Raw genomic sequence first — 55348 nt, forward strand, 5'->3', positions numbered from 1 at the left:
ACAGCGAGTTCCTCGCCAACATGACCTGATCCGCGGGGCCGACACGCCCGAGGGGGCGTTCTGGGGGTGTCGGGCCCGTTCGGGCGTCGCCAGGATCAGCGGTAACCGGCGGTCACCACGCTGGCCTGCACGGCGTTCTCGGTCGCGTCGGACGGATAGCCGGCGACCATCGCCCCCTCGTAGAAGGTGCCGGCGCTCAGGTTCGCGCCGCCGTCGGGCTTGCAGCAGTCACCGCCACTGCCCAGGATGATCGCGCCCTGCTTCTTCATCGGGCTGTATCCCGGCGGGAGCGAGCCGTCGTACAGCGTGTAGAGGCTGCCGACCTGGGCGTCGCTGCCCTTGATGGCGAAGCGGGTCGTGCCGTTGTTCTTGAGCGTCGCGGTGACGAACTTGCTGGTGAACGCGCGTTGGTTCGGGTTCCAGGAGCTGCTGCCGCCCGGGAAGAGACCCCATTCGAGGTCGGCCTGCACCCAGGGTCCGCTGCCGGAGCAGCCGCCGAACCAGCACTGCTTGCTGAAGTTGATGGCGTCCATCGCCCCGGCGGCGTCGGCCTTCCTGGTCGTCTCGCTGTTGCCGTAGTCGAAGCAGCAGCCGCTGTTGACGTGGGTCCCGCTGGTCACCATGTACATGCCCTCGGGCGCCGCGCCGGTCGGGACGCCGGTGAGGTGCCCGTCGCGCCAGTAGCTGTTGCCGGGGTTGATGTAGAGCGAGTACGCCTTCGCGCCGCCCACGGTCAGCGACTCCGAGGTCGCGATCGCCGGCTTGCTCTGCGGCGAGCCCGGCACCACGCTCGACCCCTGGTACCAGAGGTCGTTCCCACGCCCGGACTGGTCGAAGACGACAGTGATCACGCAGGTCGTGCCGGAGCAGAACGAGTCCTGCGTCGCCGCGTTGGCGGTGCCGCCGGTCCCCGTGAGCCCGATGTTGCGGGTCGTGTTGTCCGACGAGCGTCGGACCTGGTAGAGGTTGCCGGCGTACGTCTCGTAGAGCGCCCGCGTGGTGCTGTGCGCCGCGATGCACGGGGTGCCGCCGGAGGCGTAGATGTCGCACGGGCGCGCGCCGGTCGGCGGGTTGGTCGGCGGCGGCGTGGTGGTCGGCGAGGCCCACTGCTGGTTGGCGCCGCCGTTGCAGGCCCAGAGGATGATTTTGGTGCCGTTCGCGGTGGCGGCGCCGTTGGCGTCGAGGCACAGCCCGGACTGCACGCCGGTGATGGTGCCGTTGCTGTTGACGTTCCACTGCTGGTTGTTCTGGCCGTTGCAGTCCCAGATGATCGCCTGGGTGCCGTTCGTGGTGCCCCGGTCGGAGGCGTCCAGGCACTTGTTGCCGTACACCTGGAGTTGCCTGGTCGACGTCCACGTCCAGGTCTGGCCGGCAGTGCCGTTGCAGTCCCAGAGTTGGGTCTGGGTGCCGTTTGTGGTGCTCGAGTTGGGCACTTCGAGGCAGCGGCCGGACGGCGTACCGACGATCGGGGTGCTCTGCCCCGGCACGATGGCGGCCTCGGCGATCGGCGACGGGGCACCGGGGGTGGCGCCGATGCCGACGAGAGCGCCGACCAGCGCAGCCGCCAGGGCGGTCAGACGTCGGGCGCGATGACGTCTCGGGATGAGATCACGGGCTTTGCCTGGCCCGGTGGGGGACGGGGTTCGCACGAGGTGGCTCCTCGGAGTCGTGGAAGCGCGGTGGGGGTGTCGACGCGTCACGAGGGTGGTGGCGGTGGCGAATCGATTCGGAGCGAATCGTATGACCTTTGTTTAATTCATGTCAATGAATGCGGTGGCGAGGTGGCGCGCTGGCCGTTGGGCAGACGGCCAGCGCACCCACCTCCTCAGGGACGCCTACCGCCCCAGGAGCCGCCACGTCTGGTTCAACGGGCTGCCCTGGTTGACCGCCCTGCAGGTCCACTGATGGACCAGCGCGCCGGCCGCCGTGGAGACGGCGTTGACATCGACGCACTTGCCACTGTGCCGGGCGACGAGTTGGTAGTCGTGCGAGTCGTTGCCCGAGTAGGTCACCTTGCGCAGCGTGAACTGCTGGTTGAGACCGTTCAGGCAGGTCCACTGGTGCACGGCCGCGCCGTCGGCGGTGGACACTCCGCTGACGTCGAGGCACTTGCCACTCTGCTGGTTGACCACCGTGTAGGTGTTGGCCACGCCGGCGACCGGGCGGAAGTCCCAGAGCTGCTGGTCACTGCCGTCGCAGTAGTTCTGCTGTTGGACGTTGCCGTCGGCGGTGCTCAGGCCGGGGTTGTTCAGGCACTGCTGGGAGTGTTGGGCCACCGCCACCGACTGGAAGCCGCCGTCCGAGGGGGGCAGCAGCGTGACGGTGTAGGTGTCGTTCTGGTTGGTGTACGGCAGGGTCACTGTGGCGTTGTTGTTGGACACCCCGACCACGCTGTTCGAGACCGTGACCGGCCCCGCCACGGCTCCGCCACCGTCGTGCGGGATGCGCTGGGTGAGCACCCGGACCTGGTTGTTCTGCACGATGCCGCTGGTGGTGTCCAGGCGTTGCAGGTTGACGGTCAGGTTCCCGGTGGTACGACCACCGCCGATCAGCACCTTCGCCACTCCCGCCGTCTTCGTGGCGTACGCGTCGTACGACTGACTGGGGGTCACCGCGACGATCTCCCCGACCTGGGACGCGTAGTAGCGGTAGTTCCACCACTCGCCCTTGGGCTGGTGCTGGCCGGCCGAGTTGCGGATCAGCAGGTTGCCGAGGTCGTTGTGCAGGCTGCCGCCGCTGGCCCAGTTCGCCCGCAGGCCGTCGGCCCGGGCCCGCTCCAGCCGTGCGATGTACCAGGCGCCGTCGGCCGGGTTCTGCTCGTCGGGCGCGCCGTACTCGTTGATCTGGTACGGACGCGGGTGGGCGATGCCGCGCGGGTCGAGGGTGGCGTTGGCGGCGTTGACGTTCGCGACCGGGTCACCGGGCAGCGAGTGCCAGCTGATGATGTCCGGCACCGTGTTGGTCGAGCGGACAAAGTCCAGGTACTGGTTCCAGAAGGCGTGTGTGGTCGACGGTACGCAGGCACAGCTCGGCCCGACGATGAGCTGGCTGGGGAACTCCGCCCGGATGCGCTGGTAGGTCCGGCGCCACAACTCCAGGTACTGGGAGATCGGCCGGTTCCAGAAGATGGTGATGTTGGGTTCGTTCCAGATGTCCCACTGCACCGACAGCCCGGACGCCCGGACGTCGTTGATCAGGCGGGTCAGGAAGTTGTCGTAGTCGGTCCAGTTGCCGTTGTCACCGGGGAAGCGGGAGATCCCGGCCCCGTCGGCGCCCCAGAGGTCGTGCGGCAGGATGATGAACTTCCCGCCGAGGGCGGTGGTCCGACGCGCCTGGGCGAGCGTGGAGTTCCAGCGCCGATCGTAGGTTCCGCCGACCCAGCCACTCCCCGGCAGCTGCGCGCCGCCGGCGCGCATGTACTGGAACTTGACGTCCCGGTAGAAGTGGTCGGCGGGACCGCTGGCGTTCTCGGTCATGCCGTAGATCCAGCCGGAGGCGCGGTAGGTCGGCGCACCGTTTGTGGTGGCGAAGTTGACGCTTATCGACTCGTCTGCGGCCTGGGCGGGGGACGAGACGACGGTGACGGCGGCAGCGGCGGCGAGCAGGCCGACGACGAGTCGGGCCACGAACACACGGGCTCGTCCTGACCTGCTGCGGGACGGGGTTTTCACGGGCGGCTCCTTGGTGGGGCGCGGGGGACGCTCTCCGGAGGGCAGCGCTTGCGAATCGATTCGCACGGATCGTAGGACCGGAGACTGAACCGTGTCAATGAAGTAACGGCGCGATGACGCCCGTGTTGCCCAGCAATCCTCCCCGCGCGGTCAACTGACTCTTGACCCCCGGGTACGGCCAGACCTATCTTCGGGCGAACCGATTCGTCGAATCGATTCGCCTCATGGTTGGACTGGTCCAACCCGCGACGATCACCCCGCACACCCCACCTGACGATCGATTTGAAGTGAGGCAACACATGACCGGACTCAGTCGTCGGCGGCGCCTGGCCGCCGTCGCCGTGATAGCTCTCGCCGCAGTGACAGGCAGCGCCTGCTCGTCGTCTACCGACGGCCCGGCCGACGGCGGCGCCTACCTCGTCTGGGACCCGTACCCGCAGTTCGCCGACGACTCCGAGTGGGTCGCGCTGCTCAAGAAGTGCGGCACCTCCGCGGGGGTGACGGTCGAGCGAACCGGCTACGACACCACCGACCTGACCAACAAGGCGCTGCTCGCCGCCCAGCAGGGAAACTCACCGGACGTGCTGATCGTGGACAACCCGGTCATCTCGACCCTGGCCGAGGCTGGCGCCCTCACCACCACCGACGACAACAAGCTGGACGTCTCCGCCATGGAGAAGAACCTCCTCGGCGCCGGCCAGAGCGACGGCAAGACCTACGGGGTGCCGATCGGGGCGAACACCCTCGCCCTCTACTACAACAAGGATCTGCTCACCGCCGCCGGCGTCGATCCCGCCGCCATCAAGGACTGGACGTCACTGACCGCGGCACTGACCAAGGTCAAGGCCAAGGGCAAGAAGGGCATCACCTTCTCCGCGATCGGCACCGAGGAGGGCAGCTTCCAGTTCCTGCCCTGGTTCTGGGGCTCCGGAGCCCAGCTGACCAGCCTCGACTCACCGCAGGCGGTGGCCGCGCTGACGCTCTGGACCGATTGGCTCAAGCAGGGTCACGCACCGAACTCCGTCATCAACAACACCCAGACCACGAGCTGGCAGGAGTTCGCCACCGGCGACTACGCGTTCGCCGAGAACGGCACCTGGCAACTGGCCAACGCGGAGAAGCTCGGCTTCTCGTACGGCACCATCGCGATCCCGGCCAGCGCGGGCGGGCCGGCCCCGGCGCCCACCGGTGGTGAATTCGTCTCCATTCCGGTGCAGAAGAACACCGGCCGGTACGAGACCTCGCAGAAGCTCGTCGCGTGCCTGACCAACGCCGACAACCTCCTCACCACTGACACCACGCTCTCCTACGTCGCACCCGTCGCCGCCGTCCAGGAGCGACAGGCGACCGCCGACCCCAAGCTCAAGGTCTGGGTGGAGGCGGTCCGGGCAGCCAAGGGCCGCACCGGTGACAACCTCGGCACGAAGTACCCGAAGATCTCCGAGTCCCTGTGGACCGCGGTGCAGTCGGCCCTCAGCGGCGGAAAGTCGCCACAGGCGGCGCTGACCGCCGCGCAGACCGCCGCCACGACCAGGTAAGCGATCCGAACCGACACCATGCCCTCCACTACAGAGACCTCCACCGCCGTACGAGAGCAGGGTGGGGCGGCGACCGCCGCCCCACCCGGGCCTCCCCCGTCCCGTGCCCGCCGGCCCAGCCGATGGTGGGCGTGGGGCTTCCTGGCACCCGTGACCGTCTACCTGGCGGCCTTCTACGCCTACCCGCTCTACCGCAATGTCGAGTTGAGCCTGCGGGAGTACACCGTCCGCTCGTTCGTGCAGGGCGGGGCGCCCTTCGCCGGCCTGGACAACTACCGGACCGTGCTGACCGACCCGGCATTCGGGCCGACGCTGACGCACACAGTGGTCTTCACCGCGGCCTCGCTCGCCTTCCAGTTCACCATCGGCATGGCCCTGGCCCTCTTCTTCCACCAGCACTTCCCGCTGTCGCGCACGTTGCGGGCGCTGATCCTCGTACCGTGGCTGCTGCCACTGATCGTCTCGGCGTCGACCTGGTCGTGGTTGCTCAACAGCGACTCGGGGCTGGTCAACGCGGCGCTCGGCGTCGTCGGGGTCGACCCGGTCAACTGGCTCACCTCGCCGGGCTGGTCGCTCACCTCGGTGATCATCGCGAACGTCTGGATCGGCATTCCGTTCAACCTGGTCGTGCTCTACAGCGGCCTGCAGGCGATCCCGACCGAGATGTACGAGGCGTCCGCGCTCGACGGCGCGACGGGGTGGCAACGGTTCTGGGGGATCACCTTCCCGTTGCTGCGTCCCGTCTCCCTGATCACGCTGCTGCTGGGGCTGATCTACACCCTGAAGGTCTTCGACATCATCTGGATCATGACGAAGGGCGGGCCGACCGGCTCCTCGGCAACGCTCGCCACCTGGTCGTACCGGCTCGGCTTCGGCAACCTGCTGCCCGAGTTCGGCCCGGGCGCGGCCATCGGGAACCTGCTCATCGTGCTGGCCCTGATCGCCGGTCTCCTGTACATCCGGATCGAGCGGAGGCAGCAGCTGCGATGACCACCTCAATGCCTCGGGCCTGGTGGAAGACCGGAGTCGGCCTGGTGCTGACCGGGCTGATGCTCTTCCCCGTCTACTGGATGATCAACGTGTCCTTCACCCGGGACCAGGACATGCGGGCCACTCCCCCACACCTGTTCCCCACCAACGGCACCCTGGACGGCTACCGGGCGGTGTTCGACCAGCAGTTGCCGTACCTCGGCACCAGCTTCCTGGTCGGTATCGGCACTGTGGCGCTGACCGTGGCCCTGGCCGCCCCGGCCGGCTACGCGCTGGCGAAGCTCCGGCCACCCGGCGGGCCGGCGCTGAGCTTCGTGCTGCTGATCGCGCAGATGATCCCGGGGATCATCATGGCGATGGGCTTCTACGCCATCTACCTCACCCTCGGCGTCCTCAACACGCTGCCCGGCCTGATCCTGGCCGACACCACGCTCGCGGTGCCGTTCGCTGTCCTGATCTTCACTGCCTTCATGTCCGGCATCCCCGACGAACTGCTCCAGGCCGCCGTTGTCGACGGCGCAGGTCGACTGCGGACCTTCTGGTCGGTAGTGCTGCCGGTCAGCCGCAACTCGATCGTCACTGTGTCGCTCTTCGCGTTCCTGTGGTCCTGGTCGGACTTCATCTTCGCCTCGACCCTGGCCGGCGGCAGCGACCACCAGCCGATCACCCTCGGCATCTACCACTACATCGGCAACAACAACCAGCAGTGGAACGCCATCATGGCCACCGCCGTCGTCGCCTCGATCCCCGCCGCAGTGCTGCTGGTCCTGGCCCAGCGGTACGTCTCGATGGGCGTGACCGCCGGCGCCGTGAAGGACTGACCATCCGCGGCGGTCCAGGACTGACCACCCGCACCACAGAAAGGCACCCGCCACCCATGACCGTCGCCCCGTCCGGTCCGGAGTTCGGAATCCAGGACATCCCGTTCAGCTACCGAGGATCCTGGTTCAACATCTCCCCGGTGGTAGCCGAGAAGACGTACGCCGACGATCTGCACCTGGTCTCCCACCAGACCGGGCTGCACCCCGTCCTACGGCTCACCCCCGCGGTCGCCGGCACCACTGTCGTCGCCACACCCGCGCTGCTGACCTGGCGCAACGGGGCCGACCGGATCGAGGCCGTCTACGACGGGCCGGACACCCTGCGGATCCGGGGCCACCGGCTCGGCCTGCGCGTGGCCGCTGCCGCGCACACCCTCACCCCGTTCAGCGGCACCTACCTGTACGCCGACCCGGTCGACGGATCACACGTGTTCACCTCGTACGAGACAGGTCGCCGCTATCGGATCACTGTGCTCTCCGGCGCTCTGTCGCGGACCGACGGCACCCAGGCGCTCGGCACCGCCGACCGGTCCCTGGACCTTCCCGGCGACCAGCCCTGGGAGATCGCGATCGAGGAGTACGCCACGGCGCGCCGTCCGTACGCCCGATCCGTCACCTTCGAGCAGTTGTGCCGCGACCGGATCGCGGAGTTCACCGCGTTCGTCGACGCGATCGCGCCCTGGCGCGGTCCGGAGACGCCGGCCGCCGAGCTGGCCGCATACGTCCTGTGGTCGGCCACCGTCGCTCCGGCGGGCTTCGTCACCCGGCCGGCCGTCCTGATGTCCAAGCACTGGATGGACAAGGTGTGGAGCTGGGACCACTGCTTCAACGCGATCGCCCTGGCGGGCGGCGAGCCGGAGCTGGCCTGGCACCAGTTCCAGTTGCCCTTCGACCACCAGGACGAGGCCGGCGCCCTCCCCGACTCGGTCACCCACTCCGAGGTCCTGCACAACTACGTCAAGCCCCCCATCCACGGCTGGGCCCTGCGTCACCTGCGCCGACGCCTTCCTCAGCCACCGGACCGGGCGGCGCTGGCGCAGACGTACGACCGGCTTGCCCGCTGGTCCGAATTCTGGCTGGACGCACGGCGCGCCCCCGGCCACGACCTGCCGCACTACCAGCACGGCAACGACAGCGGCTGGGACAACGCCACCACCTTCGACGACAACCGGGTCCTGGAGACGGCTGACCTCGCCGCGTTCCTGGTCTCGCAGCTCCGTTGCCTCGCCGACCTCGCCACCGAGCTGGGTGAGCCCGCCGCCCGCTGGTCCCGGGAGGCCGACCGGATCCACGGGGCCATGCTGCGCGACCTGTGGGACGGCGAGCGCTTCCGCGCCCGTGAGCCCCGCACCGGGCACCGGCGCGGGAGCCGCAGCCTGCTCGACCTGATGCCGATCGCGCTCGGGGCCGACCTGCCGGCCCCGGTCGCCGCCGCACTGGCGCGCGGCGTCGAAGCCCACCTGACGACGCACGGGCTGGCCACCGAGCCGACCGACTCGACCCACTACCTCGCCGACGGCTACTGGCGGGGTCCGATCTGGGCGCCCTCCACGGTGCTGGTCGAGGACGGCCTGCGCCGGGCCGGGCAGACCAGGATCGCCGACGAGATCAGTCGGCGCTTCCTAGCGCTGTGCGAGAAGTCCGGCTTCGCGGAGAACTTCGACGCCGAGACCGGCACCGGGCTCCGGGACCGTGCCTACACCTGGACCGCCAGCAGCTATCTCATCCTCGCCGCCGCCCAGGAGGAACGGCGGGTCCGGGGCGGGTAGCCGGGTCGGATCAGCGGGCCCGGACCGGGCCGGTGCTGGAACGCAACGAGATGGGCGGACTGTAGAGGCGGTGTCGTGGCACGGCGCCAGGAGCCGCGATGATCTCCAGCAGCAGCGACACCGCCTCGGCGCCCATCTCGACCATCGGCACATCGGCGGCGGTCAACGGCGGGCGGAAGTCCTCCGCCCAGTGCTGCGCGGCGACTCCGGTGACGGAGAAGTCGCGTGGCACTGACAACCCGGCGCCGGTCAACGCGCGCTGCATCCCGGGGAGTGCGGCCTCGTTGATGGTGGCCACCGCCGTGACCTCCGGGTGCGTCGCGAGCAACTGCTCCATACACGCCTCGCCGGAGGCGGTGTCGTCGCCGCTGCAGACCTCCACGCCGGTCAACCCCCGCTCCGCCGCCGCCGCACGGAAGCCGGTCAGCGCGCGATGGCTGGGGCCGTATCCGGCGGCCACCAGCTCGGCGGACCGGTTCACGAGTGCCACGTGCCGGTGCCCCAGGTCGGCCAGGTGCTGCACGCACCGGGCGATCAGCCCGGCGTAGTCGATGTCGATCCAGCTCATCCCGTGCGGCTCGGCGGTCCGGCCGATCGTGACGAATGGCAGGCCAGCCTTGGTCAGCCGGGTCACCCGGTCGTCCGCCAACCGGATCTCCATGAGGACCACACCGTCCACCCGACGCCCGGTGACGATCCGCTCGAACGACCGGTCATGGTCGCCACCGGAGGGGGACAGCAGCACGTCGAGGTCATGGCGGGCGGCGGCCTCGACGACGCTGGCGACGAAGCCCAACTGCATGTCGGTCAACCGCTGGCTCGCCGGCGGGATGACCAGCCCGAGGGTCCGGGTGCGCCCCTCCTTGAGAGCGCGGGCGCTGGCGTTCGGCCGGTAGTCCAACTCGTCGATGACCGACTGGATCCGTTGCCGGGTCGCCTCCGACACGCTGCGTTTTCCGCTGAGCACGTAGGAGACGGTGCTGCGGGACACCCCCGCCCGGCGAGCGATCTCCCCGATGTTCATCAATCGCCCTCGAATCGATTTTTGCCCCGACACGGGGACGCACCTTGCTCCGCTGACCAGCATATCCGTCCTCAGGCTCATCGATCGATGACCAACGCGTGCCACCTAGCGCCAATAGATGGACGCCCATTAATGTCACAGGTATGACGTGTGACGTCAATTACTCCGCCACACCCCACCCCCACCACGCACTGGAAAGGATCTGATGAATGTGAGGAGAAAGCTGGGTCGCCTGGTGGCCGCCGCCGGGACCCTCCTGGTCCTCGTCGTCGGCGCTGGCGTCTACGTGGTCTCGGACGCCCCGGGCGTCGCCCACGCCGCCGGCACGGGTCCGTGTGACATCTACGCCTCCGGCGGCACGCCGTGCGTGGCCGCGCACAGCACCACCCGCGCGCTGTACGGCGCGTACAACGGCCCGCTCTACCAGGTCCGACGATCGTCGGACAACACCACCCGCGACGTCGGCGTGCTCAGTGAGGGCGGCTACGCCAACGCCGCCACCCAGGACACGTTCTGCGCCAACACCACCTGCGTCATCACGATCATCTACGACCAGTCCGGCCGCAACAACCGCCTCACCCAGGCGCCCCCCGGCGGCTTCGCCGGCCCCGCCCCCGGCGGTTGGGACAACCTCGCCGACGCGAAGGCGGCGCCGGTCACCGTCGGCGGGCAGAAGGCGTACGGCGTCTACATCGCCCCCGGCACCGGCTACCGCAACAACAACACGAACGGGGTCGCGACCGGCGACCAGCCCGAGGGCATCTACGCGGTCGTCGACGGCACGCACTACAACCAGTGGTGCTGCTTCGACTACGGCAACGCGCAGACCAACAGCCTCGCCGACGAGCGCGCCATCATGGAGACCGTCTACTTCGGCGCCAACAAGCAGTGGGGCTACGGGGCGGGGGCCGGCCCCTGGATCATGGCCGACCTGGAGTGGGGGCTCTTCTCCGGAGTGAACGCGGGTTACAACAACATCGCGTCCATCAACCACCGCTTCGTCACGGCCATGGTCAAGGGCGAACCGAACCACTGGGCGATCCGAGGCGGGAACGCGCAGTCGGGCAGCCTGACGACCTACTTCGACGGGCCGCGCCCGAACGGCTACCACCCGATGAAGAAGGAAGGGGCCATCCTGCTCGGCATCGGCGGTGACAACAGCATCACCGGCCGCGGCACCTTCTTCGAGGGGGTGCTGACCTCCGGCTACCCGACGGCAGCCACCGAGAACGCCGTCCAGGCCAACATCAACGCCGCCGCCTACGCGCCGGCCGGTGCCGGCAACCCGCAACAGAACGTCCAGGTCGTCGGCGGCCAGTCCGGCCGCTGCATCGACGTACCGAACGGCAGCACCACGAACGGCACCCAGGTCCAACTCTGGGACTGCACCGGCAACACCGCGCAGCGCTGGACCTACACCGCCGCCAAACAACTCCAGGTGTACGGCAACAAGTGCCTCGACGCCAACGGACAGGGCACCGCCAACGGCACCCAGGCCATCATCTGGGACTGCCACGGCGGCACCAACCAGCAGTGGAACCTCAACTCCAACGGCACCATCACAGGCGTCCAGTCGGGGCTCTGCCTCGACGCCAACGGCGCCGCCACCGCCAACGGCACCAAACTCATCCTCTGGGCCTGCAACGGCGGCACCAACCAGCAGTGGTCCACCCGCATCTGACCTGGCGCAACGATCGCTCGGTCGTGCCGCCCCCGCACCGCTGCCGGGGGTGGCACGACCGGCGACCTAGTCGCGCTGGATCACCTTGGCCACCTCGCTCAGATCGTCGTTGAGCTGGTGGTCGCGCCCGGGGAGCAGGTGCAGGTGCGCCTGCGGGATGACTGTCGCGTACCGGTCGGCGTGTGGCGGTGGCGCCGTATCGTCGTGGAGGCCGTGGAACACGTGCACCGGCACCCCGGGCGGCAGTCTCGCGCCGAGGTCGGGCGGCAGCTCGAACTCGTCGCCGGCCCAGCCGCCAGGGCCGACGAACGGCGCGGCGATCAGCACGACCGCCCCGAGCGCCCGCGCGGGTGGTCGCTCGGCGAGCGTGTGGACGAGGAGCGTCCCGCCCACCGAGTGGCCCACGACGACCGCGCCGTCGGCCAGGGCCGCGATCTCCCGCCGGATGGCCGGGCCCCAGTTGGCGTAGCTCGGGTCGGCCTCGTCGGGCATGCGCGGGTAGCGGACCTCGAACCCGTTTCCGAGCTCACCGCGCAAGCTGTCGACCAGCCTGTTGTCCCATTCGTCGTGTACGCCGGCACCGGCGCCCTGGATCAGCAGGAGCTGCGGGATTCCTCTTTTCGCCACGGGGCTGTGTGCCCGGCGCGCGGGTGTGACAAACGGGCCCTTGCCCGGCACCCGGGCCGGGTAGGTTTCGGGGCTGGGCGAACAGCGGGGGTCGCATGGTCAAGGGTTGGCACGGCTGGCTCGGTACGTTCAACGGCGTCGTCCTCATCACGGTGGTCGCCCTGCCGTTGGCCGCGCTGGCGGTGTGGGCCCTGGCCCGCCGCCGCCGTGCTGCCGGCACCACGTCGGCCTGGCGGACGTCGCTGGCCGACGTCGGCATCGTCTACGGCACTGTCCCCTGGGTTTGGATGATCATGTTGCCGGGTGACCAGGCCGGCGCCGTCTCCGGTCGGGTGACAGTGGTGCCGCTGCGCGACCTGCTCACGATCTTCTCCGACGGGGGGCCGCTGACGGCGACGGTCCAGGTGGTCGGCAACCTGCTGGTCTTCGCGGCCCTGGGGTTCTTCGCCCCGCTGCGGTTCCCGGCGCTGGCGTCGGTACCGCGGATCCTGGTCCTCGCGGCCGGCTGCTCGGTCCTGGTCGAGACCGCCCAGTACGTCCTGCGACTGGACCGGGTGTCGTCGGTGGACGACGTCCTGCTCAACGCCGCCGGTGCCGGGCTGGCGGCGCTGGCGTCCCGCCGCTGGTGGCGGGTCACGCCCGACACGCCCACGGATCGCCGACCTCAACCGGCCCCGGCCGCGGGACGATGAGCGCCCGAGACGGTAGCCATGGTGGCCCACGCGCGCGGAGGTCCACCCGATCGACCGCGGACGAAGCGCGGCTGCCACCCGGCTACCATCCGCTGGTGATCGAGGAACTGATCAGGAGAGCGGCGGACGAGGACGACGACGCGATCGAGGAGTTGACCGAGATCGGTGCCGCCGATCCGGCGAGACTGTCGCCGTACCACGGGACCCTGCTCGACCTCGATCTGCTGTGGCCAGCGACGTTGTACCGGGCGGCTAACGCCGACGTGGTCGGCCGGGTCGTCGAGCAGATCGACGGCGGGCGGACGCCGGACCGACTCAACCATCTGCTCCTCATCCTGGCCCACAGCGCGCACCCGCTCGCCGAGCACGCCCTGCGTCGCTGGTCGACACAGCCGCCGCCCGGTGCGGAGGACCTGCACGTGGGTGTGCTGAGCTATGCGGTCGAGGGCGGTTGGACGATCGGCCCGGACGGCAAGCGCCGCGACCTGTGCGCTGACATCGCGTACCGGTGGGTCATGCGGGACGCGCCCGCGCCGGCGGACCGACCCGCCTGCCCCTGGTGCGCGTCACCCCTCTGGGTCGCCGCCGACCTGGACACCACCGACCCCGCGATCCACGCCGCGCTGGCGCACACCGGCTGGTCCGGTCGCCTGGTCATCGAAACGTGCCACTTCTGCGCCTGCTACACGACGTTGTACAGCCGGGTCACACCGTCCGGCGCCACCGAGTGGTGGGCTGACAACACCCGTCCGAGCTACCTGGGCGGTGACGCCGGGCCGGAGAATCCGCCGACGCTGCTCCCGGTTCCTGGGCCGGCCCTAACGAGCCCGTACCAGGCCAGCGCCTGGAATCAGTGTGGCTCGACCCTGGGCGGCCGGCCCGACTGGATCCAGGACGCCGAGCACGCCGACTGCCCCGGCTGCGGGGAGCCGATGGACTACCTGGGTCTGATCGGCGGCGCCGACCTGGACGAGGTCGGCGAGGGCGCCTACTACCTGCACCTGCACCAGCCGTGCGGGTTCGCCGCGGTGAACTACCAACAGAGCTGACCCTTCGATCAGGTCGACGGCTTTGCCAGCCGTTCCAGCCGCTCCAGCCGGGCCAGGCCAGCCCAGCCGCGCTCACGCATCAAGTCCAGCAGTCGCTCCACCCGCGGGTCCGCCTCGACGGCCAGCGCGTCCAGAAGGTCGAACGGTAGATCGTCCTTCCCCACCTCACCGAGGTCGATCTCACCGGAGCGGTACGCCTGCTCGGCGAGGCCGGCCAAGATGTCGGCGGCCTCCACCAGCCGCGCGTCGTCGCCGGTGTCGCTCTCGAAGATCTCCGACAGGATCCGGTAGAGCCGAACGAGCTGCGGGTCGTCGAGCTGCGCGATCTTGCCGGGCATCCATTCGTGGACGCGGTCGGGCCAGCGAGCGGCCATCAGGATCCAGCCATCCCGCTCACCCGCCACCACCCGCTCGGCGACGCCAATGTCCCGGAGCCGGTCGAGGTAGGTGATCACCTCTGGTGGTAGCGCCAGACGATCCCCGGCGGCGAGTTGCGCGATCTGCTTCCGGCTCGCCTCCAGTCGTGCGATCTCGTCGCCCAGTTGCCTGTCGATCTCCTCGACCGCGCCCGCGAAGGTCGACGCGTCGGCCTCCAGCAGCTGACCGATCCGGGACAGCGGCACACCGGCGTTGGCGAGAATCCGGATCCTGATGAGGGACACCACAGCCGCGGCGCCGTACCGCCGGTAGCCCGAGGTGTCCCGCCCGGGCTCCGGCAGCAGGCCGATCTGGTGGTAGTGCCGCACCGCCCGCACCGTGACGCCGACGTACGCAGCGAGTTGACTGATCGTCAGCATGCTCTGATCCTGCCCCTACCTCACCCAGCCCTGGCCGAAACCGGGTCAGGAGATCTTGCGGCGGTAGGTCAGGTTGGCGAACAGGTAGGCCGCCACGAGGATGCCGACGCACCAGGCGAGGGCGGTCCAGATGCCTGACCCGACCGGCTTCTGCGCGAACACGTCTCGGATCGCGTTGACGATGGCGGTCACCGGCTGGTGCTCGGCGAAGGCGCGCACCGGGCCGGGCATCGACGCGGTGGGCACGAAGGCCGAGCTGACGAACGGCAGGAAGATCAACGGGTACGAGAACGCGCTCGCGCCGTCCACGGACTTGGCGGTGAGGCCGGGGATGACGGCGATCCAGGTCAACGCCAGGGTGAACAGCACAAGGATGCCGGCCACGGCGAGCCAGCCCAGCAGGCTCGTGCCGGTGCGGAAGCCCATCAGCAGGGCGACGAGGACGACGACCACCAGCGAGATCTGGTTGGCGACCAGCGAGGTCAGCACGTGTGCCCAGAGCACGGAGGACCGTGCGATCGGCATGGACTGGAACCGTTCGAAGATGCCGCCCTGCATGTCGAGGAAGAGCCGGAAGGCGGTGTACGAGATGCCCGAGGCGATCGTGATGAGCAGGATGCCGGGGAGCAGATAGTTCACGTACGAGTCGGAGCCGGTTTCGATCGCGCCGCCGAAGACGTAGACGAACAGCAGCATGAAGGCGATCGGCATGATCGCTGTCGTGATGATGGTGTCCGGACTGCGGGCGATGTGCCGCAGCGAGCGTCCCAGGAGGACCGCGGTGTCACCGAGGAAGTGCTTGTTCATCGCTGTTCCTTCTCTGCCTTGGCACCAACGAGGGTGAGGAAGACGTCCTCAAGGGTGGGCTGCTTCTCGACGTACTCGACCTCGGCGGGTGGCAGGAGCTGCTTGAGCTCGTTGAGGGTGCCGTTCACGATGATCCGTCCCTCGTGGAGGATCGCGATCCGGTCGGCGAGTTGTTCCGCCTCGTCGAGGTACTGCGTGGTGAGCAGCACCGTCGTCCCACCACTGGCAAGTTCCTTGACCGCCTGCCACACCTCGATGCGCGCCTCCGGGTCCAGCCCGGTGGTCGGCTCGTCGAGGAAGATGACCGGCGGGTTCCCGATCAGGCTCATCGCGATGTCGAGGCGGCGGCGCATGCCACCGGAGTACGTCCGCACCTTCCGGCTGCCCGCCTCGGTCAGCGAGAAGCGCCTCAGCAGGTCGTCGGCGATCGTGCCTGGCTTCTTGAGGTGTCGCAGCCGGGCAACCAGGACCAGATTCTCCCGCCCGGTGAGGATCTCGTCGACCGCCGCGAACTGCCCGGTGAGGCTTATCGACTGCCGTACCTCGGCGGCCTGGGTCGCCACGTCGAAGCCGACGACCCGGGCCGTGCCGCCGTCGGCCCTGAGGAGCGTGGCCAGGATCTTCACCACTGTGGTCTTGCCGGCCCCGTTCGAGCCGAGCAGGGCGAAGATGCTGCCGCGCGCCACGTCGATGTCGACGCCGCGCAGCACCTTCAACTGCTTGAACGACTTCTCCAGGCCGCGCACATGGATCGCGGATTGCCCGGGCTGAGCTGTTGGTTGCGAATTGCTCATGACGGCAGCATGGAGGGTTGACGCAGCGTCAAGGTCAAGCCCGCGTGCCGCCTGCCTCAGTCGGGCTTCGGTCGGGACCGCAGGTGACGCATCTGGGTGTGGCTGAGGTCGTGCGCCCGGGTCATGTGGCGCGTGATCACCTCAACTCCTCGTCGGTGTGGTCGTCGAGGAGTGCCTGCCAGGACTGGCCGAGGTCGTCCCAGACCGCACGTCGTCGTCGACCGGGTAGACCTCCGCACCGCACGCGCTCCGGTCGGAAGCCTCGCGACGGTCCCGGCAGGCCCGGCGACGCGTGAGCGACCCTGATTCTTCACTCCGATGTCACCGCCCGATCCCACGGGTGACGCGTCGCTGTCCGCCCGAAGGGGTTGGCTGCCAGTCGTCGCACTTGCCTTGACCAGGAGCTGATCCACGTGCCTTCCTCTCGTCGTACCTTCCTCGCCAGCGGCGCCGCCGCCGGCGTCGGCCTTGCCGTCGCGGGCGGCCTGCCGTCCCTGGCCCAGGCCAGCCCGGCCCGGCCGCACCCGCCGGTGAAGCCCGGTAACGTGCCCTTCCCGCCGCTCGTGGACGACCCCAGGGGAATCCTGGCCCTGCCCAAGGGCTTCAGCTACACCGTGGTCACCCGGACCGGTGTCACCAAGCTCGACCGCGGCCAGGGCACCACCCCGTCGGACCACGACGGCATGGCTGTCTACGACGCCGGCCACGGTCGGTACACCCTGATCCAGAACCACGAGATCGACCCGGGCGCCGAGTTCGGTGTACCCCACGTCAAGGGGACGGTCTACGACGCGGGCGCCGTCGACGCCGGCGGTTGCACCGTGATCAAGACCGACCTCGCGGGCCGCAACCTGGGTGAGTTCGTGGCGCTCTCCGGCACCATCTCCAACTGCGCCGGCGGGCCGACCCCCTGGGGCACCTGGCTCACCTGCGAGGAGACCGAGGACCGGGCCGGCGACAAGTGGGAAGAGGGCGGCCGGTCCGGCGTCTACCAGAAGGACCACGGCTACGTTTTCGAGGTGTGGGCCGACGGCAGCGCCGACCCGAAGCCGATCAAGTGCCTGGGCCGCTACTCCCACGAGGCCCTGGCCGTCGACAAGGACCGCACTCGGATCTACCTCTCCGAGGACGCCGACGAGCCCAACGGTCTCTTCTACCGCTGGACGGCGCCAAACGGCGTCAAGCTGGGCCCGGGCGTGCTCACCCGCCTCGCACCGAACGCCGGTGTCCTCGCCGCGATGCAGATCATCATGGATGACGGTTCGGTGCTGCCGGACGTCGCGTACCTGACCTCCGCGCAGCTGGGCCGCCCCTTCCCGGTCCGCTGGATCGAGGTGCCGGACCGCGACGCGCGCACCAAGTCGGTGCGCGAGCAGTTCGCCGACGGCCAGGTCACCCGCGGTCGCAAGTTCGAAGGCGTGTGGGCCACCGACGAGGGCGTGTACGTGGTCAACTCGTACGCCTGGGACGAGGGTGACCTGCCGGCGGACGCGACGCCGCACGACGGAATGGTGTGGTTCTACAACTACAAGAACCAGACCATCCAGCTGGTGACGTACTTCCCGCACCAGACCCAGTCCGAGGAGGGTGCGGCGGTCAAGTACACCGACCTCACCTTCGACGGCCCGGACAACGTGACGGTCACCCCGTGGGGAAGCCTCGTGCTCGCCGAGGACGGCACTGGCGCCTCGCACGTGCTCAGCACGATCCCCGGTGGGCCCACGTACGCGATCGCCCGCAACCAGCTCAACGACTCGGAGTTCTGCGGGCCGACCTTCAGCGCGGACGGCAAGGTGCTCTTCGTCAACATGCAGGACCCGGGCCTCACCCTGGCCATCACCGGCCCGTGGGAGAAGTACCTGGGCTGAGCGAGCCCGAAGGTGGGGGGCCGGGCGACCTCGCCTGGCCCCCACCAGGCTCGGCCGCGGTCAGGAGACGCGCGGCAACGCCAGCCAGTCCTGCCAGGCGATGTCACGGCCCAGATAGCGGGGCTGGCGGAACGGCCAGTCCACGGCGATCCACCGCGGCACCAGCGCGTCGACAGCGGTCTCGACCTCGCTGCCCACCAGGTCGTCCACCACCCACCAGCAGACCTCACCGTCGGAGCCGGTGCGCTCCGGCGGGTCGATGTACACGCAGCCGAGGATCGCCGTCTCCCCCTCGTCCAGCAACGCGTAGTTGAACGACTGGTGCGCGGCTATCTCCTTCTCGTGCCGCAGCAGGTCGACGCGGTCCTCTTCGTAGGTCATCGTCGCGCTGGGCCACGCCCAGGCTGGGCCGAAGATCTCCCACAGGCGCTCGCGGGAACCCATCACGGCGGGGTAGTCGAGCGGGGTGTCCGCCTCGCGGATCGGCCGCAGATGCAGCGTGGTGTCGGGCACCGGAACGTAAACGGGGTGGACGAACTCATCGGGCAGCCAGGTCATGAGGGCCGAGGCTACCGCCGACAGACGCCCGGTCACCTAGGCGAGACAGAACTCGTTGCCCTCGACGTCCTGCATGTTGAGGCACGACTCGTTCACACCGTCCGCGAGCAACAGCTGCCCGCGTACCGCGCCGAGCCGGATCAGTCGCGCGCACTCGGCCTCAAGGGCGGCCAGGCGCTCGTCGCCCACCAGCCCGGTGCCGACCCGCACGTCGAGGTGCAACCGGTTCTTGACGACCTTGCCCTCGGGCACCCGCTGGAAATACAGTCGCGGGCCCACCCCCGACGGGTCACTGCACGCGAACCACGCACCCCGTTCCTCGGGCGGCTGCTCGCGACTGAAGTCGTCCCAGCTGGCGAACCCCTCCGGCAGCGGCGGCGGGACGTACCCCAGGGCCTCGCACCAGAAACGACCGACGCGCTCAGGATCGACGCAGTCGAAGGTGACCTGAACCTGCTTGACCGACATCCCCTCACCCTATGGGTCGTGCCGCCGCTGATCTCCGTACCCCCTGGTCGTCGCCCAGTGCGTGTAGCCACCCACAGACTTGACCCGATCACTCGTCATGGTGTGGCGTCTGCCCGAGGCGCCGGTCCCGCAGACCGGCGGTGATCCAGGACGGGCCCGCAGGGATCTCACTCCACCTTGGTGAGGAGCGGTTTGCCCTTCTCGACGACGTACGTGGCCAATTCGACAGCGATACCGTCGCCGACATTGCGTGCCTGGTGGTGCACACCGTAGGGGACGGTCAGCGCGTCACCGGGGTTGCACACCTTGGGCGGCTGCCCCTCAAGCCGATATTCCAGCGTTCCTTGCAGCACGCAGATGATTTCCTCGCCAGGGTGGAGATGCTTGAACGGCGGAGAATCCGGCGTGAACTCCACCCGGGCCTGAATGACCTCCCGGCCGGGAATGCTCAGGTCGTGCCGTTGCAGATCGATCCGCCACAGCCCCGGTGCCGACTCCACAGCTGTGGGGCTGATCCCCTCGGGTCGATCCGTGCTGCTCATGACGGCCTCCTGTAAGCCGTCGGGCCGACGGCCACCACTCGGATTGGTGCATCTCCGTCGAGGATAGGTAGCCGCAGGCGATCAGGGGTGCGGATGCCGACACGGGCGGCCGATTCCGCGAAGCCGGCCGGTTTCCGGCACCTCGGCAGCAACGATGATCGTCACCGGTACGAGGTGCTCTCGGCGCCCCTTCGCGACCGACCCAGACGGGGTAGCCCGATCCCCCAGCGGCCTGCGCCAGCTGAGCTCACCGACGTCCCAGCAGCCCTCGTTCGGTCAGGTGGGCGCGCAACGTCTCGGCGTCCCCGGCGGACATCAGCCAGCGCGGGATCACGGTCGCCGGCATCCGGCCGACGTACACGACCCAGAAATCTCCGACGTCTCTCACCTGGTCGACCCCGTCCCACGCGATGCCACCGGACTCGGAGCCGCTGCGCATCATGATGTTGTCATCGGTGATGTCGTAGGCGCCCTCGACGGCGTAGCGACCGGAGCGGCGTCGGGCGCGCGCCAGCACCCACGGCCGGTAGAGCATCGACAGCACGCCGGCAACCACCAGCGCGGTCCACAGCGGCGAACTCCGCTCGCCCCACCCGAACCCTCGCGAGACGACGAGGCCGATGACCCCGACCGCCGCCAGGCCCGCTCCGATGTAGCCGAATCTGCGTAGCCGAACGCTGCCGAGCGCGGCGGCCACCCGGCCCGGGTAGGCGGGATCGGCGGGGACCTCAAAGCGGATGTGCACGCCAGAACGATAGTGCTCTCGTCCGCCCCTGATAGCGGCTTACCGCCGCCCCGCCGGACGAGGACATGCCGGGCCGCGCCGTCGCGCCTGGTCAGGATAGACCAGACACTGACACTTTTCGTTACGCCAGTGATAGATGATGACGTGGACTCCCACGCTTTGCAGCTCGGTGGCGAACGTTTCCGCCTCCGGGCAATGGCTGCCAGGGCCTCATCATCGAGGTGCGTGACGTTCAGGCCAGGGGAGATCCGGCGACCGGGTCGAGCAGCAGTTCCTCGACGTTGACGATGTCGCTGACGTCGAAGCCGTGCATGTCCGCCGCCAGTTCGGGGCTCGCCAGGTAAGCGGTGGTGAATTCGGCGGGGTCGGTGCCCTCCCGGAACGAGAGCAGGGCGATCAAGCGGTGCGCGCCGGCCTGGTGATCGGTCCAGAAGCCGTGCACGGTGACGCCGAACGAGGGCATGCTGGTGAGATGCCGCGGCCAGTGCACGGTGGCGTACTGCTGGAGCGCTTCTGTCGTGCGCAGGGTGTAGATCCTTATCTGATACATGATCGGATTCCGTTCGGGTGTGGGGTCAGTTGAGGATGCTCAGGCCAGGGTCAGGACAGCCGCGCCCTGCAGCACTGCCCGCAGAACGATGGTGCTGTCGCAGTTCCGTTGCAGGGCGCGGGCATCAGCCGGGGTTCGTGGGCGTCGGCGGCCGCGGTGAGCGTGCGGTTGATCGGTGTTAATCCGCAGGTGGAGGGAAGGCCGCACGACAAGCACCACCAAGGTGGCTGCGGCGGGTGGCCGCCTTGGTGGTGCGGCCGGCCACCGCGGAGATTTTGACGCATACTCGGCGCCGCGCGGTAGAGCTACGCCCCTGTGGCGGCTGTCTTGGCGGCCTCGATTGCCGAGTTGAAGTCGGGGTTGGCCCCGATTTGAGCGAGCAGCACATTCGCTGCGTTGTAACAGTCGAACCTTTCGATTTTTCCGTCACGGAGATGCCAGAGATCCGCCGTTGGCACGTCGATCCGGTTACCGGTCGGCGGAATTTCGCCGACTGGGGTCGGGAACCTGCCGAGATGCGTTCCCTGAATTCGGAGTTCGACGGCAACGACATCACCAAGCGCATGCACTTCGAGTAGCTCACGGTGGACGTCGGGAAAAACGCTGGCGAAGCCCGTCAGCGCCTGAGGAATCTGGTCCCCGCGGAAGGTTTGCGAATTCGGCACGTCGTTGAACGCCCCGTCCTCGGTGAACAAGGCGCGAAAACCGTCTCCATCGAGGACGTTCCCTTCCGACAGCCGGTATGCCTCGCGAACAACCTCTTCGTTACTTTTCACTTCTGCTCTTCCTTGATGCTTGGTGTCTACAGGAAATGAGTTGCTGCCGTCCGGCAGGAGTCAAGTGGCGACGCCGTCTCCCAGGTCGACGACGCCTCCGTCGTGGTCTCACTGATGCGCGCCCAACCAAGCTAGCAGGTTTTTGACCGGACGGTCAACAACGTAAGCTTGCTCACATGCCTCGTCCCCGCAAGTTCCTCGAAAGCGATGTCGTCAGCAGCGCTAGTGGGGTGTTCGCCGTGCACGGCCTTGCCGCTGCGACACTGGATGACCTGGTACGGGCGACCGGTCTGGGGAAACAGAGCTTGTACAACGCGTTCGGCGGGAAGCGGGAATTGTTTCTCCGGGCGCTCTCCGAGGATCGGGAGGTCATCGGCCATTTGCGGACGTCGGCGCGCCACCCGCTTCGGCTACGGTCCGTGATGCGCGCCGGCCGCGGCCGGCGCGCGGAGGGAGAACTCGCCCCGAACGAATACGCGAGTCTGCCAGTTGATCGAGTCGCTCGGCGGGTCGGTGCCCCGGCACCGGCCCACCGGCGGTGCGCGACGGCCCGACGGATAGGGAACACTGGCGGGCATGTCTGATCTGAGCGATGCGAAGGCCGCGCTGCACGCCTACCTGCGGGAGAACCGCGAAGACCTCATCTGGAAGCTCGACGGGCTCAGCGAACGCGAAGTCAGACTGCCCCGCACGGCGACCGGCAACAACCTGCTGGGCCTTCTCAAGCATTGCCTCAATGTCGAAGCCGGCTACTTCGGGCCGACCTTCGGCCGCGAATTCCCGACGCCTGACGAGCTGGTCCCGATGGCGGCGTTCGACGATGACCCCCAGGCCGACTGGTACGCCGGGGAAGACGAGACGAAGGACGGCCTGATCGACCTGTATCGCCGGGTCGGCGCGTTCGCCGACCAGACGATCGACCAGCTGCCGCTCGACGCGCCGGGGCAGGTGCCGTGGTGGCGGCCAGGTGGGCAGGACGTGACGCTACAGCGGATCATCATCCACGTGACCTGCGATATCGCCCGTCACGCCGGGCACGCCGACATCATGCGCGAACAGCACGACGCGGCGATCGGCCTTCGGCGGGACAACACCAACGTTCCCAACGACTACGACTGGCCGGCATACGTCAGCAAGCTGACGAAGCTGGCCGACTACTTCGCATGATCGGGAAAGCTGTCGGCGTGCCAGACGACCTCAACCAGATCGAGGCGGCGTTCCTGGGCACGCCACTGGCCGGCCTGCCGATCGGGCCCGGCCCGTCGGGCACCATCCTCGTCGCCGACGTCGACCCCGGCCGTCTGCACGAGGTCTGGCAGGCCGCCGAGGCGCTGGCGCCGGTCATCGGACGCCGGCCCGTCATGGTCACCGACGACTTCGACGACGCGTTGACGATCCGGCCCGAGCCGACGTCGGGTCCGTCGGAGTCGGAGCTGCGCGCGTTCGCCGAGGCGGCGGCGTCTTCCGAACCGTGGCTGACCCTGCGCCACTACAGCGAGGACCAGCAGGTCGACGAGGACGAGTACGAGTTCTGTGCGCGTGGCACCACCGGCATCGACCTGACCGCCCTGGTGTCGGATGTGGTGCTGCCGACGCCGCTCCCGGCGCTGCAGCGGGCGCTGTACGACCGACTGCTCGCCGACGCCGACCTGCACCACCGGGTGCTCGAACGCGTGCGGCTCGTGACGCGGACCGACTACTGGTACACGCCGGACAGCGTCCTGCTCATGTTGCTGCCCACCAGCGACGTCCGCAGCTCGGCGTACTGGGTGGACTTCTACGGTGCGCTCACCCGGGAGGATCGGCAGATGGTCGGCGAGGTGCTGGCGCAGTGGCGGCACCGGTGGGACGCCCGCCTGGTCGCGTCCTGGGGCACCATGCTGCAGTTTCAGGTGGGGCGTCGCCCAACGTCCACAACCGGCCCTGACCGACCGACGACGCGGCCCTCGTCGCCGCGCCCCGGCACGCGGCGGGCGCGACGGGTTACACCAGCGGATACCTCGCTATCGTGGTTGCTCGGTCGCCGACCTCGCCGTCTGCGTGACTCCTTCCTGCCGCAGTTCGAGGCGGTAACGCTTGTCGTCGGCCCGCAGGAACCGGACCTCCAGATCGAGGCCCGGGTGCCGGTAGCTGCCGTCCGGGTCCGCCAGGAGGACAACCGGTTGCTGGGCAGCCGCGGCGAAGGTCAGCTGGTCGTCGGTGACCGCGATGTCGATCGGGTAGTCGTCGCGCAGGAGGTACCGGCCCGTGACGTCGGCAGGCGGCGCGGGGGTGATCCTCGTGGTGGCGTACCGACGGTCCGCGGCGGCGCGGATGCTGACCAGCAACTCCCAGCCGTCCTCGGAGTTGGTCATCGCCGCGACCGCGGTGCCGCTGTCGGGCCACACGTAGGAGAAGCAGGTGTAGCCGACGTTCAACCCGGTGTGCCCGAAACGCCGACGCCCGGGCTGGTCGTGCAGCTCAGTGCCGAGACCGTAGCTGCCGCCGGGCATCTGCGGTGTCCACATCTGGGTGGCCAGGTCGCGGTCGAGCAGCTTCGAACCTCCCGCGACTGCTCGGGCGACTTCAAGGTCGAGCCGGAGCAGGTCGGTCGGGGTGCTCCACAGTCCAGCCGCAGCCAGCTCCGGCTGTGTTCGCCAGCCGCCGGGGACCGTGGTGCCGCCGCCGTGGTGCCCGTACGCCACCTGATCCGGTCGCTGGTACGGAAACTGCTGGTTGAAGCTGCTGTCGGCCATGGCCACCGGCTCCAGCACCAGAGTGCGCAGGAGATCCTCGAACGGGGTCCCGGTCGCGTCCACCATCAGCTGCTGGAGCACCGAGTAGTGGCTGCCCGAGTACCGGAAACGGCTACTTGGCAGCAGTGTCGGCCGAACCGGTGGCGTTGTCGTCGCGCCGCTGCCGTCCAGGACCTGCAACAGCGACGGGGCACGCTCGCTGGCGTAGCCGCGGTACCAGGTGTCGGACAGCCCGGCAGTGTGCGCCAGCAGTTGTCGTACCGTCACTCCCTGATGGTTGTCGCGTCCGGGTAGGTGCCACGAGGTGAGGTACTCGCCGATGTCGGCGTCGAGATCCAGGACACCGGCCTGGACCAGCAGCAGTGCGCCGAACGCCGCGACATGCTTACTGATCGAACAGGCCGCGAAGGCGGTGCTCGGGGTGACCGGCGTCGACGTCCCGGCAGCCAGAACGCCAAACCCCGTCGCCCGGACCTGCCCGCTCACGTGGCCGACGGCGATGCTGACCCCCGGCACGTCATAGCTCCGCATCAGCTCGGGCAACGCCACCGTGTCAGGTGAGAGCCGCCCGGACGACACCTGTCGGTCAAGCCGGCCCAGCAACGAGACCCAGTCCTGAGGTAGATCCACGTCCTCCACGACGTGGATTCTCGACCGCACGACCCGGTGGATCAACTCTCGTCAACAGGTGGAGTTCGTGACGGTACGAGAAACCCCGCGGATCAGATCGAGCGGTTCTTCGGTCCAGTGGGAGACGAGGACGAGTTCCCGGGCCGGATCGACCCACAGCAGGTGTCGCCCGCCGTTGCCCCGGGCGCTGCGACCGGTCGCCGGGGCCCCAGGCCACGGCACCTGCTCATCGTTGAGCCACCACAGATAGCCGTACTCCCGTTTGACCGGGCAGGGAGCCCAGGACTGGTCGACCCACTCGGCGCTCAACAGCCGGGCCCCGGCATGGGTCCCTCGGTCCAGGAAGAGCTGCCCGATCAGGGCCAGGTCCCGGGCTGGAACGATCAGTCCCCCGCCCCAGTGCGCGCCGCCGGAGACCACCTCGATCCGACGGCCGTCGAGGTCGACGACGCTCGTCCGGTACCCGTGCCACGACCACCGGTCGGTGGCACCCAGCGGGTCCATGACCCGCTCCCGCAGCACCTCCGGCAGCGACCGGCGAAACAGCACCGTCAGCGCGTACGCGAGCAGGTTCATCCGTACGTCGTTGTAGGCCCAGCCCTGGCCCGCGGGTGTGCCGTGCACCTCGGTGCGCTCGCGGAAGCTCTGCGCGTCAACGCTCGTCGGCTTGCCCCACAGCTCGCCCTCCCACTGGCTCGACTGCTGCAGCAGATGACGCCAGGTGATCTGCTCGTTGTGCGCTCCCCGGAACTCGGGAACGTCAACGACCTGGTGCACCGGCTGGTCCGGCACCAACAGCCCGTCGTCGAAGGCCAGGCCGGCCACCACCGACACGACCGACTTGGTGACGCTGAACGCCATCTCCGGGACGTCCGGGTCGCCCCAGGCCGCGGCCTCCCGACCCCCGACCCGGACAACGCCACTGGCCCCGCTGGCGGCAAGCAGCGGACCGACCACCTCGCGGTGACTCACGTCGGAGACCTGTGCCGCCAGGTAGGTCTCGATGTCGGCGGCGTCTCTCGTCCACCGAGCACCGAGCTCCTGGACGATTCGCTCCAGCCGCTGCTGATCCACCGACAGGTGACCCATGCCCAGCAGTGTCCAACACCCCCGGCCACCGGCAGGGCGCGAGCCCGACCCGCCACCTAGGATCGGGCGACCTCGTACGCCGGACCTGAGGAGCGTCCCGGATGACCCTGCTGGAGCGTCTGCACCTGGCTGGCATGCGTGAGGTCGTCGCGGTGGAGCCGGTGACCGGCGGGCTCGCGGCGCTCGCGGGCATCGCCACCCGCCGGGACGCCCCGCCGGTGTTCGTCAAGGCCTTCGCCGACCCGCCGGCCGACGACGTCTTCGCCGCCGAGGCCGAAGGGCTGGCCGCCCTGCGCGAGCTCGGCGGTGTGGCGACACCCGAGGTGATCCTGGCGGATCGGGACGTACTGGTGTTGTCGGTGTTGCGCCCGAAGCCGCGGAGCGAGGCCTTCTGGGAGCGGTTCGCGCACCTGCTCGCCCACCTGCACCTGAGCACGACCCATCCCCGCTTCGGCTGGCACCACGACAACTGGCTGGGCCGTCGCCGCCAGGTCAACACGTGGAACGACGACGGCTTCGCCTTCTTCGCGGAGCACCGGCTGCTGCGTTGGCTCGACCAGCCCCGCGTCGAGGCGGCGCTCGACGCGGAGGACCGGGCGGCCCTGGAGCGGCTTTGTGACCGGCTGCCCGACCTGCTGCCGGTGCGTCCGGCGTGTCTGACACACGGCGACCTGTGGGCACAGAACATCCTGGCCACCGCGGACGGCGAGCCGGCGTTGATCGACCCGGCAGTGTCGTACCTGTGGGCCGAGGTCGACCTCGCTCACGTGTGGTCCACCTCACCCCCGCCCGAGGCGCGACGGATGTTCGAGGTCTATGCGGAGCTGACCTCGCTCGACGGCGACTGGGAGGCCCGGATGCCGGTCATCCAGCTGCGACAACACCTCGCCGTGCTGGCCCAGTTCGACGACGACTGGGGCGCGGCCGATCAGATCCGCGCTGTCCTGGCCGCGTTCCGGAGGCGGTCCTGACCGGAGGGCCGCGCCGCCGACCGGGGCGACCGACCCGGCCGCGCTGAGCACCGCGAACCCCGCAGCCGGGCCCGCCAGCCGATCCGGTCGACGGCCGCCGAGGCCCGCGCGCGGAGCCGGGGGCGGGCCCTCGATTACCGTGACCCCTGGAATGGGGGTGGGTCATGGCACCGGAGGTGTCGCCGCGAAGGGCCAAGGCCGTGCTCGTCACGCTCTCCCTCGCCGCGTTCGCGTTCATCACGACCGAGCTGTTGCCCGTCGGCCTGTTGACCCGCATCGCACCCGATCTCGACAGGTCCCGCTCGCAGGTGGGACTACTGGTCAGTGGCTACGCCGTGGTGGTGGTGCTGGCGTCTGTGCCGCTGACCCGACTGACCCAACGGATTCCCCGGCGGCAGCTGCTCGGCGTCACGATGCTCCTCTTCGCCGCTGCGAACGCCGCCGCCGCGCTCGCGCAGACGTACGCCGTGCTGGCCGGCTCCCGCCTGGTCACCGCCCTCGCCCAGGCGCTGTTCTGGTCCGTCGCCACGGCGACAGTGATCGGGCCGTTCCCGGTCGCGGTGCGCGGCCGGGCGGTGGCGCTGTTCGCGACCGGGGCGACGCTCGCCCCGGTGCTCGGGGTGCCCCTCGGCACCTGGCTCGGGCAGCAAGCCGGCTGGCGCGCGGCGTTCGCGGTGCTGGCCGGGGTCGGTCTGGCGATCGCCGCCGCGGTGCTGGTCCTCCTCCCGTCCTATCCCCCGGCCGCCGGCGGCGCCGCCCGGGGCACCGCGCCGGACCGGCGGCGCTTTGCCGTCCTGCTGATCGCCACCGCCCTCGGTATCGGCGGCTTCATGACCCTGCAGACCTACGTGACACCGTTCCTGCTCGACGTCAGCGGCTTCGCCGACGCGGTGCTGGCGCCGCTGCTGTTCGTCTCCGGCGCGGCCGGCGTCGTCGGCACCCTGATCGCGGCCCGGACGCTGGACACCCGGCCGATCGCCTCACTGCTGACGCCGCTGAGCATCGGCACGGCCTCGCTGCTCGGGCTGTACGCGCTCGGTGCGCTCAAGCCGGGTGTGATCGCGCTCCTGGCCGGGATCGGCCTCGCGTACGCGGCGTTCGGCTCCGCCGTGCAGAACCGGATGCTGCACCTGGCCCCGGGCAGCACCGACATCGCGTCGGCCGGGGTCAGCACCGCCTTCAACGCCGGCATCGCCGGCGGGTCACTGCTCGGTGGCGCCCTCCTGCCCACCTCGGGGGCACGCCCGCTGGCACTCGCCGGCGGGCTACTGGCGCTGGCCGCCCTCACGCTGCTCGCCGTGGACGCACGTCGCAGCCGAATCGTCGGGCCGGAGCCGACCGTCGCCCGTCCCCCCGGCAGTCCCGCAGTTACGCGCCGGCCTGGTGGCCAGCCGGATTCCGCTGCGGTCGGAAAACCCTCCGGTACGCGCCCGGCGTGACGCCGAGGAGTTGTGCGAACTGGGATCGGAAGTTGCTCGTCGTCGGGAACCCGGTCTGGGCAGCGATCCGGTCGACGGTGTGGTCGGTCGTTTCGAGCAGGTCCTACGCGTGACGAATGCGTACCCCCGACACCCACTGCATGGGGCTCTGCCCTGTCTCGTCGTTGAATCGACGGGTCAGCGTACGCACGCTCATGCCGGCCGCGGCGGCGATGTCCGCGAGGGACGAGACCATCCCGTCCTCCTGGGCCGTTTCGCGTCGAGCGACGCGATGCCCCTCATCCGTCGCGCGCTCGCCAACCCGGCCATCACCGTCGCGGCGTTCTGCGGCGGATCACTCGCCCTCGCGATGGCCGGCCTCCTGGACGGCCGCACCGCGACAACGCACCGGCTCGGCATCGACCTGCTCAACGCCACGGGCGTGAACGCCGTCCGCGCCCGGGTGGTGGACGACGGCGACTTGATCAGTGGCGGCGGCGTCACATCGGTCTCGACGTAGCCCTCTACCTGCTCGAACGTGACTTCGGCGCGCTGACGGCGCACGCGGTGGAGGAGCTGTTCGAGTACGAGCGACGCGGGACCACGTGGCGGCTGCCGCAGACGCGCGTGACCGGCGAACGGGCCAGCGCGTGAGTGCGTATCCGGTCACTGCGGCGGCGAGGCCGGCAAACCCGGCCGTCGCGAAACCACCCGCCGGCACGGAGAGGTCGATGGCCACGCCGACGAGCGGGGCGCCGAGCGCGAAGCCGGCGCTCTGCGCCGACGACTGCAGACCTGTCACTTCACCCCGCACCCCGGGCGGCGCCAGCCGGCTCACCGCGTCGGCCACCGTGCCGAGGGTCGGCGCGGTGAGGAGCCCGCTGCCGAGGACGGCCACGCACAGCCAGGGCCAGTCGTGGGCCAGCCCGGCGGGGATCGTCACGAGCCCGAGCAGACCGAGCAGCAGCCAGGTGGGCAGCGGCCGGGTCAGCGCGCCGTAGAGCAGCCCGCCGACCACGGACGACACGCCGAACACCACGACGACCACGGCGGCCCAGGACACCTGACCGGCTTCCCGCAGCGTGGCGACGATGGCGAGGTCGACGCCGCTGAGCAGGGTGGTCGTGCCGAACGCCATGGTCAGCGCGGCGATCATCCTGGTCCCCAGCCACTGCCGGCGTGGGGGTCGTTCCGCGGCGGCGTCCGCCTCGTCCCGGCCGTACATCGGCGGGTTGAGCACTGCGATACCGAGGCCGCCGGCCAGGATCGCGGCGCCGACCCCCCACGCCACCACGTCGGGGGAGACCGTCGCCGCGCCCAGGATCACCACCGCCGGCCCCACGATGTACGACAACTCGCCCTGCACCGACTCCAGCGCGAACGCGGCCCGGCGCTGCTCCGCCGTCGTCATCGCGGCGATCGCCTGCCTGCCCACCGCCTGCGCCGGCACCATCAGCAGGCCCGCCAGGACGCTGGCGACCAGCAGGGACCCGTACGGCAGGACCGGCACGGCCAGCCAGAACACGCCCTGCGCGGCGACGGTCACCAGCAGGACGAGGCGTAGGCCGCGCGAGTCGATCATGCGGCCGAGCAACGGCCCGCCCAGCGCCACCCCGGCGGTCAGGGCCGCCGCGACCCCACCGGCTGCCGCGTAGCAGTTGCGCAGGCTGGAGGGCGTCGTCGGCAGTCCGCTGCTGCACCGGTCGTCGTCCGGCGTCTCGCCGACCCGGGCGGGCGAAGAACTCCTGCCGTACGCCGAACGCATCCTCTCGCTCTGCGCACAGGCACTCGCCGAAACCGGGCGCGCGCTCACCGGCCACTGTGGCGTCGGGTTGCTCGAAGACCTCGCCGCGTCCCACCTTCCGCAGGCCCTCGCCGACCTTGCCCGGCTGCACCCCGGCGCGACGCTGGAGGTGCTCAGCTGTTCCAACGCCGCCATGCGGGCGGCCTACGACGCGGGCCGCGTCCAACTCGTGCTCGACGCGGTGCCGGACATTCCCGGGCCGCCACGCTGGACGGTGCGCGCCCCGCTGGTCTGGGCGACCGGGCCGGGTGTGGACGTGTCCGCCGATCCGCTGCCGGTGGTGCTGTTCTCCAACCCGTGCTCCTGGCGTACGGCGGTGCTGGACGCGCTGGAGCGGGCCGGTCGGCGCTGGCGGGTGGCCTTCGAGAGCAACAGCCTGGTCGGGGTGCTCGCCGCGGTACGGGCCGGGCTCGGCGTCGCGGCGCTCCTGCCCGCGAACCTCGAACCGGTGATGATCTGCCGCGACCCCGATGCCCTGCCCGTCCTGCCGGACGTCGAGTTCGGGCTCGCCCGGCACCCACGAACCGAGGGTGATCCGCTGATCGACGCCGTGGAGACGGTGCTCCGTCGCATCGTCTGAGCACGGGTCCTCGTCGTCGGGCGGGCGGTCACCCACTCCCCGCGCTGACGACCGCCATCATGATCAGGGTGCGTCGCCGCCGCTGACTCATCAGCGCGAAGCAGGCGGTGAGCACCACCAGCTCCAGCTCGGCCCATTCGCCTGTGACGTCGACGCGGATCGGGCCGCCCAGTCGGCCGGGAAGGCGCACCGCGAGACGGTGCCCGTCGCGTACCAGCTCGCCTCCGCAGCGACCGGGCGACCAGCGGGCCACCCCGCCGGGCCCCGGCACGTGCGACCGGCCCGGGTCGAGCCGCACCGGCACGCCGTGCTCGCCGTGGGCGGTGAAACCGATGCGCCGGCGGCCGGTCGGTTCGACGGTCCACCGGCCGGCGCCGGTGCGGATCTCGCCGCACCGCCACGTCCAGCCGGTGTGCAGCGAGGCGCCCGGCCCGGAGTCGAGGACGAAGATCCCGTCCTGTTTGCGGACGGTCAGCGCGGTCATCGGTTCGCCCCCGCCCGGCGCGGCCGGGGCAGGCCGAGGATGAGGATGACGCCGACGCTCAGGTGCAGCAGCGCGAGGGCCGCCTTCGCTCCCCCGCCGACGCCGCTGGGTGGGCCGACCACGAGCGACAGCAGCAGGACGGCGACCGCAATCGAGGTCCACCAGACGCGGGAGCGGCTGGTGGCGCGTTCCAGCGCCGCGAGCAGCGCCCAACCGGCCAGTGCCGCGACCACTGTGGCCACGATGACAGCGGCCACCGTGATCTGCCGGGTCGAGCTTCCGGACCTGACCGCCAGGTCGACGCCGGCCGCCGAGTGCAGGATCGCGAACTCGGCCACGGCCACCACTGTCGCGCCGGCCGCCACCGCGGCCCGTCCCAGGAGAAGGTTCTTCGTCATGGCCTGAGTCTGCGGACCGGGTCGGGCCGAGCGCGTCGGTCCAGCCGCCGCGGCGGGTACGTCCTCCGGCGGCTCGGCGTACTACCAAAGGAGGTGGTCCGGCCCGCCACCAGCCCAGTAGCGTGCGCGATGTGGATGCGGCGACGTGCGAGGTCAGGCCGACGCGGACGTGGCGTTCCGTCCCGGTGGCCGCTACGACAGTGGCGGTCGGCGTCCTCGTCGCGACCATGCTGTGGTCCGCCACCCGGTCCAGCTCCGCCGGCCTGGTCGGCGTCGACGTCGCGCTGGCGGTGACCGCGTTGGCCCTCGTTCCGGTGGTCCTCCGCCGCCCGCAGATCGGTGGCGTGCTGGCCGGCCTGCTCGTCGCGCTGTCTCCGGTGGCCACGCCGGTGGCCAGCTTCGCGGTGTTGTTCACCGCCCGCAACCGGCCGTTCCGGCAGGCAGCGGCGGTGGCTGCGGTCGGGGTGGCGGGCGAGGCCGCGCAGGCGGTCTGGCGGCCGGTGCCCAGCCTGCCGTACGGGTGGCGGCTGGTGCTGATGACGATCGCGTACGCGGCCCTGCTCGGCTGGGGCACCTGGGCGCAGGCCCGCAACGCCCTACTGGCGGCGCTGCGGGACCGGGCCCGGCGGGCCGAGCAGGAGCAGGAACGACGGGTCGGCGAGGCGCGGGCGGCGGAGCGCAACCGGATCGCGCGGGAGATGCACGACGTGCTGGCGCACCGGCTGTCCCTGCTGGCGGCGGCCGCCGGCGCGATGGAGTACCGGCCGGACGCGCCGCCCGAACGGCTCAGCGCCGCCGCCGGGGTGATCCGGGCCAGCGCACATCACGCCCTCGACGAGCTGCGCGAGGTCATCACCCTGCTGCGCAGCGACGACGCCGAGTCGCCGACCGACGCACCACCCGGGCAGACCCTCGCTGACCTGCCGCGCCTGGTCGACGAGGCACGGGCCGCCGGGCAACAGATCGAGGTCGACGACCCGCTCGGCCCGCCGGTCGAGATCCCTCCGACGGTGGGCCGCACCGCGTACCGGATCGCGCAGGAGGCGTTGACCAACGCCCGCAAGCACGCCGCCGGCCAGCCGGTACGGCTGGTGCTCGGCGGCGCGCCCGGCTCCGGCCTGAGCATCGCGGTGAGCAACCCGACCACGCCCGACAGCGGCGTCACCGGCAGCGCCGGCACCGGCCTGATCGGCCTCGCCGAACGTGCTGAGCTCACCGGCGGCCGGGTCACCCACCACGTCGACGCCGCAGGTCGATTCCACCTCACCGCGTGGCTGCCGTGGCCGATGTGACGGGCCCGATCCGGGTCGTCATCGTCGACGACGACCCTCTGGTGCGGGGAATGCTCACGCTGATGCTCGACGGCGCCGACGGGATCGTCGTCGTGGGCGAGGCCGCCGACGGCGCCACGGCGATCACTGCGGTGGACCGGCACCTGCCCGACGTGGTGCTGATGGACATCAGGATGCCCGGCGTCAACGGCATCACCGCCACCGAACGCCTGCGCCGCCGCCACCGGCCACCCGAGATCATCGTGCTCACCACGTTCGACACCGACGAGCACGTGGTGCGGGCCCTCCGCGCCGGCGCGAGCGGCTTCCTGCTCAAGGACACCCCGCCGGAGCAGATCAGCCAGGCGGTCCGCGCGGTGGCGGCCGGCTACCCGATGCTGTCTCCGGGCGTGACCCGCCGCCTCATGCGGCGGGTCGCGTCCGGGGCCGAGTCCTACGAGCAGGCGCACGAACGACTGGCCCTGCTCACGCCCCGCGAACGCGACGTCGTGCTGGCCATCGGGCAGGGCCGCTCCAACGCCGAGATCGCCAGCGAGCTGCTGATGAGCGTGACCACAGTGAAGGCCCACGTCTCACACATCCTGACCAAGCTGGACCTCGACAACCGTACCCAGATCGCCGTGCTGGCCCACGACGGCCGGCTCCTCTGACCCGGTCTCCGGCGCCCAGCCCGCCGCCGGCAGGACGCCCGACGGCGGGGTCAGGCCAGCAGCGCGGGCAGGAGCAGGAGGGCGAAACGGACCACCCGCCCGCAGAGGCACGCGCCGGCGAACTCCCAGCGTCGAAGACCGGCGGTGCCGGCGGCCAGGCTGACGACGGCCAGCGGTGGAACCCCGACCGCGGCGGAGACCAGCACGGTCGGTAGGGCGGTGCGGCGGCGGGAGAGCCAGCGCCGGATCGGCTCGGTCCACCGTGCGGCCCGAGCCGCCGCGCGACCTGACTTTCCCCGTTTCGCGACCGTCCGGGCCAGCCGTCCCGATCCGCGACGCGCCGACTCGAACAGCAGCAGCTTGCCGGCGGTCTGCCCGAGCGCCAGGGCGACGACGGCTACGAGAGCGTGGCCGGCACGCTGACCGGCCGCTGCGTCGTGCCGTTCTACCTCGACATGATGGGAATCAATGCCGTCAGGCACGGGCAACCGTTGATGACAGCACTTGCCGAAGCGAGCCGAGGTCTCACCCCGGTCCAGGTGACGGCGCTCCTGCGGGACGGCTGGCGTCCACAGGTCATGGGTGCCTGGTAATCGGTGACGGTTGCCGGACCCGAGGTGACCGCCGCCGTCCTCCACGCCCTCGCCACGTCGTGGGTGCCCTCGACGCACCGCCGCTCGCGACAGCCGCCGTTGTTCTGGCCGGCCCCGAGGCCATCGACGCCCTGGAGCGGTACTTCGCCGCGGACCAGGCCGAGCGTTGGGGGGCGAGTGGGATCATCGCCGCCGCAGCGGACCACGTCCGTCGTCATCACCACGTCACCCCCTCGCTCCCAGCGCCAGACAAGACGGACCAGGACACTTTTGCGGCTCTGCTCGGCATCGCACATCGGCTGCAGGCGGCCAGCAGCGGTGACGGTTTCGCACCGTGAGTCAGGGATCGGTGCGTATTAGCCGACGTTGCGGGCCGGCCTGCCAACCTCCGAACAGCGCCCTCGCCACGAAACCGATGAAGAGGGCCGACGTGATGGTCAGCACCACGGCCACGGGAGCGATGTGCTCCGCCTGCCACTCGACATCGCCCGCGGTGATCGTCGCCTGATCGATGCCGAAGATGTCGAACCACGGCAGCAGCGAGGCCGGATACCACAACGGCGCGTACGAATACGGCAGGCCGACACCACCGTCGAGCGTCCAATAACCGGCCCCGTCGTAGATCAACGCACTGTCGACGACGACCGCCACATCGCAGGCAACCACGGCCGCCACGCACAGCAGCACAATGGCACTCTTGCCGTGCCCCCGCCTGGCCAACCTGCTCGACAGGATCGCGCCCGTGCCGAGGAGCGCCGCCCAGACGCCGCCGGTGAGTGCCTCGATCGGCAGATATCCAGTACGCAGTCCGTGCGCAAACAGCACAAGGAGCAGCACCGTCAAGACCCACAGCAGACCGAGCCGCGTGGTCATCGACCGGGTTGAGCCCATGCCGCGAGGCTAACGTAGGCCGTAGGGTTCTGGTATGGCACAACGACTCGTCAGCGTATGGCAACCGTTCTTCCTCGCCAGCGAAAGTCAGGGCGCGGCCATCGACGCCGCGACCGAGTTGGAGGGCCTCGGCTATTCACGAATCTGGTTCTCCGGTGGTTTCGGCGAGAACGTCGCCCCGCGCTTCCGGGAGATCCTGGACGGCACCACGCGCATCGGGGTCGCGTCGGGAATCCTGAGCATCTGGCACTCGTCGCCTCCCGAGGCGGCGGCGTTCGTCCAGGACGCGGAGCGGGCGCATCCCGGCCGGTTCCTGCTCGGTCTCGGCGCCAGCCACGCGGTCCTGGTGGAGGGCAGCGGCACCGACTATCGCAAGCCGTACTCAAGAATGGTGAATTACCTCGACGGCCTCGACGCGGCCGGGGTTTCGCCCGAGCGGCGCATCCTGGCCGCGCTCGGCCCGCGGATGCTCGAACTCTCCCGCGACCGTTCCGCCGGGGCCCACCCGTACTTCGTCCCGGCCGAACACACCGCCGAGGCCCGGACGGCAATCGGGCCCGACCGGCTGCTCGCCCCCGAGGTCGCTGTGGTCCTCGACGCAGACGCCACCACCGCACGCGCCACCGCCCGTCAGTACGCGAGCGGGTACCTCGCACTGCCGAACTACACCAACAACCTGCGGCGATTCGGCTGGACCGACGAGGACTTCGCCGACGGCGGCAGCGACCGCCTCATCGACGCCCTGATCCCCTGGGGCACCGTCGAGCAGGTGACGGCCGGGCTGGAGAAGCACTACCAGGCCGGGGCGGACGAGGTGGCGATCCAGGTGCTCAACGGCGGCGACGCCACGACGTTCCCCGCCGACGCGTTCCGCGCCCTCGCCGCAGCCCTGATCTGACCTTCGGGCGGCCGAGACGACGGTGGGCATGACCGGCTGGTGGCATGATCGAGCCATGCCTGTGGTCGAAGTTGTTCGTGGTGACATCACCAGCGAGGACGTCGACGCCGTCGTGACCGCCGCGAACGAGTCGCTGTTGGGTGGCGGCGGCGTCGACGGGGCGATCCACCGTGCGGCGGGGCCGCGCCTGGCCGAGGCGGGGGCAGCGCTGGCGCCGTGTGAGCCCGGCGACGCGGTCGCCACACCAGCTTTCGACCTGGACCCACCGATACGTCATGTCATTCACACAGTTGGCCCGGTCTGGGAAGGCGGCGGCTACGGAGAGGCTGACGTCCTGGCGTCGTGCTATCGGCGCAGCCTTGAGGTCGCCGATGAGATTGGCGCTCGCAGCGTCGCCTTTCCCGCCATCGCCACTGGCGTATACGGTTTTCCCGCCGACCAGGCAGCGAAGATCGCAATCTCGACCATCAGAGCGGCGCCGACAAGGGTTGAGCGTGTTCGCCTGGTCGCCTTCGACGACGCCACGTGCGAACTGCTGACTGCGGCGCTTCAGGGTTGAGGTTGGTGGGCCGCGACACCGCTCAGGTTCGCCCGATGAGATCGAAGCCGGTCAGGTCGGCCGACACCGCCCAGAGGCGGGCTGCCTCGCTGCTGTCCGTGGGGTTGCCGTCGGTAATGCGGCAGTCCACGCAGTAGTCGCCGCCGTTCGCGTCGAGGTGGGGTGACGTGGCGGCCCAGACCTGGGTCGCCGCGCCTTGCTCGACGGTCTTGAACAGGCCCGGCGCAGGAGTGCCGTCCGCGTCGATCCAGCCGGCGGCGACCATCTCCTCGGCCGCGAGGTGCCGTTGCAGCGGAGTGAGGATCCAGCCGGGGTTGACCGAGAAGGCCCGGACGCGGTGTGTTCTGCCGAGCAGGTCGAGGTGGCGGGCGAACAGGACGTTCGCCAGCTTGGACTGCGTGTACGCCTCCCACTTGTCGTACCCGCGCTCGAACTGCACGTCGTCCCACCGGATACGCCAGGCCGGGTTGCGCCCGGAGGCCACCGAGACGACACGAGCAGTGCCGGCGGCGGTGAGCGCGGGCCACAGCAGATTCGCCAGCGCATAGTGGCCGAGGTGGTTGATCGCGAAGTGCGCCTCCCAGCCGGGGCCGACCCGGGTCTCCGGGCAGGCCATGATGCCGGCGCTCGCGATCAGGATGTCGAGGGCGGGATGGCTGCGGAGAAAGCGGTCGGCGAACGCGTGGACGGAGGCGAGGTCGGCGAGATCGAGCTGGTCGACCTCGACCCTGGCTACGTCGGCGAGTGCCTGCCGCGCCGCGTCCGGCCGAAGTGCCGGGACGACGACCCGGGCCCCGGCCTGGGTGAGCGCGCGGGTCGTGGCGAGACCGAGGCCGGAGTAGCCACCCGTGACGAGGGCAGTCTTGCCAGTGAGGTCGATCCCGGCGAGGACGTCTCCGGCCGTACTGTGGGCACCGAATGTCGTGTGGGTCATGCCGCGGACGCTAGGTGCTAGACCGAGGTCTAGGTCAACGGGCTACTGTCGACGCCATGGCGGACGGCGGCCTGAGCATCGGGCAGGTGGCGCAGCACACCGGCTTGAGTGTGCACACACTGCGGCTCTACGAGCGTGCGGGTTTGTTGGCCAGCGAGGTGCGGCGCGACGGGTCCGGCAGGCGCGTCTACAGCGCCTGGGACGTCGAGTGGCTGGCGAACTGCGTGAAGTTCCGGGCCTCCGGGATGCCGCTCACCACGATCAGCCGCCTGGCCCAACTCGTTCGTGAGGGCAGCGGCAACGAGGCCGAGCGGCTCACGTTGCTCCGCGAACACCGGCGCTCCATCACCGAGCAGCTCATGCGGTTGCACGACTGCCTCGAGCTCATCGACGGCAAGGTGGCCAGTTACGAACAACACCTCGCCACCGGCGCGTCCGGTGACCCCTGGCAACAGCAACCGCCGCCTTCCCCGACGAAGCACACACGTCAGCTGGGCTGACGAAAACGGCCGGCCGGACGGGTTCGCTGGCTCTCCTGGCTGCTCCGGCGACGGGTTGCGGTCCGTGGTTGGTGGGTAGGACCTGAACGATGGGTACGTGGGTAGGCTGCACCGGCGGTGGCCTCAGCCGAGCCCTTCCGCACCACGGCCACCCTCACCGCCGGGTTGCACCATCGGCGTTCCCCGTATCCGCAGACGAGAGGCGAGACCACACCATGACCGCAGTACCAGGCCAACGGTCTACTGCTGCTGCGGGTCCGGCGGCTGCCGAGCAAGCGGCGGAGGAGGACCTGCGGGCGTTGTTCGGGCAGTCCATCGCCGTCTTCGCGTCGCTCGCGGGGCCAGCGCACCTGGTGGAGACGGCCAACCCGGCGTTCTTCGCCACGATCGGCGAAGAACGGGCCCGTGTCGGGGTCGCGCTCGCGGAACTGATGCCTGAGCTGGCCGGTCAGGGATTCATCACTCTCCTGGACCAGGTCTTCCGCACGGGTGAGCCGTACACCGGCCGGGATGTCCGGGTCGTGCTGGGCAGCGGCCCGCAGGCGCGGGAGGCGTTCTTCGACTTCACCTACGAGCCGCGTCGGGACGCCGGCGGCAACGTGACCGGCATTCGCGTGCTGGGCGTGGAGACCACGCAGGTCAAACACGCCCAACGGCTGATGGCGGAACACCGTGCGCTGCTGGAGCAGATCGCCCGCCAGGCACCCCTGAGCGAGGTGCTCGACGGGATGGCCCGCTGCATCGAGAACCTCGCGCCGCAGGAGGTGCTCGTCTCCGTCCTGCTCGCCGATCCCGACGCCCAGCACCTGCGCCACGGCGCCGCGCCGAGCCTGCCCGACTTCTACAACCAGGCCATCGACGGCATCGCGACCGGCGAAGGGGTCGGCTCGTGCGGCACCGCCGCCCACCGGCGGGAACCAGTCATCGTCACCGACATCGCCACCGATCCGTTCTGGGACGACTTCCGAGACCTGGCCGACCAGGCCGGCCTCGCGGCCTGCTGGTCCACGCCGATCCTGGCCCGCGACGGCAGCCTGTTGGGCACGTTTGCGATGTATCACCGCACCCCGCGCGTCCCGCAGGACAGCGACCTCGCCCTCACCCGGCTCTTCGCCGGCACCGCAGCGCTGGCCATCGAACGTCACCACATCGAGCAGGCGAAACTCGCCGCCGAGGCACGCGCCAAGTCAGCCAATGACGAGCTGGCCAGGGTGCTGCGCGTGGAGCGGGAGCTGCGCGCCGAGGCCGAGCGGCGCGCCGCCGCAGCCGCGGCACTCGCCGCCCAGATGCGTGCCGCCGCGGCCGCGCAGGCCGCCGCGCCGCACCCCGAGCACTGCCAGCTCGGCGGCGCCGCCGGGTGCACCGCTCAGGCCGAGATCAAGATCGCCGATTCGTGGGGTGACGCGGCGTGGGGCTGCCCCGCCCACGTCGAGGAGGCCATCCTCAACGTACGGTCGGTGTTCATCGCCAGCGAGGAGCTTGGTGGCCTGACCGCCTACCTCAACCGTTGACCGCTCGCGAGAACGCCGCAGGAGTGGGTGGGGCGGAGCGCTCCGAGGGCCACGTACGGTGGCGGGATGACGGACGCGGCGATTGGCTTCGGCTACAAGCTTCAGTGGCTCGCCGTTCGTGACCGGAGCGTCGACACCGTCGCTGCCGCACTGAACCTCGGCCGTCCCGTTCCCGCCAACTGGCGTGATGCGGTCACCGCTGCGCATGACGACCACGGCAACTGGCTTCTCACGCCGCCGCTTGACCAGTGGACGCTCGCCGCTTCGAGAGATGTCCCCGCACCCGACGACGACCGATTCGGTGCTTGGCTGGCGACACTGAGCCGCCTACTCGGTGAGGTGCAGTACTTCGGAACTCATCGCGTCGTCGAATACCACGGGTGGGGACGCGCCAGGGACGGCGTTGTGGAGCGGGCGTTCGCCTACCTCGGCGAGCGCGGTGAGGTGTTGTTCGATGTGGGCCAACGCACGATGGAAGAGCACGCGCTCGGGGTTGGTGCCGCCTGCGACGAGGACGATCCGTGGGACGACGATGACGAGACTTCACAGTGGCCGGACGAGGAGACCGTGCTCACGCTCGCCGGTCAATGGAGCGTCGACCCACGGAAGCTGGAGAACGCCCTGATCCCAGGGCATCCGTGGATCGCGTCGGCGTGATCGAGGTAGCCGGTGCCGACGAATGATCCGATGATCCTGCAGGCCGACCCCTCATTGCTTGACCCTTCAAATTTCCACCGGTAGCCTTTCGGCATCCATCCATGGATGTCGATTGAAAGAGGTGAACCGTGCTGTTGAAGTCCCTCGCCCTCGCCCTCGCCGCGTCCGTCGCCGGCGTGCTGGCCACCGCCCCCACCGTCTCGGCGGCAACCTCGCAAGCATCAAACGAAGTCTGGCCACCCGGAAACTGCCCACAGGGCACGTTCTGCATCTGGCCCAACTGGGATCACCCGCCGGAGGGTCCTACCGCGACACCGTCTCTGGTGACCAGCAGCGAGTGGTCCGGCAACGTCCCGGCCTTCAACTTCTACAACCGCACCTCCCGGAACGCCGAGATCACCTGGTCGTACAACTATCTCGGTACGCCCCTCACCGGCGTGGAGTGCGTTCGCCCCGGCGGCGGGAACTTCTATGTGCCGATGTTCGTGACAAAGGTGAGTTGGCAGCCGCGTACATGCTGACCCTCCCCCATCACCTGGTCGTGGGCTGGCGTCGTGCGTGAGGTAGCGCCGGTACTTCGTGGTTCAGCTTCCGCGATTCGGGTCGGTGAGAGCGTTCCAGTCCTCGGCGCTCATCGGGAACGGCCCCCAGTGCGGCAGATAGAAGGGCCGCCGCGGTGGGTCGGCCACGGTGAAGGGCTTGAACGCCGGATCCGCGATCACCCGGTAGACGAACTCCGCCGTCGACATGTCGAGCTGGCGCCACGGCTCGATGCCGTCCCACCGCGCGACCACAGGCCACCGATCGGGCTCCACTGAGCGGTCGGCCAGCCAGTAGCACTCCCCCTCGGTCTGATCGCTGCCCCACTGGATCAGCCCCAGCCCCTTGTCGGGCTCGTACAACTCGTAGGGGGCCCACAGGTGCGCGGACTCATGCCCGGCTGCCCACTGCCGATACGAGCCCCACGTCCGAAGCAGCGCCTGTGCGTGGTCGTCGGTCGGCCGCAGAAGGTCCAGGTACGCGTAGAACGCCCCCGGGCGCGAACCGCCGGCACAGCTCTTTGAAGTCCGACGGCAGGACGACCCCCAGTTCGGCTTCCACCTGCTCCCAGCCGGCATCACCCTCAGGATCGTGGCACCATCAGGTCACCTCGAGGATGCGGTCGATCCACGTCTGCTGAACGATCACGGTCGGCAAAGTAACAGCACTGCGGACTCTCCTGGCCTGGACGTCAGACCGTTGCTGCACTCAGCTGCCGTACGCACCCAGCAGCGGTCAGGGTGTCCAGCGCACGCCCGGGTTCACCCGTCCGGACCAGTCGAAGACGGCCATGTTGTCCCACTGGTTTCCGGTGCCGTTGATGTTGGCCGGGTCCCAGCCGTTGCCGCGGACGGCGTACCAGGTCGGTTCCCAGTAGAAGACACCGATGGCGCCCGCGTTGCGGGCCGTGTTCTGCACCCAGTCGAACTCCTGAACCTGCCCGGACCAGGTCGCGCTGATGCCGTCACAGGTCGCGTCGCCGATGGCGTTCGGCTCGCTGTCCGCGTTGTTCCGGGTGAAGGGGTACGCGGTCTCCACGATCACCACCGGCTTGCCGTAGCGACCGCGTAGGTCGACGATGTTGTTGTAGAGGTTCGCCAGGCTGCCGTGCCACATGCAGTAGTACGACTGGGCGGTGATGTCCCACTGCACACCCTGGGCGCGGATGCCGTCGTAGAACCATCGGGCGTTGGCGTTGCTGTCGGCGTTTGCGGTATGGATCATCACGGGGATCCCGCTGCCGCATGCCTTCGTCGCGTTGTAGCCCTGCTTCAGCAGCCCGGCCAGCGGGGCGAAGTCGTTGTTGACGACCTTGCCCTCGTTCCACAGCATCCCGACGTTGATCTCGTTGCCGATCTGCACACTGTCCGGTGGGGTTCCCTGCCCTCGCAGGCTGGAGCAGACGTCGTAGGTGAAGGTGTAGACGTCGGTACGCAGTTGACTCAGGCTGTGTCCGGCCCAGGCGGCCGGCTTGTACTGCTTGCCGGGGTCGGCCCAGGTGTCGGAGTAGTGGAAGTCGACGAGCACCTTGAGGCCCTTCGCCCTGGCCGCCCTCGCCTGGGCCAACACCGCGCTCTTGTTGTTGTAGCCGCTGATCGGGTTGTTCCAGACGCGCAGTCGGACGTAGTTGACGCCGACGGACTTCAGGATGTCCAGTGGGTCGCGGGCCACCCCGCTGGCGTCGTAGTACCTGGCCCCCAGGTCCAGGCTGCGCTGCAACGACGAGACGTCGGCGCCACGCATACTGAGCGTGTTGGCGGCGGAGACGGGTGTGGGCGCGCCGGCGAGCGTGGTGGTGACGGCGAGGAGGCCGGCCGTGACGGCCCCGAGCAAGGCCCTGGTGCCGCGGTGGGGTGTGCCAGACAGTGTGTTCACGAGACTCCTTCAGCCCACCGTGCAGGGAGTGCCGTTCAGCGAGAAGCCGGTCGGCGGCACGTCGCTGGCGCTCCACCGGCCCTGGACGCCGAAGGTCACCGAGCCATCTGGCGCCAGGACACGGTTCCAGTCGACGTTACGGGCGGTCACGGTGGCACCGGTCTGGCCGATCGTGGCGTTCCACCCCGAGGTGACCTGCTGGTCGCCGGGGAAGCTGAAGGTCACGGTCCAGCCGTCGACCGGCGCCGTCCCGGCGTTGTGGACCGTCGCTGTGGCCACGAAACCGCCCGGCCACTCGGACTGGTTGCGGTAGGTCACCCGGCAGGTGGAGGGAGGCGGTGTGGACGTCGTGGGCAACTCGACAGTGTTGGACGCGATCGACACGTTGCCCACCGCGTCCCGGGCCCGCACGTAGTACAGGTTGCGCAGCGGCGTCGACGCAGGTAGCGACGTCGTGTACGTCGTACCCGGCAGGGTGGCGACCAGCCTGGAGGTGAACCAGCCGTCGAACCGGTAGACGTCATACGCGAGCACGCCGACGTTGTCCGTCGACGGTGACCAGGACAACGTGGCCGTCGAGGCGGTCACCTCGCCGACGGTCAGGCTCTGCGGCGCGCTCGGCGGGGTGGTGTCCGGGCCGGTGTCCGTCACCGGTGTGACCACGGTGAGCATGTCCGACCAGTTCGAGCGTTGCCCGAGGCTGTCCCGGGCGATCATTCGGAACGAGAACTGCATGCCCGGTCCCACGTGGGTGGTGATCGTGGTGGTGGTGACCGCGCCGGCGGTGGCGCTGAATATGACATCGCCAAACTCCTGGTAGTACGTGATGTCGTAGCCGGCGATGGCGCAGCAGCTGGACGTAGCGGCCGTCCAGGTGAGGGTGATCGACCCGGTCCGGACCTCGCTGGCGGTCAGGTTCGTGGGCGGGCTCGGCGGGACGGGCGCGGTGCTCGGCGTGCTGGCCGGCGCCACCGGCGCGGCTCCGGCCGGCTCCGCGGCGGACACCGCGGCCCCACCGGGCGCCAGGGCGACTCCCGGATAGGCAGCGGGCGTAGCGGTGGCGGCGTCGGCCACCGGTGCGGCGCCCAGGGCGGTTCCGAGCACCACCGTCGACAGCACGGTGGCGGCCAGCAGAACCGGCCGCACACGGCAGAACAGCGAGGACCAGAGGACGCCTGCCATACGTCGACCATGGCGCAACATATCGATGATCGCCAACATGTCTCACACCTCGGTCGGCGATGGCCCGACGCGCGCCCGATGGTCGCCGCGCCTCTTTTCCTGCGTCAGCACCCGGCACGCTCTGGCTCGGCTGGGAGCGATACCAGTGGGGCAAAATTCAATCCCTCCGATCGCTACACTCGCCGCAACGCCGGCACCCGCAGACCTCTGCCCGCGCCAACCCCGATCGAATGGAGACGCCTATGACCCGCGACAAGGCGGCACCCGCCGGCATCGACCCCACCATTCCCAGCGTGGCCCGGGTCTATGACTTCTTCCTGGGCGGGAAGGACAACTTCGAGGCCGACCGGAAGGTCGCCGAACACGCCCTGCGGATCACGCCGGACGGGCCGGCCGCCGGTCAGGCGAATCGCGCCTTTCTGCGTCGGGTGATTCGCTTCCTCGTCAGCGAGGCGGGCATCGACCAGTTCCTCGACATCGGCTCGGGGCTGCCCACCCAGGGCAACGTGCACGAGGTCGCCACCGAGCAGAACTCGAAGGCTCAGGTGGTCTATGTGGACAATGACCCGATCGTCCTGACGCACGGGCGGGCCCTGCTCGCCGCGGAAGGCACCGCGACGGTGATCCAGGCGGACATCCGGGAGCCGGAGGCGATCCTCAACCACCCGGACGTACGTCGGTTCCTCGACTTCGACCGGCCGGTCGGGTTGCTGCTCTTCGCGATCCTGCACCACCTCGGTGACGACGAGGACCCGAAGGCGGTGGCCGCCGCGTTGATCGACGCACTCCCCTCCGGCAGCTACGTGGCGATCTCGCACTTCCGCGACCCGGGCGAGCGAGACCCCGAGGGTTCCCGCAAGGCCCGCGAGGTCGAGCGGATCTTCAACGAGTCGCTGGGCACCGGCCGCTGGCGTACCGACGAGGAGATCCTCTCGTTCGCCGAAGGGCTGACGGTGCTGGAGCCGGGACTGGTGCCGCTGGCCGAGTGGCGTCCAGAGTCGGACGCCCCGGCTGCGACGCAGACCGACACCTATCACACCTTTGTCGGGCTCCTCGCCCGCAAACCGTAGGCGCCGACTTCTGGTGAGGTCCGTCGGCGGGGGCGTTCCCGCCGACGGATCCACGCGTCAGATCAGAACTGGAGTCTTACTGTCGCTGCCTACGGCGCGGGTTCCAGTACGACGACTGGGATCTGGCGGGTGGTCTTCCGCTCGTAGTCGGCGAAGCCTGGATACGCGGCCTTCTGCGCGCTCCAGATCTGTTCCCGTTCGTCCCCGGCGGCGACTCTGGCGACCAACTCGACCTTGTCCGTACCGATCTCCGCTTGGGCCTTCGGGTGAGCGAGCAGGTTGTAGTACCAGTCAGGATTGCTGGGCGCACCGCCCTTGGACGCGAACACGGCATAGCCGCCGTCCACCTTCTGGTACATCATCGGGCTCACGCGAGGCTGGCCGCTCTTGGCGCCGACCGTGTGCAACAGCAGCAGCGGAGCGCCAGCGAACTGGCCGCTGCTCGTCGCGGTCGACCAGTCGGGCCTCCGCAGCGGAAAGTTCCTGCGCACGGCCGACGAAAAACGGCAGGTCCGGAGGCAGCATCCGGGGCACCGTGGGCCGACCGGCCGAACCGCCGGCCGGTTGTCGCACCTCCCGCCGCAGGATGTCGCGCTGTAAGTCGTGTAACTCCGGTGCGTCGATGCCCCGGCGGCCCAGCAACGCCAAGCCGTCCCGGCACACCTCCGCCGCCTCGTCAATGCGGCCGTCGCGGTAGAGGGTGAGAGCGAGCATGCAGCGCAGGCCCTCGTCGTACGGGTCGGCGGCCACCGCGCCGGTCAGGTCGCCCATCGCCTCGGCGTGCCGCCCCAACCCGTTGACCGCCTCCGCGTAAAGGAGCAGTGCCGCACGGTGAACTGCTCGAAGTCGTGCGACTTCGGCCAAGGCAAAGGGTTTGTCCGCGAGGTCAGCGTAGGGCTCGCCGTGCCACTGATCGAGCGCGGAACGCAGCATCGCGGCGGCCCGGTCGGCGTGCTCGGCATCGCCGAACGCCAGCAGTCGACGGCTCTCCCGGAGCGCCTCCTCGAATCGGACAGCGTCGACGCACGCCGGGTCCAGGTCCAGCCGGTATCCCGCTGCGGCTCCGCGGCCGACCGTGGCGATGAGCCAGTTGCCACGCCGCCCCCGCTCACCGGGTTCGAGGGCACGCCGCAGGTGGGCGACATGGCTGCGAAGAGTGGCCCGCGCGGCGTCCGACGCGTCGTCGCCGGTGAGCAGTGTCGCCAGTCGCCGACTCGGCACCGGCTTGCCGAGCTCCAACAACAGGATGGCGAGCAGCATGGTGAGCTGTGGACCCAGCGGGACCAGGACGCCGTCCCGGCACAGCTGAATGGGACCCAGTATCGAGACGTCCAACCGACCACCAGCCACATGGCCACTCACCGGCACGCGCCCAGGTCACCGAGAGCAGTTACGGTCGGGACCGTCGCACCTGTGGCTGGTCCGCCCGCCAACCGGGAAATGCCGATGAGCGCTACCTGAATACGCAGCAGATTCACCTCAGCCATGGTTACAGCTCGATATATATGAAGTGCATTGTATAGACGTCGTCGGGGCGTCGACACCATGCTGCCGACCGACCATCGAGGTAGGAATCGAAGTAGAGAGTCAGCGACACGGGGCATCCGCATACTCCGCCCGCAGCTCGCGCTTACGGGTCCGGCAGGGCCAGGGCAGGCCGCAGCCACCACAGCTCCAGACCGGCATGACCGGACCGGCCGCAGGTGGACGAGGAGTGGACAGCGGCCAGGAGCGGACGATCCTCGCGGTGCACGTCCGAGGGCTGGACGGCATGTGTGTTGGTTGCTGGGCGTGGCGGGCACGGCTCACGCCGTACCCGTGCTGGCAGGTGGACTGGGCGACCAGCCGGCAGGCACGGGCGATCACGGATCGCTTCTTGGCGGGTGTGCGGTGACCGTCCACGAGCCCTCTGGCACCAGCGAGCCGTAACCTCAGACGGTCCGGGGTGTGGCAGCTCGGTGCACCTGCCCAACGATGGCCGCCAAGCCGGTGGTTACCACTACACCACCGAAGCGAAGCGGATCTTCCCTCGTTACAACGTGGTGGGCGTCATGCTCATAGGGGTTGAGCGGCTCGATCCGGGCCGGCTTGCCGGCGTCGACGTAGCTCTCCCAACCCCTCCCCACGCCCCGGCCATCACTGGCTGCCCTCGCGAAAGCCGCGCCTTATCAAGGCGTGGCAGTCGCCGAAGGTTGGGGTCCCTACGACTCGCGCACCCGGTTACGGCGGTGGTGGACGATCAGCGCGACCGCCGAGAGCAGCGCCACCAGCCCGAACCCGGAGCTGATCCACTGGTTGTCCGCCGCGGTTGACAGCACCACGTTGGCCGCCGCGCTGACGAAGAGCACCAGCCACAGCAGCGGGCGTAGCAGGCCGCCCGGCTTCTTCGTCGCGGCGACCGGGGCCTCGGTGATGCGGTACGGATCGGTCATGACTGCCTCCTCCGGCGAATGTTTCTCGACGCCGTCAACGCTAGGTACGCGGCGCGGCGGGGACGATCCCGCCAGCTCGACGACAGTGGTACAGCAGGCTGTACCTTCCGCGCCGGGCGTTGCTGGGCGTGGCCTGCGGTGGCCTATGTTGGCGGGGGAGGTGGGTGGATGGCGTACGTGCGGGGCCGGGTTCGCGCCTCGGTCGACGCCCTGGAGCACCTCGTCGGAGGGCTGGGCACCGCCACGCTGGCGCTGGGCGCGCTGCTCTGGGCGGCGATCGTGGCGGTGGCCTGCCTGGGCGGGGTGGGCTTGCTGGCGGCGCCCGGTGCGTTGCGGGCGGTGCGGTCGGTGGCCGACCGCGAGCGCGCCCGGCTGTCCCGCTGGGGCGGCCCGATCCCCACGCCGGGGCCGGCGCCAGACGGGCTGCGGACAGCTGCGCACGATCCGTTCGTGCGCCGGGAGCTCGGCTGGGTCGGGCTGTACTCGCTCATCGGCCTGGTGACCGGGCTGGTCGGCGTCGCGCTGCCGCTCTATGCGGTGCAGGACGTCACCTTCCCGCTGTGGTACCGGCTGATTCCTGCCGACGCCGGCGCGCCGGGGATCGTCTGGTGGCGCATCGACGGGTTGTCCGAGGCACTCGCGGTCGGCCTGCTCGGGGTGGGCTGGCTGGCGGCCGCGATCTGGTTCAGCCCGGTCCTGGCCCGTCTCCAGGCATGGCCGGGCCGGTGGCTGCTGCCTCCGCCGCCGGGTGTCGACCTGTCGCTGCGGGTGGCCGAGCTGACCGCCACCCGCGCTGCGGCGTTGGACGCCCACGCTGTCGAACTGCGCCGGATCGAGCGGTCGCTGCACGACGGCACGCAGAACCGGTTGGTGGCGGTCAACGTGTTGCTGGGCGCCGCGCGGCGGGCCGTGCGCCGCAATCCGGACCGCGCCGACGAGATCCTCGGGCAGGCGCAGGACGCCGCGGAACAGGCACTCGGCGAGCTGCGTACGGTGGTGCGCGGGATCCTGCCGCCGGTGCTGGACGACCGGGGCCTCGCCGGCGCGCTGGCGGGCCTGGCCGGCAGCTGCGCGGTGCCCTGCCGACTGGAGGTGGACGTGGCCGTGCGGTGCGCGGCCTCGGTCGAGGCCACCGCCTACTTCGTGGTGGCCGAGGCGCTGACCAACGTCGTCCGGCACAGCGGTGCGAGTCAGGTGGACGTGGCCGTGCGCCGCGAACGCGGTCGGCTGCTGGTGAGCGTCGAGGACGACGGGCACGGCGACGCGGATGAGGCACGTGGCTCAGGGCTCACCGGTATCCGCCGGCGGGTCGAGGCGTACGACGGCCGGATGACGCTGACGAGCCCACCGGGAGGGCCGACGAGAATGGACGTGGAGCTGCCATGCGGATCGTGATCGCGGAGGACGACCCGCTGCTGCGTGAGGGGTTGGCGCTGCTGCTGAGGGCGGAGGATCTGGACGTGGTCGCCACGGCCGGCACTCCGGGCGAGTTCCTGATCGCCGTCGACCACCATGCGCCGGACGTCGCGATCGTCGACGTACGGATGCCCCCGACCCACACCGACGAAGGCATCGTGGCCGCGGTGGAGGCCCGGCGGCGCCGCCCCGGCCTCGCGGTGCTGGTCCTGTCGGCGTATGTGGAGCAGGCGTTCGCCACCGACCTGTTCTCGGTGGGCGCCGTCGGGCTCGGTTATCTGCTGAAGGAGCGGGTGGGCCGGGTCGAGGAGTTCCTCGCCGCGCTGCACCGCGTCGCGGGCGGCGGCAGCGTGATCGACCCGGAGGTGGTGGCGCAGTTGCTCGCCCGCAACCGCCGGACGGACACGGCGCTGAGCGAGCTGTCGCCGCGTGAGCGTGAGGTGCTGGGGCTGATGGCCGAAGGGCTCGGCAACAGCGCGATCGCCGAGCGGCTGTTCGTCACCGACGGCGCGGTGCACAAGCACATCCGCAGCATCTTCTCGAAGCTTCAGCTGCCACCGGACGACAGTGCCGACCGCCGGGTCACCGCCGTGCTGCGCTACCTGGACGGCGATCGGCGGTAGCGCCTGCTGTACCCGGACCTGGCAGCCCGCGGGATGGTTGCCGTTCTCCCACGTCAATAGCGTTTCTGGTGCGCGCAGTTCTTGCCGATGACACGGAGAGAGGCCACCAGAATGCCGGACTATCCGGGACAGACAATCGAAGCGGCGGTACGCGTCGACCACCTCACCCGCGTGTACGACGCCGGCCGTAACCAGGTGACCGCGCTTGCCGGCATCGACGTCGGCTTCGACCGGGGCACCTTCACCGCGGTGATGGGGCCCTCGGGCTCCGGCAAGAGCACGCTGCTGCAAACCGCGGCCGGGCTCGACCGGCCCACCTCCGGTCGGGTGGTCATCGGAGGCACCGACCTGTCCGGGCTGTCCGAGACCCGCCTGACCGAGCTGCGTCGTACCCGGATCGGGTTCGTCTTCCAGGCGTTCAACCTGATCGGCGCGCTCACCGTCGAGGAGAACATCCTGCTGCCCCTGCGCCTGGCCGGCGTCCGTCCGGACCGGGCCTGGCTGACCCAGGTGGTCGAGCGGGTCGGCCTCACCGACCGACTGCACCACCGGCCGGCTGCGCTCTCCGGCGGCCAGCAGCAGCGGGTGGCGATCGCCCGCGCGCTGGCCACCCGCCCCGAGGTGATCTTTTGCGATGAGCCGACCGGCGCTCTCGACTCCCGCAGCGCTGCGGAGGTGCTGACGCTGCTCCGCGCGGTCGTGGACGAGCACGGGCTGACAGTGGTGATGGTGACCCACGACCCGATCGCCGCGTCGTACGCGGACCGCGTGCTCGTGTTGGCCGACGGTGCGATCGTCGCCGACCTTACGCAGCTCGGAGCCGCCGGTATCGCCGAGCACCTGGCGTCGCTGGATCGGCGGGTCCTCCGATGATCGGGCTCGCCGCCCGCCTGCTGCGGCACCGCGCCGGCCCCGCCGCCGCTACCCTGCTGGCCCTGGTCGCCGGTGTGCTGATCCTGGTGGCGATGGGCACCCTCGTCGAGTCCGGGCTGCGTTTCCGCGCGGAGCCACGGCTCTGGGCGGCGGCCGACGTGGTCGTCGCCAACCGCACGGTCAGCCACACGTTCAAGGAATTCGGCGAGACCACCACGAGCACCGTCGCGCTGCCCGAGGGCGGCACCGTGGACGCGGCAGTGGTGGACCGGATCCGCCAGGTGCCGGGCGTCGCGGCCGTCGCGGGCGACGACGCGGTGCTGATCGGCTCACCCGCCGCCGTGGGCCACGGCTGGGACACGTACGCCTTCACCGGTCGTCGGATCGCCGCGGGTGCCGCGCCACAGGCCGACGACGAGGTGCTGCTCGACACCCGGCTCGGCGTGGCACCCGGCGACCGCATCGACCTGGTCGTGGGCGGGGTCAGTCGGTCATACCGGGTGAGTGGAACCGCCGACACCGGTTCGGCGGCGGTGTTCTTCACCGACGCGCAGGCCGCCCGGCTGTCCGCCCACCCGGGCCGGGTGGATGCGATCGGCGTCCGGATGGTGCCCGGCGCCGACCTCGGCGCGGTGCGCGAGATCGCGTCGGCGGCCGGCGCCACGACGTACGTCGGGAAAGACCGTGGGAAGGTCGAGCAGTCGGAGAACCAGGCCGCCCAGACATTGCTGATCGAGGCCGGATCGGCTTTCGGGGTGTACGTCGTCCTGCTGATCATCTCCGTGGTGGCCGGCACCATCGGGCTGTCCGTCCGGCACCGTCGACGTGACCTGGCGTTGCTGCGCGCGGTCGCGGCCACGCCGGGGCAGGTGCGCCGCATGCTGATCGCCGAGGCCGCTCTGCTCGCCCTGGTCGGCTCTGCGATCGGCGGCCCGGCCGGCCTGCTGGCGGCCCGCTGGGTGCACGGCGAGCTGGTCGAGCGGGGATTCGTGCCGGCCAGCTTCCCGAGGGCCGATGGCCTGTTCGCGGTGCCGGCCGCGGTCGGTACGGCGGTCCTCGTGGCGGTGCTCGCCGCGTTGGTCGCCGCGCGCCGGGTCACCGGGATCAAGCCGATCGAGGCGCTCGGCGAGATCGCTGTCGAGCCTCGACGTAGCGGCCGGGTGCGGCTGATCGCCGGCGTGCTGACGCTGGCGGCGGCCGGCACCTCCGGGGCGTTCACGCTCGGTGCCGCCGGGTCGACCGGGGCACTGGCCGGCGCGATCGGCATGCTGTACCTGTTCGTCATCGCCGTGGCGCTGCTCGCACCGAAGATCAACGCGTACGCGGCACGCCTGCTCACACCGTTGTTGCCGCGGGTGTGGCGAATCAGCGGCTACCTGGCCGCGGCCAACCTGCGGGCCAACGCGCAGGGCATGGCGACAGTCCTGACCGCCCTCGTGCTGTCCGTGGGGTTCGGTGGCTCGGTCTGGTTCCTGCAGACCAACCTGGAACGACAGACCACCACGCAGAGCAGCGCGGGAACCCTCGCCGAGCGGGTCGTTGTCGCTCCGGGTGGGCTGCCGGCGGACGCAGCGCGGGAGATCCGCGAGTTGACCGGGGTGCAGGCGGCCACCGGTGTGCGCCGTACCCAGGTGGTAGTGCGGGCGCTGGGCGGCATCGAGCCGGTCGGCGCGCAGTCGGTCGACCCGGCGGGCATCACGTCGACAATGGACCTTGCCGTGCGTGAGGGCAACCTGGCCGACCTGCGCGCGGGCACAGTCGCCGTGTCTGCGATGCAGGCGTCGTCGTCCGGCTGGGAGGTCGGCGATCAGGCGGAACTCTGGCTGGGCGACGGCACCCCGGTCACGTTGGACGTCATCGCGATCTACGGCCGTGGCCTCGGCTTCGGCGACGTCACACTGGCTGCCGAGACGGTCGCCGGGCACACGGCCGGGAATACCACCGACGAGGTCCTGGTCAGCGCCGGCCCGGAGGCCGACACCGCGTTGGCCACGTGGTCGGCTGGGCAACCGGGCACCGAGGTTCTCGACGCCGCCACCCGTACCCGCCTGATCAGCACCGACCTGGCTCTCGGCGCCTGGCTGAACCGGCTGCTGATCGGCGTGATGGTGGGGTACGCGGCGCTGGCGGCGGCCACCACGATGGTGATGGCCGCGCTGGCCCGCCGCCGCGAGTTGGCGTTGCTACAACTGGTCGGGGTCACCCGCCGCCAGATTCGCGCGATGGTCCAGGCCGAACAGGCCGGGCTGCTCGGCGCCGCGGTGCTGATCGGCGCGACGATCGCGGCGCTGACCCTGAGCGCGATCGTCAACGGACTGACCGGCAGCCCGATCCCGTACGTCCCGCCGCTCGGTTGGGTGGCGGTGCTCGGCGGCACGACGCTGCTGGCGTTGGCAACCACTGTGTGGCCCGTCCGACGGCTGCTCAACGCCCCTCCGATCGACAACATCGGTGTGAAGGAGTAGGCGTCGCGGCTCAAATGTCGGTGACAGTGCCGCCTCCGCAGACATCGCTGAGACGGCACTGTCACTGTCACCCTGGTGTCTCAGAATTTTTGTCAGTGGATTCGAGGCGCGGCAGATCAGTGCGTGTGACCTACGGAAAATCGGATCTCGTTACTGGCACGATCGTGTGATCTGCCTCATGCCCCAACCGACCTTAAACACCACCCGTCTGCTGCTGGTCCCACTTGCCGACCGGCACCTCGATCTGGAACTCCAGCTTGACTCCGATCCGGAGGTGCTCCGCTACATCAACGGCGGCCGGGCGCGATCCAGGGACGAGGTGGTCGCAGCCCACGGGCAGAGGATGGCCTTGGCAGGCAAGGTGGACGGCTTGGGCTACTGGATGGCGTTCGGCTCCGATGGCGGCGCGCGCGGCTCGACGCCGCTGGCACGTGAGGACGAGGGCGAGTTCATCGGGCTCATGATGCTTCCGCCGGCGCACGGCCCCGACCAACCTGACGACCCGACAGTCACAGACCTGGGTTACCGCCTTGTGCGTCGGTACTGGCGGAAAGGCTTGGCCAGCGAGGCGTCCCGCGCCCTGCTGCGGCACGCCTTCGACACCGTCGGGCAGAGCCGGGTGATCGCGCAGACCATGGCCGTGAACACCGGCTCGCGCGGCGTGATGGAAGCCATCGGCATGCGGTACGTGCGCACCTACCGACCGCTCGGTGATGACCCGCTGTCGGGAATGGAGGTCGAGTACGAGATGACCCGCGCGATGTGGGAGGCGTGTCGTGTCGCTTGGTGAATGCGGGACTCCTGTCAGTTGACGCTCACGACGACCTTTCCAAGGGCGCGTCCCGTGCCCACGTAGGCCAACGCCTCGGGCGTCTCGTCGAGGGTGAAGGCCCGGTCGATGTGGATGACGAGGTCACCCGCCACGCAGAGATCGGCCACCGGTTCGAAGTGGGTCGGCCCTTCCCGAACGGCGAGCACGCCCAGCCGGCGGTTGGTGAGCCGGCCGGCCAGCGCGCCGACCGTCAGGACGCGCAGCACCGCCGGGACCGATCCGCCGACGCACCGGTAGCGGCCACCCGGGGCCAGTGCCCGGCGGTAGGCGAACACCGATCGGTGCGCGACCAGATCGAGGATGAGATCGTACGGGCCGCTGCGGGTGAAGTCCTGGCTGCGGTAGTCGATCACCTCGTCCGCGCCGACGGACCGCATGAAGTCGAGCTTGCCCGCGTTGTCGACGCCGCTCACCTGGGCGCCGAGTCGTTTGGCCAGCTGGATCGCGAACGCGCCGGATCCCCCGCCGGCGCCGTTGATCAGGACCCGGCTGCCGGCTACGGCGCCCGCAGTGCCCTGCTGTGCGATCGCGCCCGCCTGTGGGATCGTCGACGCCTCGGCGAAGGTCAGGGCGGCGGGCTTGTGGGCCAGGACCGATTCGGGCGCGATCGCGTACTCGGCGAAACCACCCTTGAGCATGAGGTTGTCGCCATACACCTCGTCACCAGGTCGGAACCGAGTGACGGCCGAGCCCACCGCGTCGACCCATCCGGCGATGTCCGAGCCGAGGGTCCGGCGTGCCGGGGAGCGCAGCCCACCGATGCGCGAATACAGAGGCGAACCTTGCAGAGTCTCCCAGTCGCTCAAATTCACCGAGGTCGCCGCAATCTTGACGAGCACCTCTCCGGCGGCGGGGGAAGGCTTGGGGAGATCCTCGATCCGCAACTCATCCGGGGACCCGTACCGGTCGTACACGACTGCTCTCACCTGGTACCACCAACCCTTGGGGACGGTAGGCCAGCCGCGGTACCCGATGCGCTCAGGGCAAGAAGCCTACGCCTCCTGGTTAGCACGGCGGGACAAGCGGCTGGTCAACGAGGAGGCTGCCGGCGGTCGAGAAAAGGGCTCGGAATTGACCTTGTGCCGCTTACAGATCCATCGCGTAGACCCGGACCTGGCGGCCGGTGTCCGGCTGCACGGCCTCGCGTTCCAGCGTCATGCCCAGCTTGACCATTACCCGCGCCGACGCCTCGTTGCCGACAACGTGGATGCTGACCAGCCGCCGCAGTCCGAGTTCGGCACGAGCGTGGGCGACCACGGACTGGGCCGCCTCGGTGGCCAGACCCCGGCCCCAGTGCGCGCGGCCGAGCCGCCAGCCGATCTCCACGGCCGGCAAGATCTCGGGCAGGAAGGTCGGCACCGCCAGCCCGGTGAAGCCGGCCAGTTCTCCGGTTTCTTTGATCTCCACCGCGTACAGGCCGAAGCCGTGCTCGTCCCAGTGCCGCTGATAGATGGCCAGGCGCTCTGCGGTCGCGGCCCGGTCCAGGGTGCGGCCGTCATGGATGTAGCGCATTACCTCGGGCTCTGCGTTGACCGCGGCGAAGCCGTCCAGATCGTTGCTTCGCCAGCGGCGCAACAGCAACCGTGGAGTTTCCAGGGACGTGGCATCAAGGGATCTGGTCATGTCAGGCACGTCCCTTCGTAGCATCCGGCACTGATGGGGCGGGGGTAGGGCCTACC

56 protein-coding genes and 5 pseudogenes are annotated in these 55348 nt (G+C 69.9%); 30 read left to right on the top strand and 31 right to left on the bottom strand.

The window, feature by feature from the left end; all coding sequences use genetic code 11:
- Positions 1 to 95: 95 nt before the first annotated feature.
- The gene (locus tag ABZU74_RS28780; protein WP_355430194.1) at positions 96 to 1649 is read right to left on the bottom strand and encodes an arabinofuranosidase catalytic domain-containing protein; all 1554 of its coding nucleotides are present in this window, start codon (positions 1647 to 1649) and stop codon (positions 96 to 98) included.
- A 186-nt stretch (positions 1650 to 1835) separates the two neighbouring features.
- Positions 1836 to 3671, bottom strand: a complete 1836-nt coding sequence (locus ABZU74_RS28785) for an RICIN domain-containing protein (protein WP_355430196.1) — start codon at positions 3669 to 3671, stop codon at positions 1836 to 1838.
- 299 nt (positions 3672 to 3970) lie between these two features.
- Between ABZU74_RS28785 and ABZU74_RS28790 the strand changes: the two genes are divergently transcribed.
- The 4 genes from ABZU74_RS28790 (at position 3971) to ABZU74_RS28805 (ending at position 8789) form a co-directional block, all read left to right on the top strand.
- Complete coding sequence (locus tag ABZU74_RS28790; protein ID WP_355430199.1) at positions 3971 to 5209, top strand: extracellular solute-binding protein; 1239 nt, start codon at positions 3971 to 3973, stop codon at positions 5207 to 5209.
- Between the two features lie 150 nt (positions 5210 to 5359).
- Positions 5360 to 6199 (top strand): sugar ABC transporter permease, encoded by an 840-nt coding sequence (locus ABZU74_RS28795; protein ID WP_355430201.1) that lies wholly within the window; start codon positions 5360 to 5362, stop codon positions 6197 to 6199.
- Positions 6196 to 7020 carry a carbohydrate ABC transporter permease gene (locus ABZU74_RS28800; protein ID WP_355430204.1) on the top strand — a complete coding sequence of 275 codons (825 nt, stop codon included), beginning with the start codon at positions 6196 to 6198 and terminating at the stop codon, positions 7018 to 7020. The genes ABZU74_RS28795 and ABZU74_RS28800 overlap by 4 nt, the downstream gene beginning before the upstream one ends.
- A gap of 56 nt (positions 7021 to 7076) precedes the next feature.
- Positions 7077 to 8789, top strand: a complete 1713-nt coding sequence (locus ABZU74_RS28805) for a trehalase family glycosidase (protein ID WP_355430207.1) — start codon at positions 7077 to 7079, stop codon at positions 8787 to 8789.
- Between the two features lie 10 nt (positions 8790 to 8799).
- Here the strand turns inward: ABZU74_RS28805 and ABZU74_RS28810 are convergent, their stop codons facing one another.
- Positions 8800 to 9813: a LacI family DNA-binding transcriptional regulator gene (locus ABZU74_RS28810; protein ID WP_355430210.1), complete on the bottom strand. Its 1014-nt coding sequence runs from the start codon at positions 9811 to 9813 to the stop codon at positions 8800 to 8802.
- A gap of 205 nt (positions 9814 to 10018) precedes the next feature.
- Between ABZU74_RS28810 and ABZU74_RS28815 the strand changes: the two genes are divergently transcribed.
- Complete coding sequence (locus tag ABZU74_RS28815) at positions 10019 to 11494, top strand: arabinofuranosidase catalytic domain-containing protein (protein WP_355430213.1); 1476 nt, start codon at positions 10019 to 10021, stop codon at positions 11492 to 11494.
- Positions 11495 to 11560: 66 nt separating this feature from the next.
- Here ABZU74_RS28815 and ABZU74_RS28820 read toward each other — a convergent pair whose 3' ends face one another.
- On the bottom strand, positions 11561 to 12121 hold the full coding sequence (locus ABZU74_RS28820) for an alpha/beta fold hydrolase (protein ID WP_355430216.1): 561 nt from the start codon (positions 12119 to 12121) through the stop codon (positions 11561 to 11563).
- A gap of 95 nt (positions 12122 to 12216) precedes the next feature.
- On the opposite strand from ABZU74_RS28820, the gene ABZU74_RS28825 reads away from it, so the two are divergent.
- Together ABZU74_RS28825 and ABZU74_RS28830 are read left to right on the top strand one after the other, a co-directional pair.
- Positions 12217 to 12813 carry a VanZ family protein gene (locus ABZU74_RS28825; RefSeq protein WP_355430218.1) on the top strand — a complete coding sequence of 199 codons (597 nt, stop codon included), beginning with the start codon at positions 12217 to 12219 and terminating at the stop codon, positions 12811 to 12813.
- A gap of 95 nt (positions 12814 to 12908) precedes the next feature.
- A complete protein-coding gene (locus ABZU74_RS28830) occupies positions 12909 to 13862 on the top strand; it encodes a hypothetical protein (protein ID WP_355430221.1) in 954 nt (317 codons plus the stop codon).
- Between the two features lie 8 nt (positions 13863 to 13870).
- Here ABZU74_RS28830 and ABZU74_RS28835 read toward each other — a convergent pair whose 3' ends face one another.
- The 3 genes from ABZU74_RS28835 to ABZU74_RS28845 are packed head-to-tail and all read right to left on the bottom strand — an operon-like array spanning position 13871 to position 16260.
- Positions 13871 to 14659 carry a MerR family transcriptional regulator gene (locus ABZU74_RS28835; protein ID WP_355430224.1) on the bottom strand — a complete coding sequence of 263 codons (789 nt, stop codon included), beginning with the start codon at positions 14657 to 14659 and terminating at the stop codon, positions 13871 to 13873.
- 45 nt (positions 14660 to 14704) lie between these two features.
- Positions 14705 to 15466, bottom strand: a complete 762-nt coding sequence (locus tag ABZU74_RS28840; protein ID WP_355430227.1) for an ABC transporter permease — start codon at positions 15464 to 15466, stop codon at positions 14705 to 14707.
- Positions 15463 to 16260: an ATP-binding cassette domain-containing protein gene (locus ABZU74_RS28845; protein ID WP_355430230.1), complete on the bottom strand. Its 798-nt coding sequence runs from the start codon at positions 16258 to 16260 to the stop codon at positions 15463 to 15465. Before ABZU74_RS28845 ends, ABZU74_RS28840 begins: the two co-directional genes overlap by 4 nt.
- Positions 16261 to 16673: 413 nt before the next feature.
- Between ABZU74_RS28845 and ABZU74_RS28850 the strand changes: the two genes are divergently transcribed.
- Positions 16674 to 18128, top strand: a complete 1455-nt coding sequence (locus ABZU74_RS28850) for an alkaline phosphatase PhoX (protein ID WP_355430233.1) — start codon at positions 16674 to 16676, stop codon at positions 18126 to 18128.
- A 60-nt stretch (positions 18129 to 18188) separates the two neighbouring features.
- Here ABZU74_RS28850 and ABZU74_RS28855 read toward each other — a convergent pair whose 3' ends face one another.
- The 6 genes from ABZU74_RS28855 to ABZU74_RS28880 form a co-directional block, all read right to left on the bottom strand.
- Positions 18189 to 18686: an N-acetyltransferase gene (locus ABZU74_RS28855; RefSeq protein WP_355430236.1), complete on the bottom strand. Its 498-nt coding sequence runs from the start codon at positions 18684 to 18686 to the stop codon at positions 18189 to 18191.
- Between the two features lie 36 nt (positions 18687 to 18722).
- Positions 18723 to 19154: a VOC family protein gene (locus ABZU74_RS28860; RefSeq protein WP_355430239.1), complete on the bottom strand. Its 432-nt coding sequence runs from the start codon at positions 19152 to 19154 to the stop codon at positions 18723 to 18725.
- A gap of 167 nt (positions 19155 to 19321) precedes the next feature.
- Positions 19322 to 19696 (bottom strand): cupin domain-containing protein, encoded by a 375-nt coding sequence (locus ABZU74_RS28865; RefSeq protein ID WP_355430242.1) that lies wholly within the window; start codon positions 19694 to 19696, stop codon positions 19322 to 19324.
- 247 nt (positions 19697 to 19943) lie between these two features.
- On the bottom strand, positions 19944 to 20441 hold the full coding sequence (locus tag ABZU74_RS28870; RefSeq protein WP_355430244.1) for a YcxB family protein: 498 nt from the start codon (positions 20439 to 20441) through the stop codon (positions 19944 to 19946).
- A gap of 232 nt (positions 20442 to 20673) precedes the next feature.
- A complete protein-coding gene (locus ABZU74_RS28875; protein WP_355430246.1) occupies positions 20674 to 20991 on the bottom strand; it encodes an NIPSNAP family protein in 318 nt (105 codons plus the stop codon).
- Positions 20992 to 21296: 305 nt separating this feature from the next.
- Positions 21297 to 21767: a nuclear transport factor 2 family protein gene (locus ABZU74_RS28880; RefSeq protein WP_355430249.1), complete on the bottom strand. Its 471-nt coding sequence runs from the start codon at positions 21765 to 21767 to the stop codon at positions 21297 to 21299.
- A gap of 176 nt (positions 21768 to 21943) precedes the next feature.
- On the opposite strand from ABZU74_RS28880, the gene ABZU74_RS28885 reads away from it, so the two are divergent.
- Positions 21944 to 22351, top strand: a complete 408-nt coding sequence (locus ABZU74_RS28885; RefSeq protein ID WP_355430252.1) for a helix-turn-helix domain-containing protein — start codon at positions 21944 to 21946, stop codon at positions 22349 to 22351.
- Positions 22344 to 22934 (top strand): DinB family protein, encoded by a 591-nt coding sequence (locus tag ABZU74_RS28890; RefSeq protein WP_355430255.1) that lies wholly within the window; start codon positions 22344 to 22346, stop codon positions 22932 to 22934. Before ABZU74_RS28885 ends, ABZU74_RS28890 begins: the two co-directional genes overlap by 8 nt.
- Here ABZU74_RS28890 and ABZU74_RS28895 read toward each other — a convergent pair.
- The 3 genes from ABZU74_RS28895 to ABZU74_RS28905 form a co-directional block, all read right to left on the bottom strand.
- Positions 22922 to 23425 carry a hypothetical protein gene (locus tag ABZU74_RS28895; RefSeq protein ID WP_355430258.1) on the bottom strand — a complete coding sequence of 168 codons (504 nt, stop codon included), beginning with the start codon at positions 23423 to 23425 and terminating at the stop codon, positions 22922 to 22924. The genes ABZU74_RS28890 and ABZU74_RS28895 overlap by 13 nt on opposite strands.
- Before the next feature lie 345 nt (positions 23426 to 23770).
- Complete coding sequence (locus tag ABZU74_RS28900) at positions 23771 to 25141, bottom strand: serine hydrolase domain-containing protein (RefSeq protein WP_355430262.1); 1371 nt, start codon at positions 25139 to 25141, stop codon at positions 23771 to 23773.
- A gap of 42 nt (positions 25142 to 25183) precedes the next feature.
- Positions 25184 to 26221, bottom strand: coding sequence for a serine hydrolase (locus ABZU74_RS28905; protein ID WP_355430264.1), 1038 nt, complete (start codon positions 26219 to 26221; stop codon positions 25184 to 25186).
- A 101-nt stretch (positions 26222 to 26322) separates the two neighbouring features.
- Here ABZU74_RS28905 and ABZU74_RS28910 point away from each other — a divergent pair, with 101 nt between their 5' ends.
- Together ABZU74_RS28910 and ABZU74_RS28915 are read left to right on the top strand one after the other, a co-directional pair.
- Entirely contained in the window at positions 26323 to 27192 is an 870-nt protein-coding gene (locus ABZU74_RS28910) for a fructosamine kinase family protein (protein WP_355430267.1), read from the top strand.
- 164 nt (positions 27193 to 27356) lie between these two features.
- Positions 27357 to 28631 carry an MFS transporter gene (locus ABZU74_RS28915; protein ID WP_355430269.1) on the top strand — a complete coding sequence of 425 codons (1275 nt, stop codon included), beginning with the start codon at positions 27357 to 27359 and terminating at the stop codon, positions 28629 to 28631.
- Here the strand turns inward: ABZU74_RS28915 and ABZU74_RS28920 are convergent.
- Positions 28561 to 28857 (bottom strand): annotated as a pseudogene (locus ABZU74_RS28920) (helix-turn-helix transcriptional regulator); the annotation flags it as partial. The gene ABZU74_RS28915 and the pseudogene ABZU74_RS28920 overlap by 71 nt on opposite strands.
- On the opposite strand from ABZU74_RS28920, the pseudogene ABZU74_RS28925 reads away from it, so the two are divergent.
- Positions 28768 to 29264, top strand: a pseudogene (locus ABZU74_RS28925) (DJ-1/PfpI family protein); the annotation flags it as partial. The pseudogenes ABZU74_RS28920 and ABZU74_RS28925 overlap by 90 nt on opposite strands.
- Positions 29265 to 29280: 16 nt before the next feature.
- On the opposite strand, the pseudogene ABZU74_RS28930 reads toward ABZU74_RS28925, so the two are convergent.
- Positions 29281 to 30375, bottom strand: a pseudogene (locus ABZU74_RS28930) (MFS transporter); the annotation flags it as partial.
- On the opposite strand from ABZU74_RS28930, the gene ABZU74_RS28935 reads away from it, so the two are divergent.
- Complete coding sequence (locus ABZU74_RS28935; protein ID WP_355430272.1) at positions 30269 to 30994, top strand: LysR substrate-binding domain-containing protein; 726 nt, start codon at positions 30269 to 30271, stop codon at positions 30992 to 30994. The pseudogene ABZU74_RS28930 and the gene ABZU74_RS28935 overlap by 107 nt on opposite strands.
- Before the next feature lie 28 nt (positions 30995 to 31022).
- Here ABZU74_RS28935 and ABZU74_RS28940 read toward each other — a convergent pair whose 3' ends face one another.
- The gene (locus tag ABZU74_RS28940) at positions 31023 to 31478 is read right to left on the bottom strand and encodes a hypothetical protein (RefSeq protein ID WP_355430275.1); all 456 of its coding nucleotides are present in this window, start codon (positions 31476 to 31478) and stop codon (positions 31023 to 31025) included.
- Positions 31475 to 31876, bottom strand: coding sequence for a DUF6069 family protein (locus ABZU74_RS28945; protein ID WP_355430278.1), 402 nt, complete (start codon positions 31874 to 31876; stop codon positions 31475 to 31477). Before ABZU74_RS28945 ends, ABZU74_RS28940 begins: the two co-directional genes overlap by 4 nt.
- 185 nt (positions 31877 to 32061) lie before the next feature.
- Between ABZU74_RS28945 and ABZU74_RS28950 the strand changes: the two genes are divergently transcribed.
- Positions 32062 to 33168, top strand: coding sequence for a histidine kinase (locus ABZU74_RS28950; protein WP_355430281.1), 1107 nt, complete (start codon positions 32062 to 32064; stop codon positions 33166 to 33168).
- A complete protein-coding gene (locus tag ABZU74_RS28955) occupies positions 33156 to 33818 on the top strand; it encodes a response regulator transcription factor (RefSeq protein WP_355430284.1) in 663 nt (220 codons plus the stop codon). The genes ABZU74_RS28950 and ABZU74_RS28955 overlap by 13 nt, the downstream gene beginning before the upstream one ends.
- Positions 33819 to 33868: 50 nt before the next feature.
- Here ABZU74_RS28955 and ABZU74_RS28960 read toward each other — a convergent pair whose 3' ends face one another.
- A complete protein-coding gene (locus ABZU74_RS28960; protein ID WP_355430287.1) occupies positions 33869 to 34300 on the bottom strand; it encodes a VTT domain-containing protein in 432 nt (143 codons plus the stop codon).
- A gap of 170 nt (positions 34301 to 34470) precedes the next feature.
- Between ABZU74_RS28960 and ABZU74_RS28965 the strand changes: the two genes are divergently transcribed.
- Positions 34471 to 34749, top strand: a complete 279-nt coding sequence (locus tag ABZU74_RS28965; RefSeq protein ID WP_355430290.1) for a hypothetical protein — start codon at positions 34471 to 34473, stop codon at positions 34747 to 34749.
- A gap of 1 nt (position 34750) precedes the next feature.
- Here ABZU74_RS28965 and ABZU74_RS28970 read toward each other — a convergent pair whose 3' ends face one another.
- The gene (locus ABZU74_RS28970; protein WP_355430293.1) at positions 34751 to 35302 is read right to left on the bottom strand and encodes a hypothetical protein; all 552 of its coding nucleotides are present in this window, start codon (positions 35300 to 35302) and stop codon (positions 34751 to 34753) included.
- A 34-nt stretch (positions 35303 to 35336) separates the two neighbouring features.
- Between ABZU74_RS28970 and ABZU74_RS28975 the strand changes: the two genes are divergently transcribed.
- The gene (locus ABZU74_RS28975; RefSeq protein WP_355430296.1) at positions 35337 to 36200 is read left to right on the top strand and encodes a TIGR03620 family F420-dependent LLM class oxidoreductase; all 864 of its coding nucleotides are present in this window, start codon (positions 35337 to 35339) and stop codon (positions 36198 to 36200) included.
- A gap of 55 nt (positions 36201 to 36255) precedes the next feature.
- A complete protein-coding gene (locus ABZU74_RS28980) occupies positions 36256 to 36759 on the top strand; it encodes an O-acetyl-ADP-ribose deacetylase (protein WP_355430299.1) in 504 nt (167 codons plus the stop codon).
- 22 nt (positions 36760 to 36781) lie between these two features.
- Here the strand turns inward: ABZU74_RS28980 and ABZU74_RS28985 are convergent, their stop codons facing one another.
- Positions 36782 to 37693: an oxidoreductase gene (locus ABZU74_RS28985; RefSeq protein ID WP_355430302.1), complete on the bottom strand. Its 912-nt coding sequence runs from the start codon at positions 37691 to 37693 to the stop codon at positions 36782 to 36784.
- A 56-nt stretch (positions 37694 to 37749) separates the two neighbouring features.
- On the opposite strand from ABZU74_RS28985, the gene ABZU74_RS28990 reads away from it, so the two are divergent.
- The 4 genes from ABZU74_RS28990 (at position 37750) to ABZU74_RS29005 (ending at position 40882) form a co-directional block, all read left to right on the top strand.
- Complete coding sequence (locus tag ABZU74_RS28990) at positions 37750 to 38193, top strand: MerR family transcriptional regulator (protein WP_355430305.1); 444 nt, start codon at positions 37750 to 37752, stop codon at positions 38191 to 38193.
- Between the two features lie 215 nt (positions 38194 to 38408).
- Positions 38409 to 39704: a GAF domain-containing protein gene (locus ABZU74_RS28995; RefSeq protein WP_355430308.1), complete on the top strand. Its 1296-nt coding sequence runs from the start codon at positions 38409 to 38411 to the stop codon at positions 39702 to 39704.
- A 66-nt stretch (positions 39705 to 39770) separates the two neighbouring features.
- On the top strand, positions 39771 to 40361 hold the full coding sequence (locus ABZU74_RS29000) for a hypothetical protein (protein WP_355430310.1): 591 nt from the start codon (positions 39771 to 39773) through the stop codon (positions 40359 to 40361).
- Between the two features lie 128 nt (positions 40362 to 40489).
- Positions 40490 to 40882, top strand: coding sequence for a hypothetical protein (locus ABZU74_RS29005; protein WP_355430313.1), 393 nt, complete (start codon positions 40490 to 40492; stop codon positions 40880 to 40882).
- 63 nt (positions 40883 to 40945) lie between these two features.
- On the opposite strand, the gene ABZU74_RS29010 is transcribed toward ABZU74_RS29005, so the two are convergent.
- The 3 genes from ABZU74_RS29010 to ABZU74_RS29020 form a co-directional block, all read right to left on the bottom strand.
- On the bottom strand, positions 40946 to 41479 hold the full coding sequence (locus ABZU74_RS29010) for a hypothetical protein (RefSeq protein ID WP_355430316.1): 534 nt from the start codon (positions 41477 to 41479) through the stop codon (positions 40946 to 40948).
- A gap of 157 nt (positions 41480 to 41636) precedes the next feature.
- Entirely contained in the window at positions 41637 to 42776 is a 1140-nt protein-coding gene (locus ABZU74_RS29015; protein WP_355430318.1) for a glycosyl hydrolase 53 family protein, read from the bottom strand.
- A 9-nt stretch (positions 42777 to 42785) separates the two neighbouring features.
- Positions 42786 to 43958, bottom strand: a complete 1173-nt coding sequence (locus ABZU74_RS29020; protein WP_355430321.1) for a cellulose binding domain-containing protein — start codon at positions 43956 to 43958, stop codon at positions 42786 to 42788.
- Positions 43959 to 44200: 242 nt separating this feature from the next.
- Here ABZU74_RS29020 and ABZU74_RS29025 point away from each other — a divergent pair, with 242 nt between their 5' ends.
- Positions 44201 to 45028 carry an SAM-dependent methyltransferase gene (locus ABZU74_RS29025; RefSeq protein WP_355430324.1) on the top strand — a complete coding sequence of 276 codons (828 nt, stop codon included), beginning with the start codon at positions 44201 to 44203 and terminating at the stop codon, positions 45026 to 45028.
- Positions 45029 to 45117: 89 nt separating this feature from the next.
- Here ABZU74_RS29025 and ABZU74_RS29030 read toward each other — a convergent pair whose 3' ends face one another.
- Together ABZU74_RS29030 and ABZU74_RS29035 are read right to left on the bottom strand one after the other, a co-directional pair.
- Entirely contained in the window at positions 45118 to 45519 is a 402-nt protein-coding gene (locus ABZU74_RS29030; protein WP_355430326.1) for a nitroreductase family deazaflavin-dependent oxidoreductase, read from the bottom strand.
- A 103-nt stretch (positions 45520 to 45622) separates the two neighbouring features.
- Positions 45623 to 46396 (bottom strand): annotated as a pseudogene (locus tag ABZU74_RS29035) (AfsR/SARP family transcriptional regulator); the annotation flags it as partial.
- A 328-nt stretch (positions 46397 to 46724) separates the two neighbouring features.
- Here ABZU74_RS29035 and ABZU74_RS29040 point away from each other — a divergent pair.
- A pseudogene (locus ABZU74_RS29040) lies at positions 46725 to 46922 on the top strand (hypothetical protein); the annotation flags it as partial.
- A gap of 307 nt (positions 46923 to 47229) precedes the next feature.
- On the opposite strand, the gene ABZU74_RS29045 reads toward ABZU74_RS29040, so the two are convergent.
- Complete coding sequence (locus ABZU74_RS29045) at positions 47230 to 47460, bottom strand: hypothetical protein (protein ID WP_355430329.1); 231 nt, start codon at positions 47458 to 47460, stop codon at positions 47230 to 47232.
- 168 nt (positions 47461 to 47628) lie between these two features.
- Here ABZU74_RS29045 and ABZU74_RS29050 point away from each other — a divergent pair, with 168 nt between their 5' ends.
- From ABZU74_RS29050 to ABZU74_RS29070, 5 genes are all read left to right on the top strand, one after another.
- On the top strand, positions 47629 to 48855 hold the full coding sequence (locus ABZU74_RS29050) for a sensor domain-containing protein (RefSeq protein WP_355430332.1): 1227 nt from the start codon (positions 47629 to 47631) through the stop codon (positions 48853 to 48855).
- On the top strand, positions 48843 to 49499 hold the full coding sequence (locus ABZU74_RS29055; protein WP_355430334.1) for a response regulator transcription factor: 657 nt from the start codon (positions 48843 to 48845) through the stop codon (positions 49497 to 49499). Before ABZU74_RS29050 ends, ABZU74_RS29055 begins: the two co-directional genes overlap by 13 nt.
- A gap of 111 nt (positions 49500 to 49610) precedes the next feature.
- Positions 49611 to 50372 (top strand): ABC transporter ATP-binding protein, encoded by a 762-nt coding sequence (locus tag ABZU74_RS29060; RefSeq protein WP_355430351.1) that lies wholly within the window; start codon positions 49611 to 49613, stop codon positions 50370 to 50372.
- Positions 50369 to 52837: an FtsX-like permease family protein gene (locus tag ABZU74_RS29065; protein WP_355430337.1), complete on the top strand. Its 2469-nt coding sequence runs from the start codon at positions 50369 to 50371 to the stop codon at positions 52835 to 52837. Before ABZU74_RS29060 ends, ABZU74_RS29065 begins: the two co-directional genes overlap by 4 nt.
- Before the next feature lie 178 nt (positions 52838 to 53015).
- Positions 53016 to 53627: a GNAT family N-acetyltransferase gene (locus ABZU74_RS29070; RefSeq protein WP_355430340.1), complete on the top strand. Its 612-nt coding sequence runs from the start codon at positions 53016 to 53018 to the stop codon at positions 53625 to 53627.
- 14 nt (positions 53628 to 53641) lie between these two features.
- On the opposite strand, the gene ABZU74_RS29075 is transcribed toward ABZU74_RS29070, so the two are convergent.
- Positions 53642 to 54595, bottom strand: coding sequence for an NAD(P)-dependent alcohol dehydrogenase (locus ABZU74_RS29075; RefSeq protein ID WP_355430343.1), 954 nt, complete (start codon positions 54593 to 54595; stop codon positions 53642 to 53644).
- Positions 54596 to 54755: 160 nt separating this feature from the next.
- The gene (locus ABZU74_RS29080) at positions 54756 to 55250 is read right to left on the bottom strand and encodes a GNAT family N-acetyltransferase (RefSeq protein WP_355430345.1); all 495 of its coding nucleotides are present in this window, start codon (positions 55248 to 55250) and stop codon (positions 54756 to 54758) included.
- Positions 55251 to 55348 lie beyond the last annotated feature (98 nt).

It is taken from the genome of Micromonospora sp. NPDC005171, from assembly GCF_040608575.1.
In the GTDB taxonomy this organism is placed as follows: domain Bacteria; phylum Actinomycetota; class Actinomycetes; order Mycobacteriales; family Micromonosporaceae; genus Micromonospora.

Excerpts from the sequence above, each read along its gene's own strand:
- ABZU74_RS28790 (WP_355430199.1), top strand. The coding sequence starts at position 3,971 with ATGACCGGACTCAGTCGTCGGCGGCGCCTGGCCGCCGTCGCCGTGATA.
- ABZU74_RS28800 (WP_355430204.1), top strand. The coding sequence starts at position 6,196 with ATGACCACCTCAATGCCTCGGGCCTGGTGGAAGACCGGAGTCGGCCTG.
- ABZU74_RS28805 (WP_355430207.1), top strand. The coding sequence starts at position 7,077 with ATGACCGTCGCCCCGTCCGGTCCGGAGTTCGGAATCCAGGACATCCCG.
- ABZU74_RS28810 (WP_355430210.1), bottom strand. The coding sequence starts at position 9,813 with ATGAACATCGGGGAGATCGCTCGCCGGGCGGGGGTGTCCCGCAGCACC.
- ABZU74_RS28815 (WP_355430213.1), top strand. The coding sequence starts at position 10,019 with ATGAATGTGAGGAGAAAGCTGGGTCGCCTGGTGGCCGCCGCCGGGACC.
- ABZU74_RS28825 (WP_355430218.1), top strand. The coding sequence starts at position 12,217 with ATGGTCAAGGGTTGGCACGGCTGGCTCGGTACGTTCAACGGCGTCGTC.
- ABZU74_RS28835 (WP_355430224.1), bottom strand. The coding sequence starts at position 14,659 with ATGCTGACGATCAGTCAACTCGCTGCGTACGTCGGCGTCACGGTGCGG.
- ABZU74_RS28840 (WP_355430227.1), bottom strand. The coding sequence starts at position 15,466 with ATGAACAAGCACTTCCTCGGTGACACCGCGGTCCTCCTGGGACGCTCG.
- ABZU74_RS28845 (WP_355430230.1), bottom strand. The coding sequence starts at position 16,260 with ATGAGCAATTCGCAACCAACAGCTCAGCCCGGGCAATCCGCGATCCAT.
- ABZU74_RS28855 (WP_355430236.1), bottom strand. The coding sequence starts at position 18,686 with ATGACCTGGCTGCCCGATGAGTTCGTCCACCCCGTTTACGTTCCGGTG.
- ABZU74_RS28860 (WP_355430239.1), bottom strand. The coding sequence starts at position 19,154 with ATGTCGGTCAAGCAGGTTCAGGTCACCTTCGACTGCGTCGATCCTGAG.
- ABZU74_RS28865 (WP_355430242.1), bottom strand. The coding sequence starts at position 19,696 with ATGAGCAGCACGGATCGACCCGAGGGGATCAGCCCCACAGCTGTGGAG.
- ABZU74_RS28875 (WP_355430246.1), bottom strand. The coding sequence starts at position 20,991 with ATGTATCAGATAAGGATCTACACCCTGCGCACGACAGAAGCGCTCCAG.
- ABZU74_RS28885 (WP_355430252.1), top strand. The coding sequence starts at position 21,944 with ATGCCTCGTCCCCGCAAGTTCCTCGAAAGCGATGTCGTCAGCAGCGCT.
- ABZU74_RS28890 (WP_355430255.1), top strand. The coding sequence starts at position 22,344 with ATGTCTGATCTGAGCGATGCGAAGGCCGCGCTGCACGCCTACCTGCGG.
- ABZU74_RS28905 (WP_355430264.1), bottom strand. The coding sequence starts at position 26,221 with ATGGGTCACCTGTCGGTGGATCAGCAGCGGCTGGAGCGAATCGTCCAG.
- ABZU74_RS28910 (WP_355430267.1), top strand. The coding sequence starts at position 26,323 with ATGACCCTGCTGGAGCGTCTGCACCTGGCTGGCATGCGTGAGGTCGTC.
- ABZU74_RS28915 (WP_355430269.1), top strand. The coding sequence starts at position 27,357 with ATGGCACCGGAGGTGTCGCCGCGAAGGGCCAAGGCCGTGCTCGTCACG.
- ABZU74_RS28940 (WP_355430275.1), bottom strand. The coding sequence starts at position 31,478 with ATGACCGCGCTGACCGTCCGCAAACAGGACGGGATCTTCGTCCTCGAC.
- ABZU74_RS28945 (WP_355430278.1), bottom strand. The coding sequence starts at position 31,876 with ATGACGAAGAACCTTCTCCTGGGACGGGCCGCGGTGGCGGCCGGCGCG.
- ABZU74_RS28970 (WP_355430293.1), bottom strand. The coding sequence starts at position 35,302 with ATGGGCTCAACCCGGTCGATGACCACGCGGCTCGGTCTGCTGTGGGTC.
- ABZU74_RS28975 (WP_355430296.1), top strand. The coding sequence starts at position 35,337 with ATGGCACAACGACTCGTCAGCGTATGGCAACCGTTCTTCCTCGCCAGC.
- ABZU74_RS28980 (WP_355430299.1), top strand. The coding sequence starts at position 36,256 with ATGCCTGTGGTCGAAGTTGTTCGTGGTGACATCACCAGCGAGGACGTC.
- ABZU74_RS28985 (WP_355430302.1), bottom strand. The coding sequence starts at position 37,693 with ATGACCCACACGACATTCGGTGCCCACAGTACGGCCGGAGACGTCCTC.
- ABZU74_RS28990 (WP_355430305.1), top strand. The coding sequence starts at position 37,750 with ATGGCGGACGGCGGCCTGAGCATCGGGCAGGTGGCGCAGCACACCGGC.
- ABZU74_RS28995 (WP_355430308.1), top strand. The coding sequence starts at position 38,409 with ATGACCGCAGTACCAGGCCAACGGTCTACTGCTGCTGCGGGTCCGGCG.
- ABZU74_RS29000 (WP_355430310.1), top strand. The coding sequence starts at position 39,771 with ATGACGGACGCGGCGATTGGCTTCGGCTACAAGCTTCAGTGGCTCGCC.
- ABZU74_RS29010 (WP_355430316.1), bottom strand. The coding sequence starts at position 41,479 with ATGCCGGCTGGGAGCAGGTGGAAGCCGAACTGGGGGTCGTCCTGCCGT.
- ABZU74_RS29020 (WP_355430321.1), bottom strand. The coding sequence starts at position 43,958 with ATGGCAGGCGTCCTCTGGTCCTCGCTGTTCTGCCGTGTGCGGCCGGTT.
- ABZU74_RS29025 (WP_355430324.1), top strand. The coding sequence starts at position 44,201 with ATGACCCGCGACAAGGCGGCACCCGCCGGCATCGACCCCACCATTCCC.
- ABZU74_RS29045 (WP_355430329.1), bottom strand. The coding sequence starts at position 47,460 with ATGACCGATCCGTACCGCATCACCGAGGCCCCGGTCGCCGCGACGAAG.
- ABZU74_RS29050 (WP_355430332.1), top strand. The coding sequence starts at position 47,629 with ATGGCGTACGTGCGGGGCCGGGTTCGCGCCTCGGTCGACGCCCTGGAG.
- ABZU74_RS29055 (WP_355430334.1), top strand. The coding sequence starts at position 48,843 with ATGCGGATCGTGATCGCGGAGGACGACCCGCTGCTGCGTGAGGGGTTG.
- ABZU74_RS29060 (WP_355430351.1), top strand. The coding sequence starts at position 49,611 with ATGCCGGACTATCCGGGACAGACAATCGAAGCGGCGGTACGCGTCGAC.
- ABZU74_RS29065 (WP_355430337.1), top strand. The coding sequence starts at position 50,369 with ATGATCGGGCTCGCCGCCCGCCTGCTGCGGCACCGCGCCGGCCCCGCC.
- ABZU74_RS29070 (WP_355430340.1), top strand. The coding sequence starts at position 53,016 with ATGCCCCAACCGACCTTAAACACCACCCGTCTGCTGCTGGTCCCACTT.